This window comes from Kitasatospora hibisci (assembly GCF_043950205.1).
Lineage (GTDB): Bacteria > Actinomycetota > Actinomycetes > Streptomycetales > Streptomycetaceae > Kitasatospora > Kitasatospora hibisci.
The window spans coordinates 3,552,808-3,609,912 of sequence record NZ_CP171642.1; the positions used below are offsets into that span (position 1 = coordinate 3,552,808).

A 57,105-nucleotide genomic window follows, 5' to 3' on the forward strand; every position below is an offset into this window, starting at 1 on the left:
ACCCCCCGGAAGGCCCGTCACGTGAAGCGCAAGCACTGGGCACTGCTCGCCGCCGCCACCACCCTGCCGCTCGTCGCGAGTACCGGTACGGCCGCTGCGGAGACACCGTCGGCCACCGGATCCGGCGCGGCCACGTCCGCCACCTGCACCTACACACCTGCGGTGCCGGCCGACAACTTCAAGGGCATCCCCGTCTTCGACGCCAAGAAGGCGGCCAAGCCGTACAGCGCGACCCTGAAGACCAGCCAGGGTGCGATCACCTTCAAAGCGCTGACCGCCGAGGCACCCTGCACCACGTTCTCGTTCCGGTTCCTGGCCGAGCACGACTACTTCGACCACAGCCACTGCCACCGCCTCACCACCCAGCGGATCTTCGTCCTGCAGTGCGGCGACCCGACCGGGACCGGCAGCGGCGGCCCCGGCTACTCCTTCCCGGACGAGAACCTGACCGGCGCCACCTATCCCGCCGGCACCGTGGCCATGGCCAACGCTGGTCCGAACACCAACGGCAGCCAGTTCTTCTTCGTCTGGAAGGACACCAAGCTCTCCCCCGCCTACACACCGTTCGGGCGGGTCACCGCAGGCCTGGACGTCCTGCAGAAGATCGCCGCCGGTGGCGAGGACGACCAGAACAACCCCGGCGACGGATTCCCCACGCTCCCGGTGAACATCCGCAACGTGAAGATCAGTTCCCGCTGAGCCCGAGCGCCGGCTCCCGTACGGTGGTCTGCGTCAGCTAAGCCGTACGGGAGCCGCACACATGGACAGCAGGATCTGGGAGAGCGTCGACCACCTGGTCGCCTGGCTGGACGGCGAGAGCCGGCTTTCGCCCGGGGAGGAACGCATGCTCCGCATCCTCAAGCTCTCCGAGGAGGTCGGTGAAGTCGGCGCCGCGGTGATCGGCGCCACGGGCCAGAACCCCCGCAAGGGCGTCACCCACACCTGGGAGGACGTCCAGCACGAGCTCTGCGACGTGGTCTTCTCGGCCCTGGTCGCCCTCCGCACGCTCACCCCGGACGCCGCCCGGGTCTTCGCCGACCGCCTCGCCTACGTCGAGCAGCGCTCCGCCGCCAGCCGCACCACACCTCCCGACCGGCCGGGCCCGACCGGCACCTGACGGTCCCGGCCCGGGCGCCGCCCCACTGCTCCGGCTCCGTCAGGCGTTCGGCGCGGCCTTTGCGAGACCGTTGATGATGCGGTCCATGGCGTCGCCGCCCTGCGGGTCCGTCAGGTTGGCGAGCATCTTGAGGACGAACTTCATCAGGATCGGGTGGGTCAGACCGCGCTGGGTGGCGAGCTGCATGACCTTGGGATTGCCGATGAGCTTCACGAAGGCGCGGCCGAGCGTGTAGTAGCCGCCGTAGACGTCCTTCAGGATGCGCGGGTAGGCCTGGAGGGCGCGCTCACGGCCTGCCTCCGTCACCCGGGCGTTGGCCTGGACGATGACCCCGGCCGCGATCTGGCCTGATTCCATCGCATAGGCGATGCCCTCGCCGTTGAACGGGTTGACCATGCCGCCCGCGTCGCCGACCAGCAGGAGACCGCGGGTGTAGTGCGGCTGCCGGTTGAAGGCCATAGGCAGAGCAGCGCCGCGGATCGGGTCGGTCATGTTCTCGGGGGTGTAGCCCCACTCCTCCGGCATGCTGGCGCACCAGGCCTTGAGGACCTCGCGCCAGTCCAGCTCACCGAAGGCCGGCGAGGAGTTGAGGATGCCGAGGCCCACGTTGGAGGTGCCGTCGCCCATGCCGAAGACCCAGCCGTAGCCGGGCAGCAGCTTGCGCTGGCCGGCGCGGGTGTCCCACAGCTCCAGCCAGGACTCCAGGTAGTCGTCGTCGTGGCGCGGCGAGGTGAAGTACGTCCGGTAGGCGACGCCCATCGGGCGGTCCTCGCGGCGGTGCAGGCCCATGGCGAGCGAGAGCCGGGTGGAGTTGCCGTCGGCGGCGACCACCAGAGGGGCGCGGAACGTCACCTCCCGCTTCTCCTCGCCGAGGCGGGCGGTGACGCCGACGATCCGGCCGGTCCGGTCGTCCAGCACCGGGCCGCTGACGTTGCACCGCTCGTAGAGCCGGGCCCCGGCCTTCTCGGCCTGACGGGCGAGCAGCTCGTCGAAGTCGGCGCGCTTGCGCACCAGGCCGTAGTCGGGGAAGGCGGACAGCTCCGGCCAGTCCAGCTCCAGCCGGACGCCTCCGCCGATGATCCGCAGGCCCTTGTTGTGGAGCCAGCCGTTCTCGGTCGACACGTCGATGCCCATGTCGACCAGCTGCTTGGTGGCACGCGGCGTCAGACCGTCACCGCAGACCTTCTCCCGAGGGAACGAGGTCTTCTCCAACAGCAGGACGTCCAGGCCCGCCTGGGCGAGGTAGTACGCGGTGGTGGAGCCGGCCGGGCCCGCACCGACCACGATGACATCGGCGGTGCTCTCCACGGGGCTGCCCGGCTTCGTCAGATCGGCTGCGGTCTCGGACACGGTGGGCACTCTCCTGGAGCTGCGTCTGGGGGACGGAGGCGTTGACCTCGGCAGTCTAGTTGCCGCCCCCGGAACCGGACCCGAGGGCGGCAGCACCGTTTCGCCGTCCGCCGGACCGTCGGCAGCTCGAAGCGGGGCCGGCGAAGGACCCGAAGCACGGCCCGCCGAAGAACCCGTCACACGGCCCGGCGAAGGACCCGCCACAGGCCCGTCCCCGCGGCGCCACCCGCTCCGACGGGACCCGGGCGGTGTGCCTCAACCGACCTTGTAAGCCCGGTGCATGGCGACGATCCCGCCGGTGAGGTTGCGCCAGGCGACCTTCGACCAGCCGGCCTCCTGAAGCTTCGCGGCCAGCGCAGGCTGGTCGGGCCAGGCCCTGATCGACTCGGCGAGGTAGACGTAGGCCTCCGGGTTGCTGCTGACCGCGGTGGCGACCGGCGGCAGTGCCCGCATCAGGTACTCGGTGTAGACGGTCCGGAACGGCGTCCAGGTCGGCGTCGAGAACTCGCAGATCACCAGCTTGCCGCCGGGCTTGGTCACCCGGTACATCTCGCGCAGCGCCGTGTCGGTCTCGTGGACGTTGCGCAGCGCGAAGGAGATCGTCACCGAGTCGAAGGTGCCGTCGGCGAACGGCAGCCTGGTGGCGTCCCCGGCGGTGAGTGCCAGCTCGGGGTGGCGGCTCTTGCCCTCGGCCAGCATCCCGACCGAGAAATCGCACGGGACGACCTTGGCGCCGGCCTCGACGAAGGGCAGCGAGGAGGTGCCGGTGCCGGCTCCGAGGTCGAGCACCAGGTCGCCCGGCCCGGCGGCCACCGCATCGGCCACCGCACGGCGCCAGGCGCGGGCCTGGCCGAGGGAGATCACGTCGTTGGTGCGGTCGTACTTGGCCGCGACGTCGTCGAACATGGCGGCGACTTCGTGCGGCTGCTTGTCCAGAGAGGCTCGGGTCACCACCCCATTGTTCACCCTGCCCCCCACCACCCGGGCAAGGGGGCACACCGGCCGGGACCGATCGGCCCCGCAGTGCCCCCGTCGATGTACCCGTGACCCGGCGCCTGCGGCCCGAACCCCACCCCTGTACCCGCGCCTGCACCCGCGCCTGCACCCGCGGCCCGGCCCGGCCCGGCTCGGCAGGCGCGCTCAGTGCAGCGCGCGCCGCCCGCCGGCCCGGCGCTTCCGGCGCGAGCGCTTGCCCTGCGTTATCGCCGGCATCCCGTCGGGCAGCGCACCCGCCGCGAGCGCGACGGTGCTGGCGAACCTGCCCGTGCCCGCCCGCACCGCGAGCTCCCTGCGGTGCCGGCGGATCCGCACCACACAGGCCAGGAAGAGGATCACCGCCACCGGCACGCTGAACCGGGCCAGACCGACGCCGACCGGCTGCGGGTAGGTGTCACCGCAGATCCGGACCGCGCCCGCGTCGTCCGCGGCATGCTCCAGGCAGACCGCGTCCCCGACCTTGGTGCCGTCCGCCAGCGGCAGCGCGGCGGCGGTGTGCGGCTGGCCGGAGACCCGGTAGCTGACGGTGGAGTACGAACCGCCTCCGGTGTTCAGCTGGGTGACGATGCCCTCGACTCTCACCGGGTGGGCGCCGATCCGGTCGGCCAGATCGGCCTGACGCCAACCGAGCAGGCACATGCCGACGGCCAGCACGGCGCTGAGCACGGCGGTGAGGTACCAGCCACGGCCCAACCGCGGAGCACGCGGCGGGGGGACGGTCGCGGATCGCATGGTTCCTGTCCTGGCTTGCCTTCGGGGCCTGGGACGAGGCCCCGCCGCCCGCGGTGACGGGCGGAGTGTGGTGAGGGTACGGAGTGAGCTGTCCGGGATCGTATCCGCTGGCAGGCCCTCAGGTCACGGCGAAGGGGGAATCAGACAGGACGGCAGGCAACGGAGTTCGGCGGCACACGGAGGAATTCCCGGGTGCACACGAAGGAAATCCCAAGCGCCGCATGGGAATGCGGCTACCCACGGGTAGCCGGGGCGTCAGCGCCGCCGGTACACCAACCGCCCGGCCAGCACGGTGGCCAGACAACTCCCGGGACGCACGACCACGGTCTCGGTCTCGGTCTCGGTCTCGGGCCCGGCGGCCTCACCGGCACCGGGCTCACCGGCCCCGACGTCACCGGCGCCGGCCTCAGCAGCTTCGGCCCCGAGCACCGCGAAGTCCGTGGAGGCCGTGCGGTCCGCGAACACCACGACGTGCGCGAACACCGCGAAGTCCGCCCGACCGCCCACCGCCAGCCGCCCGTACACCGCCTCGGCGAGCGGAAGTACGGCGAGCGGATCCAACGGGCCCTCGGCCCCCGCCGACCCGGGAGGCGCCGCCAGCGCGGTCAGCCCCGAGCGGGCCACCGCCGTGCGCACCGAGGCGCGCTCGAACGGCCCGGCCACCGCCGTCACGCCGCAGCCGAGCATCCGCTGCAGCCCGCGCCGGGCGCTCGCACCGCAGCGCGTCTCGTCGGCCGAGCCGGAGAGGGCGCCGGGCACCGGTGCGTCCCCCACCCCCTCGCGCGGGTCCGGGTGGTACGCGTGTTCCAGCAGCCGGTGCCCGTACGGATTGCACAGGCCGGGCGTGAGGACCGCCGCGCCCCAGTCGCGCAGCCGGGCCCCGGGGTACGCGGCCGCGAGTTCCTCGCAGGGGCCCAGGGCCGCGATCCGGCCGTCCCGCACCAGCACCGCCCCGTCGGCGGCGGACGGGGCGGCGGGGTCGGCCGGATCGGGCAGCACGAGGGCCGCCCGGTGCAGGGTCATGACCAAGGGGCGCTCAGCGGTTGTCGAGGATCTTCAGCTCGGGGTGCGCGGTGCCGCCCTCGATCGCGGTGGAGGCGATGTGCGAGGCGATCCGCGGGTCGACCGGGTCGTCGGCCGGGTCGTCCAGCACCCGCAGGTGCTCGTAGGTGGTCGAACGCTGGGCCGGGACGCGGTCGGCGGCCCGGATCAGGTGGATCAGCTCGGTGAGGTTGGAGCGGTGCTTGGCGCCGGCCGCCGAGACCACGTTCTCCTCCAGCATGACCGAGCCGAGGTCGTCCGCGCCGTAGTGCAGCGACAGCTGGCCGGCCTCCTTGCCGGTGGTCAGCCAGGAGCCCTGGATGTGGGCGACGTTGTCGAGGAAGAGGCGGGCGATCGCGATCATCCGCAGGTACTCGAAGACCGTCGCCTGCGTCGACCCCTTCAGGTGGTTGTTCTGCGGCTGGTAGGTGTACGGGATGAAGGCGCGGAAGCCGCCGGTGCGGTCCTGCACGTCGCGGATCATCCGCAGGTGCTCGATCCGCTCGGCGTTGGTCTCCCCCGTGCCCATCAGCATGGTGGAGGTGGACTCCACGCCCAGGCCGTGCGCCGCCTCCATGATCTCCAGCCAGCGCTCGCCGGACTCCTTGAGCGGCGCGATGGCCTTGCGCGGACGCTCCGGCAGCAGCTCCGCGCCGGCGCCCGCGAACGAGTCCAGGCCGGCCCGGTGGATCCGGGTGATGGCCTCCTCGATCGACACGCCCGAGATCCGCGACATGTGCTCGACCTCGGAGGCGCCCAGCGAGTGGATCACCAGCTGTGGGAACTCCGCCTTGATGGCCGAGAAGGCGCGCTCGTAGTACTCGACACCGTAGTCCGGGTGGTGGCCGCCCTGGAACATCACCTGGGTGCCGCCGAGCTCGACCGTCTCCGCGCAGCGGCGCAGGATCTCGTCGAGGTCGCGGGACCAGCCCTTGTCGCTCTTCGGCGGCACATAGAAGGCGCAGAACTTGCACGCCGTCACACACACGTTGGTGTAGTTGATGTTGCGCTCGATGATGTACGTCGCGATGTGCTCGGTACCGGCGTAGCGGCGGCGGCGCACGGCGTCGGCGGCCGAGCCGAGCGCGTGCAGCGGCGCCGAGCGGTACAGCTCCAGCGCCTCCTCCGGGGTGATCCGGCCGCCGGCCGCGGCCCGGTCGAGCACGGCCTGCAGGTCGGTGCTGGGCGCATCGAGGGTGGTCGCTGCGAGCTCGGACACCTGTCGGCCTACTCTCTCTCGGTACCGCGTTCGCACGACGGTCTTGGGTGGTTCCTGGTACGGCCGAACCAGCCTACGCCAGCGTCCTGCGGGGCCCGCGCCAGGCCTCACGACACCTTTCGCATGGTCCCGGAGGGGTTGCCGGCGGCGGGGTCGACGGAGGTGAAGCGGATCGTTCCGTCGTTCTGCAGGGTGAGCGTCTCCGAGCTGGACCCGCCGCTGCATGCCCCGGGGAAGGAGGAGCGGACGAGCCTGGAGGTGAAGACCAGCTTGTCCGGTGACACCGAGTCGAGGCGCCAGGTGCCGTCGCAGCTCACCGAGATCAGGCCGGTGACCTCGTTCCGGCTCGTGACGGCGTCCTGCCCGATCCCGGCCGGGACGATCGTCAGGGTGGTCGCGCCGGCGGGCAGGCCTCTGGCGGTGGTCATCTCGCCGCGCCAGGTACCGAGGAACGCGGCCGGAACCGCGCTCGGGCCCCCGGTCGTGGCGGTGATGGCGGGCGTCGTCGCCACGCCGGTGTCGCCGGGTGCGGTCGCCGTCGGCGCGTCCGCGCGGGGCGACGGCGGCGGCTCGGTGGTGCCGGCCGGGGAGGTCGACGTGATCTCGGCGGCCTGAGCGCTCCCCGGATCGGACTTCCCCAGCCACTGGTAGAGGCCGTAGCCACCACCGGCGAGGAGCAGCACGGCGGCCACTGCTCCGGCGACCGCGGCCGGACCTCGCCCGCCCGACCGGTCCTGCTCCGACGTCGACACCGGCCCGCCCCCGGTCAGCCCGCCCCCGGGAACCCCGCCCCCGACCGGAACGCCCTCCCCGAACGTGGGCGTCCGTACCGCCCGTCCGTCCGCCGGCCCCGATCCGAACCCCGACAGCGACGCCGTCCCCGCCCCCGGCCCCGCCCCCGGCCATGACCCCGCCCCCGGCACGGGCTCCGACCCGAACCCCGCGCCACCACCCGCATCGCCACCGCCACCGCCACCGCCCGCACCAGCCTCACCGAGCCCCGCATCCTGCTCCCCCTCCAGGTCCAGCAGCTCGACCGCACTGCGCCCGACCGCCGCCGCCAGCTCGGGCGGCAGCCACCCGCCGCGCCCGAGCCGGAGGGTGGCCGCGCCGTCGGCGTCCAGCCGCTCCCGCAGCTGCTGCGGAGTCGGGCGGGCCGCAGGGTCCTTGGCCAGGCACGCCAGGACCACCGGGCGGAGCGGCCCGGACAGGCCGGACAGGTCGGGTTCCTCGTGCAGCACCCGGTAGAGCAGCACCGCGACGCTCACCCCCTCACCGAAGGGGTGCACCCCGGTGGCCGCGAAGGCGAGGACCGCGCCGAGGGAGAACACGTCGCTCGCCGGCCCGGCGGGCAGGCCGTTCGCCTGCTCGGGCGACATGAAGCCGGGCGAGCCGACCACGTAGCCGGACTGGGTGAGCCCGCTCGTCGCGTCGAGCGCGCGGGCGATGCCGAAGTCGATCAGACGCGGCCCGTCGAGGGTGAGCAGCACGTTGGACGGCTTGACGTCGCGGTGCACCAGTCCGAGCCCGTGCACGTGGCCGAGTGCCTCGGCCAGCCCGACGCCGAGGGTCCGGACGGCGGGCTCGGGCAGCGGCCCGAAACCGCGGACGGCGTTGCCCAGTGCGGGTCCGGCGACGTAGCCGGTGGCCACCCAAGGGTGCTCGCCCTCGGTGTCGGCATCCAGCACCGGCGCCGTCCAGGTACCGCCGACCCGGCGGGCCGCCGCGACCTCCTGCCGGAAACGGGCGCGGAACTCGGCGTCCTCGGCCAGTTCGCCGCGGACCACCTTGACGGCCACCGTTCGGCCGCCGGCCGTCCGGCCGAGGTAGACCCGACCCATCCCGCCCGCGCCGAGGCGCCGCAGCAACCGGTAGCCACCCACCTGGCGCGGGTCGTCCGCCCCCAGTGCCTGCATTCCCGCACGCTCCCCTCGACCCGCCGGCCCGCACGATCCACGAGCGGACCGCGAGCAGACCGTACCGGGCGGGGAGGCGTCGGAGCGTCAGAACCTGCGGCACGCCCCCTGTCGGGTCGGCCACCCGGCCCAGCCCCGGACCGGACCGCCCCGGACCGGACCGCCCCGGACCGGACCACGCCGGACGGGACCGGACCACACCGGACCGGACCACGCCGGACCGGACCGCACCGGCCCTCCGCCTCAGGCCACGACGGAGGCCGGCTCCAGCGCCGGCGCCACCACCGGCTCCAGCAGCCTGACCCGGACGTCCTGCGCGAAGCCGCTGTCGTGCGCGACCCGGCGGGCGAACTCGGTCATGCCCGCCAGCTGCCGCTCGCCGAGCGAGAAGTCCAGCGCCTCGCTGAAGTACCGTTCCAGCACGCCGGCGTCGAACGCCTCCCAACGGGCGGCCTGTGCAGCCACCTCGCGGGCCTCCACCAGCGAGAGGTCACGGGACTCCAGAAAGGCCCGGTGCACCGCTGCGGTCAGGGCCGGGCGGCGCTCGGCGAAGTCGCGGCGGGCGGCCCAGACGGCGAAGACGAACGGCAGCCCGGTCCACTCCTTCCACATCGCGCCCAGGTCGTGCACCGCGAGGCCCTGTGCGGCCGCCTGCCCGAGGTAGGCGCGCAGCGCCGGGTCGCCGATCAGCACGGCGGCATCGGCCTCGGCGAGCATCGCGTCCAGGTCGGGCGGGCAGCTGAAGTACTCCGGTCGGACGCCCTCGCGCTCCTCCAGCAGCAGGCGCGCCAGCCGGACGGAGGTCCGGCTGGTCGAGCCGAGGGCGACCCGGCGGCCGTCCAGCTCGGACAGCGGGAGCTTGCTGACGATCACGCAGGACATCACCGGGCCGTCGCTGCCGACCGCGATGTCCGGCAGGACCAACAGTTCGTCCGCGTGCCGCAGGTACTCCACACAGGTGATCGGACCGATGTCGAGAGAACCGCCGACCAGTTGGTCACTCAGCTTCTCGGGAGTGTCCTTGGTGAGATCAAGATCGAGCAGATTGCCGGTCCTGGCCAGGCCCCAGTAGAGAGGGACGCAGTTCAGGAACTGAATATGCCCTACCCGCGGCCTGACCGGGGTGTTCTCCTCGGGCTCCTGCGTTTCCGCATCCGGTACCGACACTGCGCCGCTCCCTCGCTGTTCGTGCGCGCCACCCCCGCAGCGTATGCCCGCTGATCCGGACGCCCCTCACCGGCCTGTACGACACGCCCACGGGCCTTACGACACGCACCGTCCGCCCCGCAAGTCACCCCTGGTCGTCACAGCGACCGCATGCTAGCGTTGCCCTCAGTTGCAGTTTGATTCCCCTTGCAGTACTTGAAGCCTGCGGAGCATGTAACCGCAGGCTTTTTGTAGTTTTTCAGCAATATCGAAAAACTCCGGACCCGTCCGGAGGCAGGGCGATCAGCGCAGCGGACCGGGCACCACACGGTGTGGTCCCCAACACGTCCCTCGCAAGGAGAACGGCATGGCTCAGGGAACCGTCAAGTGGTTCAACGCTGAGAAGGGCTTCGGCTTCATCGCCCAGGAGGGCGGCGGCCCCGACGTCTTCGTCCACTACTCCGCCATCAACGCGAACGGTTTCCGCTCGCTGGAGGAGAACCAGGCGGTCACCTTCGACGTCACCCAGGGCCCGAAGGGCCCGCAGGCGGAGAACGTCACCGCTATCTGATCATCCTCTGATGACCTGATCGCTCGGGACCCTCTCGGGTCCGCCGGCGGCCCTGCGGCCGTCACCATGAGCACAAGAGCAGTACCCAAGGGGGCCCGCCGTTCGGTGGGCCCCCTGCCTTTCGCCTCTGCGTGCCCGGGTCGGACCGCGCGCCTGTGTCAGGCCGGGAGTGTCCAGCGCTGGTTCACGCCCGCGTGGCAGTCCCAGATGATCAGCCGACTGAAGTCGGCGGTACTCCCGTACTGGACGTCCAGGCAGCGGCCGGAGACGGGGTTGACCAGCGTGCCGTCCGCGCGGGCCTGCCAGCGCTGCGCGCCGGTGCCGTTGCAGGCGTAGAGCTGGACCGGGGTCCCGCCGTCCGTCCAACCGTTCGTCACGTCCAGGCACTTGCCGAAGGCCCGCAGTGTGTCGTCCTGCTGGACGGTCCAGTCCTGTGCCCCGGTGGAGTTGCAGTGGTACAGCTGGACGGCGGTGCCGTCGGCCGTCGCCGCCCGGTTGACGTCCACGCACTTCCCGGCCAGTCCGGTGACCGGGCCGCTCGGCCTGGGGGTGTGCCAGCGCTGCTCGGCGGCGGAGCCGCAGTCCCGCAGGAGCAGCCGGCCGGCCGCAGGCTGCAGGCAGCGGCCCGAGGCCCGGTGCAGGATCGTGGTGTCCGGCCGGACCGTCCAGCTCTGGGCCGCGGCGCCGGTGCAGGGCCATAGCCGGACGGCGGCGCCGTCGCCGGTTCCGGCCGGCTGCAGGCAGCCGCCCGCCATCCCGATCGAGCCGTCCGAGCCGACCGTCGCCTCCTGGACCGCCGTGCCCTCGCAGCCGGACGTCCGCACCGCCTCGTCGGCGTCGGCCGCGGCGGCACCGGCGTCCAGGCAGGCGCCGTCGGAGCCGGTGATCCGGCCCGACCAGGTGGAGACGGCGGCCGAGGCCGCGACCTCGACGGCGCCGCTGAGCCGTGGCGCCCGGGAGGACGACCCGACCGTGATGCCGTACCGCCCGCCGGGCACCTGCCAGCCGTGGACCTGCGCGTCCCAGGTGGCGAAGGAGGACCGGTCGAGCCGCAGTGTCACGTGCTGGGAGCGGCCGGGGGCGAGGGTGAGCTTGTCGAACGCCTTCAGCTGCTGCGGGGGCTCGCCGGCCGCCGACGGGAAGCCGACGTACAGCTGGGGCACCTCGGTGCCGGTCCGACTGCCGCGGTTCGCGACGTCGAAGCCGACCTGGACCAGCCCGGCGGCGTCCGGCCCGGTCACGGTGAGGCCGCTGTAATCGAAGGAGGTGTACGAGAGGCCGTGGCCGAAGGGGAACAGCGGCGCCACCCCGGCCCGGTCGTACCAGCGGTAGCCGACCTCCAGCCGCTCGGTGTAGTGGTAGGCGCCGTCGGTGCCCGGGTACTGGTCGGCACCGCGGATCGGCGTCGCCGCCGCCGAGACCGGGAAGGTCACCGGGAGGCGGCCGCCCGGGTCGGCGTCACCGAACAGCACGTCGGCGAGCGCGGTGCCGCTCTGCTCGCCGGGGTACCAGGCCGCCAGTACGGCCGGGACGGAGTCCAGCCACGGCATCACCACCGGGCCGCCGGTGTCGAGCACCACGACGGTCCGCGGATTGGCCCGGGCGACGGCGCGGATCAGCGTGTCGTCGGCCGGCGTGAGGTCCAACGACGGCCGGTCCTCGCCCTCGCGCTCCTCGTCACCGACCACGACCACCGCGACGTCCGCGGCGGCGGCCACGGCTGCCGCGGCGTCGGCGTCGGCACCGGTGTGGTGACGGACGGAGACGCCCGACCCCGCCCGCGCGGTGATCCCGCTGAGCGGCGAGACGGTGTACTCGGGGTACGGGGTGACGTGCGAGGAGCCGTAGCCGCCGGTGTAGGCCCGGTCGGCCCAGGGACCGATCACGGCGACCGACTTCAGCCGGGCGGCGTCCAGCGGCAGCGCGGCGCGCTCGTTCTTCAGCAGCACCGTGCCGGCGACAGCCGCCGCGCGGGCGTCCCGGGCGCCGGCACCGGGGTCGGCCTCGGCCGTCCGGCCGCCGTCCAGGGCGCCGCTGCGGACCATCAGCCGCAGCACCCGGCGCACCTGGTCGTCCAGGACCGCCGGTGCGAGCCGGCCGTCGGCCACCGCACCCGCCAGCTCCGAGAAGTAGGTGGAACCGCCGAACTCCTGGTCCAGCCCCGCCGCGGCGGCGTTCACGGCGGAATGGGTGGCCGGGTAGTCGGAGCCGACCGCGCCGTCGAAGCCCCACCGGCCCTTCAGCACGTCCCGCAGCAGCGGGAAGTGCTCGCAGGCCCAGATCCCGTCGACCGGGTTGTAGCCGCACATCGCCGACCAGGCCCGGCCGTCCTGGACGGCCGCCCGGAAGGCCGGCAGCTCGATCTCCTGCAGCGTCCGCTCGTCCACCTCGGAGCTGTACGACTGACGGTTGTCCTCCTGGTTGTTCGCCGCGTAGTGCTTGACCTGCGCCGCGACGCCCTGCGCCTGGATGCCGCGCACCTCGGCGGCGGCGATCCGCCCGGCGAGGAACGGGTCCTCGCCCAGCGTCTCGAAGTTCCGTCCGCCCTGCGGCACCCGGACGATGTTGACCATCGGCGCGTACAGCACGTGGTAGCCGCGGGCCTTGGCCTCACGGCCCAGCACCGCGCCGTAGCCGGCCGCGAGGTCCGGGTCGAAGGCGGCGGCCAGCGCGACCGGGGCCGGCATCGCGGTGGCCGGCTGCCCGTCCCGGACGCCCGCAGGCCCGTCGGTCAGCAGGAGCGGCGGGATGCCCAGCCGGGGCACGCCCTCGACGTAGCCCACCGAGTGCACGTCCTGCGGGGCCCAGATCCCTTGCAGCAGTGTCGCCTTCTCGTTGGTCGTCAGCTGCCCGAGCAGCGACTCGACCCGCTGTTCCAGCGACGGCGCCGATGCCGACGCAGGGCCCGGCACGGCAGCGGACGACGGCGAGGACGAGGACGAGGGCGAGGACGAGGCGGACGACGACGGGGGTGCGGACGGAGAATCGGCGGACGGGGATGTGACGGACGGGGATGTGACGGACGGGGATGTGGGCGCGCCTGCGGAGGTCACGGCGGGCGTCGGGGTGGCCGTGGGGGCGGAGGAGTCGGCGGACGCGGGGGCGGGGGTCGCACAGGCGGCCAGCAGGCAGCCGCCCAGTCCGGCGACGAGGATTCGCGTACAGGAGGAGATGCGTCGCATGGTGCACCGATCGGCGTGGGGGGCGCGTGGGGGAACGCCGAGATAGCGACCTCGCGGTCCGGCTATCTGACGGTATGTCATATATAACCGCCCGCCACCTGCCCGAACCGTACTCCGCCCACTTCGACGGCGTGTCCGCGACGCGTTCCGCCCACCGGCACTGCGCATCCGAACCGGCCGAGCCACCCGTGCCCGCCGTGCACTCCCGCACCACGCCCGCGGCCCTCCGCCGCTCCCCCGCATCGCCCCGCCGGCCCACTGCGCGCCCCCACCGCGGGCACGGCGGCAACGCGGACGCCCGCCCCCGGCGCCGGGCGGCGCGGGGGCTGGCGTCCGTGAACCCGGGTCAGGCGGCGGCCGGGGCCGCCTCCTCGCCCGACGCCTGGGCCGGGACCGAGGCCGCGGCCGAGGCCGAGCCGTCGAGCAACTCGCCGGTCGGGTTGCCGTAGGCCGCCAGGTCGAGGGTCTTCTCGCGGGCGGCGACCAGGATCGGCACGACGGCCTGACCGGCGACGTTCGTAGCTGTACGCTGAACACCTACGTCACGCAAAGTGATCATCTGCGTTCAGGGGGTGGCCATGCCCAAGGCTACGCGGGTCGGTATCTACGTCCGCATCAGCAAGGACCGCAAGGGACAGGAACTCGGCATCCAGCGCCAGGAGAAGGCCTGCCGGGAGTTGTGTGACCGCCTCGGGTGGACCGTTCTGAAGGTCTACCCGGAGAACGACATCTCGGCTTCCACCACGAGTCGGAAGCCGCGCCAGGTCTACACCGAGATGATGAAGGACGCGCGGTCCGGCGTCATCGATGCCATCGTCGTCTACTCGATCGACCGTCTCACCCGCCGCATCACCGAACTGACCAACTTCCTGGAGGAGCAGAAGGAGTACGGCTTCGCGTTTGCCACCACGGAGGGCGAGGACACGTCCAGCGCCTCCGGCCGCATGATCCTCACCATCAAGGGAGCGGTGGCTCAGCAGGAGACCGAGCGCATGTCCGAGCGAATCAACTCGGCTCTGCTGCAGCGCCGGGAGAAGGGGAAGCCCCACGCCGGCGGGCCCCGTGTGTTCGGGTTCGAGCCGGACTCCGGGTTCCAGCGTCTCGTACCGGAGGAGGTCGAGCTGATCCGGCTCGGCTACGAGATGCTCATGGACCGCAAGACGCCGGGCGAGGTCGCCCGTGTCTGGAACGACAAGGGGGCGAGGTCATCGGGGAGCGGGACCATGTGGACCCTGCACAAGGTCAAGCGCGTGTACCGGTCCGAACGTCTCGGCGGCATCATCACCTACAAGGGGCAGGTGCTCGGCGACAGCATCTACCCGCACCCCCTCACGAAGGAGGAGTGGGAGAACATCCAGACCGTCCTGGACAGCCGCGCGACCCCGGTGGCGCAGGGATCGGGGAAGCGGAAGCACCTCTACTCGGGCTTCCTGGAGTGCGCCAACTGCAACGTCCCGATGGCGGTCCAGTGGACCAGCGACAAGACCCGGACGTTCCGCCAGACCCGTTGCCAGCCCGGCCGAACGGGGGCCGACGGCCGGATCGGGTGCGGCAAGGTCAGCCGGGCGTACACGTGGATCGAGGACCGGCTCAACGAAGTCGTCGAGGCGGCGCTCATCGCCCGTCAGCCCAAGATCACGCCTCTCCAGTCCGGCGTGGATCTGACCGGCGAGATCTCCCGGCTTGAGGAGCGAATCCGACTGCTGCGCCTCCGGTGGAAGGAGCAGAAGTTGGAGGACGAGGACTACTTCGACGCCTTGGGCCATCTGCGCACCGAGTTGCAGTCCTTGCGGGCCCAGGAAGCCGCCGCCGCGGTCGCGCAGTCCCAGACCGAGGTGGATGCACTCGCGGTCTGGCGCGATGACACGATGCAGAACCTCGAACGTCGCCGGGCGATCGCCGCCACCGTGATCGCGAAGGTCGAGGTCTACAGCATCGGGCGAGGCCGGCGGAAGCCGCCGGAGATCGACTCGATCAGGGTCATTCCGGTTGGCCAGCAGTCCCCGGCGGAGGGGCACACGCCCGCCGACGATCACTGACGTATCCCGCCACCACCCCGGAGAGCTGCTCGTCGTAGTCCTCCGGGGGTACCCACCTCGAAAGGATCTCCGCGATCCAATCGGCCACCGCGCCGCTTTCCGGGAGAGTCATGACCGCTCGCCCGCCGACTGCCTGGCGATCTCCCGGTTGGCGGCGAGATCTTCGGCGATGCCGGCGGCAAGGAGCGCTTCGGCGGGAGTGTGACCGGTCCCGACGAAACGCCAGGCGGATTCGGTGATCGTCGTGTCGTCCCAGTCGGTGTACAGGTCGCGGACACCGGCCAGGGTGCGGGCGTGATCGGCCCGGTCGGCCCGGAGTTGGCCGTAGGTAGTGGAGTAGGCGCGGGTCTTGGTGAGGCAGTGGCCCCGGTAGCCGAGCATGTGGGCCCAGGCATGCAGTCGGAGGTGCCGTAGTTCGGGCAGGTCGCCGAGACGCCAGGCCGTGGCGATGAGCGCCCGGACGTGGGAGGTGACCCGCAGCGCCCGAATCTCCGCCAGCGACTCGATCCGTCGGTCGACGGCCCCCGCGCTCTCGACGCTCTTGCTCGTGTACTTCGCGACGTACGCGGCCACGGCGTCGTCCGTGAGCCTGCCGCCGTCGCTTCCGGCGAGCGGGTGGGCGTCGAGCTGGGTGCCGAACCTCAGTCGGCCGTCGCCGTACGCCGCGGACCAGGGAAGAGTGAGCGCCACAGCCGCCGCGGCTGACCGGACGGTCTCCAGGAGAAGATCGGTGCTCGCCCACGACGGAGGATGCGAGGCCGGACCATCGGGACCGTCCAGGCGGACGACCGCGTGGAAGTGGATCGCACCGCGCCTCTGATACTCGGCGACCTTGGCGGCCGAGACGCGGGTCAGCCGACGGATCTCGCCGCGGCCGACGCCCATCCGGGCGGCGAGGTGGTGGTAGAGGTTGTCACGGAACGCCTTCCACAGGACCGGCGCGGAGGCGTTCCACAGGATGTGGCCCGGATAGTCGTAGCAGGCGGTGCACAACGGCTGCCCGACGAGGACGTCCGTGGCCGGGTGGGTGCTGCCGCAGCCGTGCCGCCCGCTGTGTTCGCAGCGCCCACGCCGGGCCGGGTGGCAGGCGCCGACTCGGTGGACCCGGCCGAACGAGGGGGCGGTGAGAGTGACGAACAGGCGGGGGTGGGTCCGTACGGAGTCCGGGATTCCCTTGCCGCCGGTGAGCCCGGCGCGGACCAGGTGGAAGGTGTCGCCGCTGTGCTCGCGGGAGCAGGGTGCGCAGCGGGAGGCCCGCCGGTTGCGGCAGCGCACGGCGAGTCGGCCGTTCGGCTCGGTGGCCGTTGTGTAGTGGCGGAGGATTTCGCCGGTGTCGGAGGCGAGGGCGGTGGTGTGTCCGGCGAGGTAGACCGGTACTGCGCAGCCACCGGTGGCACGGATCTGGTCGAGCCAGCGTGCCAGGTCGGGCATATCACCGAGGCGGACGAAGTCTGTTTCGACTTCCGATAGTTGGCGCAGCCGCGCCTCCCGGTCGAGGAAGGCGCGGCGTGCGGTGGGGTCGGTGTACGGGTTGATGCCGGGTTGGGTCATGGCGGATGTCTCCAGGGCCAGGGTTCGCCGGGCCCCGGCCGGGCCAGACATGCATCGGCTCGGCCGGAGTCCTGGTGGGGGCGGGCGGCGGGGGCGGTTGGGCCGGTTGGCACGTTGATCACGTCCTTCAGGTGGTGTGGGTGAGGCCCTGGACGATCCAGGTCACGACATGGATGACCGGGTCGGTCCAGCCGATGCGGTCGAGGTAGATCCCGAGCAGGCCGACCAGCACGACCTGCCAGGTGCGCAGTTCGCCCGAACGGACCAGGAGGAAGGTGACGACCGCGAGAATGACGATCAGGACTGCGGTGGTGTCCATCAGACGTAGACCCCTTCGTCCGACTCGTCCGCCGCGTGGAGGCCGGGCCAGGAGGGGGCGAGGCGTGCGTGCTTCCTGGCGGCGCGACGGGCCTGTTCGGGGGTGATGTGGATGGAACGCGCCCTGATCCACTGGCCGTCGGTGTCCGCCGTGATGGCGACGCCCTGTTCAGCGAGGGTGATGCGCTGAGCAGCGGCCAACGCGTCCTTGTTCAGGTCGCCGAGCGCCATCTCCGCCGTGCCTTCGTCGCTCACGCGGTGGCAGACGCGGCCGGCCAACTGGGCCCGCAGGGCCGTGACGCCGGGGCCAAGGTCGGATCCGACGCGTTGCCCCGCGATCACGAGGTGCACGCCCAGGGCGGCGCCGAGTTGGGCGAGCCGCAGGAGGTGGGTCGAGATCTCTCCGACTTCGGCCTTATCGTCCCTGGTGGCGACGAGGTACAGCTCCGCCACCTCATCCACGATCACGACGATGGGCGACTTACGGAGCTTGGCCGGAAGGTCCCACACCGATCGGGCCCCGACCGAGCGGCACAGTTGCATGCGCGCCTCGGTCTCCGCGACGAGGTCGGCCAGGAGGCGTGCGGCCTCGGTCCGCGTCGATGCCAGCGCCGACAGCCTGTCTTCGAACAAGGACAGCTCCATGCCGCCCTTGAGGTCGATGCCGAACAGGGCGACGCGTTGCGGGGCAAGTTCCTTGACCAACGCGGCGACCAGCGTGGACTTGCCGGAGCGGGTGGCGCCTACGATCAACCAGTGCGGCGCGCGGCGCAGGTCGATCACCCAGGCTCGACCGTCCTCCAGCAGTCCGACGACCGCCCGAAGGGGTCGTTCGCGCAGCCGGTACGGCAGCACCGGGGCCACGAGCGGGTCCCAGGCCAACGCGGACAGCGTCACGAAGCCGCGCTCGCTGGAGAACAGCCGTACCGAATGCACTCGCCAGGTGTGGGTGAGGGCTTCGACGGTCTCGCAGTAGTGGTCCGGTGTCTGTCCGGGGTGGAGGCGCACGGTCACCTCCAACCCACCGCGTCGCAGTTTCGGGAGTCCGATGCGAGGAGGAACGGGCCGGAGGGGATCGCCCCGCACTGCCATCCCGCCGACCACGGCCCGTGCGGGGCGGCGCGCCACGGCCAGGCCGAGGTTGGTCGTCAGCCGGCGCCAGGTGAGAAGGACCCGGATCAGGGCCGCGGGGTAGCCGAGCAGGCACCACCACAGGTGGGGGTGAGTGCGCCGAAGGCCAGGGGCGATGCTCAGCCCGATCAGGACCACGGCGAGGAATCCCAGCCAGAGAAGCTGAAGCACGGACACGCTCATCCCCCGTTCTCCATCGCGGTGTTGTGCGCCTCGGTCTCCAGGTCGCGGGCCTGGCCAACGGCCTTGGCGGCGAGGCCCGCGATGTGGTCGAAGAGCTGGGCACCGCTGTCGTCCGGGGCGAACGGGTCAATCTCTTCGGCGAGGTCTCCGAGTTCGCGCAGGAGGCCCCGGAGCCGGACTCGGTTCGCGCCGCCCATCAGGAGTCGGAACCCTTGCGCGAAGCGGCCGGGGCGGCCGGGGCCGGCGCAGGGGTGATGGAATCGGCACGGAAGGACAGGCCGTGCCGGTCTCCCATGGCCCAGGAGAAGGCCGTCAGGCCGGTGACGTGCACCTGAACGCCTTCGACGACACCGGCGGGCTCGCCCGAGACGCTGATCTCGATGATCGAGGCCCGCCGACCGTCCTGCCGTACGGCAACTCCGACCGTGTACACGGTCTGGCCGTCACGGTCCTTGCGCACCTCACCGGTTTCTCGGTTCGCCACCCGCGCCTCAGGAGCAACGATGCAGGTCATCGTGCCGAGCCGGGTGCCATCAACGGGAATGGACTGCATGAGCGCACACTCCAAGGTCACAAAGGCCGCATGACGTCAGTCGTCAAACGTACTTACCTTTGCTCTCTCGATGATGCGCCGCCTTGACGCCCAAGCGCAAGCGATTCATGCTTACGTTTAACGCCTAGCGACTGACGACAGACTCACTGCATGCGGCCCGAGCTGGGCAGACGACCACAAACGAACGCTCGAAAGCACACGCGCGAGGCGGGCGAGGCGCCCGCACCAAGGGGTCAACCACGATGGCGATCATCCGAAACGAGGCGCTGCACAAGCAGGTGGCCGCGGCCATGAGGCAGTCCATCGCCTCAGGCGAGTGGCCGCCCGGCACCCAACTGCCCACCGAGACGGATCTCGCGGAGACGTACGGTGTCTCCCGACCAACCGTCCGGCTCGCCGTGGCAGCTCTCCGCAACGAGGGCCAGTTGGACGTGAAGCAGGGACGCGGCACCTTCGTCCGGACCACCGTCCACGGCCCCGCCGGCACTGTCGAACGCACCATCACCCTCAGCGGCAGCCACTACGAGACGCCCACCGACACGTGGTTCGGGCACGGCGAAGAGCCGACCGTCTACCGCACGCGCACCGACGCCATCACAGCCCCGCTACTGGAGATGGGCGAGGGCGAGATGATGCTCGGCTGTGACCGCCTGATCGCCAACCCGGCAGGCGAGGGGCGCGCGCTGCACCGACTGCTGCTCCCCATGGAGCGCATCGAGGACACCCCGCTCAGCCAGCAGCCCACCGCCACCCCTGCCGAGGCGTACGCGATCCTGGCCGCCGCCGGCCGCGAACTCACCTGGCGTGACCGGGTCAGCGCCCGCGTCCCCCAGCCCGACGAGCGCGAGGCTCTTCGCCTCTCCGAGGCCGCTGTCCTACTGGTCGTGCACCGCGTCACCTACGACGAGGTGTCGAACCTCCCTCTCATGGTCGAAGAGACCCGGCTCGGCGCCGAGACCACCGGGCTCACCTACGCCGTCGAAGCACGGAAGCCCAAGCGCGCCGCCCGCACTGCGAAGGCCTCCGCCCACTGACAGCACGCGCACAGCATTCAGCCCCCATGCCCAGGCCGGACGTGGGGGCTGTCGCATACCTTCTTCACTTACTCAAGGGCGCACGCGGCGCGGCGCGCGGCCCAGGCCGCTCGCCGTCGCTCCTGTCTTCGCCCCGCTCCCGGCGGCGGCCGGCCGCGCACAGGGCTGAGGTCAGAACCGGCGGCGGCTGGGGCGGGCTCCTCAGCGGTTTTACCCACCTCTCCGGACCGGGACCCGAGTCGAGCAAGACCGGGGGGCCACTCGGCCAAATTGCGGTCAGGCCCAAAAAGCCCTGACCGAGTCGCAACAGCTTACGGCCCCCCGATCATGCTCGACCCCAGACCAGACAGGGCACCGGCCAAAACCGCTCCCCCGCCCGCGCGCCTCAGCCCTTCACATATCTCCACCAGCACCCGACGGTGCCAGGCGTCATCAAGGAGTTCCCGTCCGCATCATTAATTAAGCCCGCTAAGGCTCTAGAGTCGCGGACGCTTTAGCATTAGCGGCGAGAAATCTCGGTGATGTCCGACCTCGGACGGAGGGGGCCGCCCAAGACCCAAACCCACTGCTCCCACGACTTACGAGCTAATTCCCTTACTTCCATTCACAAGAGGATCATCACCCACTCTGGGCGCCTCAAGGAATGCTCGGACCCGAGGCCCGGCACTACGATCAGGCAGCCAGATCTTGTTCTTCCCCTGCCGCGTCGCAAACACAAGGCCTTCCCGCTGAAGAAGTCGCAAGGCCGGCGCCACGAGAGCCGCATCGGTCGCGCTCATTCCTCTGGTAAGAGCACTGTCCTTCCGGCCACTGCCACGCTGCATATAGAGTTTTCGGAGTAGAATCATGACAACGCGCGTCCCAATGGGAAGAATCGATGCATCCATGATCGCAGCATTGCGATCAGCAGCATCAGGAAACTCCGCAAAATCGCAACTCTGGAAGTTGTCCGCCGGCATGTCAGACTCCCCAAGGCGACCTATCGTTTCACCAAAGTCGCAGGAGGAGAAATGCGGAATGCGTGCGATTGCAGGATCCCCGGAAACAATTAGTTCAGAGAATAGGCAGTGAGTAAAATCTACCCCACTGAGGTCCGGCCCACCTTCACTGATGTCCAAGCTCGGAATAATGGCGTTCGTGACTGAATAACTGAGTGCACCGCTCGGCTGAAGATCAATATCCAGGGAAATTGCAATCCGGACGATATCTGCAGCCAGTTCACCACAATCCGTTCGGATGGCTCTGTCTAGCGCCTTACGGATCTGCCCTTCCGGAATTTCGAGAGTGGCAAGCTGGTGTGCCGCTACCTCAATCCCAAGCGGCTCCATAGAGGAGTTCCACTTCTTTGGATCGAATCCCGCATAGTCGCCGTGAGGATCTACGATGAATCGAGTCACATGTGCAGCCTGGGCAGCGCTCGCCAAATCAATATCTACAAACCGGCGCGTACCCTTTTCGGAGTCGTCCTCCTCCCCCCCAAGCCCAGGTAGCCGCTGAAGCAGAGTGAGCTCCCGGTCACTGGGCGGCTGACGTCGGACAACGGTAAATGCATCGACGATATCATTCATCGTCACAGGTCCGACACCCTGAGGGGTTTGGCGTGCGAATCCCGCAAGCTGTTCAATAACCGTCCTTACGGCTACACCATCGACGCCTTGCTTAATGAAAGATTCCCGCTCACTAATTGTACTCAGGAGCCAGTCCCATCCAGGAGCTGGCGCCAACCCTTCACTTCCCGCAACATTGTGAATCACCCCTTCCGCCGCAAGATGCCCGAGAAGAAGAGGCCTCACAGGAAGCCAATCCGGAAGTGCCCCGCCTTCAGAGTTCTCAAACTGGCCGAGAAACTTCCGCGCCTGCTCATCCGTAAAGTCACTGAGAGATGCAATCAAATGCGGAGAGCCATCAAATAGGCTCCTCCCCATCTCGTCCAGCGAATCAAAGTAGAATCGCCTGCCGGCAACGGCGACTCCAACTTCAGGCGGCGCTTCCCTGGTAAATTCCTTGATCAGGATGGTGGCGGCTCGCCTGTTCTCCCGAATCGCCTCGGTCGATCCGCTCCACCCCGGTGCCGCCAGCTCGTCAAATCCATCAAGAAGGATGTAGGCAAATCCACTCTTCCAGGCATTCACAAGCTTGTGCGGACTTGGGAATCCTAGATGGTGCGCATGCCTAGAAATTGCCTCCGCCGGATCCTCCTGCCCGAAGTGACGGCGGAGACTGAGGGTAATAGGGAAGCGATGAGACTCATTCCTGAGATACTTATCCCTGAGTCGCGAGTGAATCTCTCGAAGAGTCATGCTCTTCCCGGCCCCGTAGTCCCCAAGGAGGGCTAGGTTCGCTCCAGACTCAATTGCGGAAACAATCTCCGCGATCGAAGACTCCGTCTTTATCGGCGCCACCCGAGATGTCTTCCTCGGATGCCCAGGCTTGGGCCTGAGCGCCCCGGCCGTCACTGCAATTCCCAGAGGAACGTACTTAATGAGCTCAACCGCACTGTTCGTGGTTGGGTTGGAAGCGCTTCCCCAACTGGCCCTGTCCCTGAGTCTCAAGTACTCGCGCGCATCAACGATCTTGGAGCGGAATTGGTCATATGAAACGACCTCAATGCTCCGATCGTAATCGCTATGCAACACCTTCCGCTGATCGGCTGTTGGTGGGTGATATGTCACAAACCAAGCCTTCGCGAAGGCCCCCCTAGCTCGCGCCTTCTTCAGGTGATCACGAAGCTTTGGCCCGACATTGTGCGCTTTATCAATCCTGCGATCCATGGTCGCTTCAACCATGTGTGACACCTCTTCGGTGTCGAAAACGCCGTCGACCTCACGGCCGTTTACGATCTCAGGACCGCCGTGCTCGGCGCTGGGCCAGAGCGCACGCGCCACCCTTCGCACATCTTCTTCAAACTCAAACGAGGACATACTTGACATGTGCAGTGTCCTGATCTCCCGTAAGGGCTACTGTCCCCTAGTCAGGCTGAGCGCCCACCTCTATGCCGTTCCAGAGCCAAGGCTAGGCCCTGCAACCTAGCCAACGCGACCCTCTTGAGCCGTGTCCCATAGGTAAGTTGACTCATGCTCGGCTTCCCGGTCTCGCTCACGTGCACTGGCCTCGACAGTCAGGTCGACCCACGTCGTACATGCGTGGCCAAACACAACAACTCTTCCAGCCTCAGCCATCCTTCGGCAGCGCCCTCCAGCCGAACCACCGGACCGCCACAGGCATCGGTGTCTGCGATGGCCCGAAGCTGCGTGCGGTCCACACCACACGCAGCGAGCAGGCTGTTCAGCTCATTCGCCATCCGTCTTGCGGCTCGCCAGCCGGCCGCGTAGTCGACGTCCGGCAGCCATACCCACGTGTCCGGGTCGAGGTCCGCCGCCAACTCCGCACCGAAGTCGTCGTCCCCGTGCAACAGCCTCTCAACTCCCCTGATCTCCAACCGAACCGGCGTCATTCGTGCACAGGCATGCCGAGGAGCCCGATACCATCGGCATCGGGTTCCGACCCACCGGACCACCCCACTCCGGCCAAGGTGACGGGGTGGTCCGGTTCGTCTTCAGTTGTGGTGGATCAGGTCAGATGCGGTGAGCCACGAGCTGGTTCAGCCCCGCTTTCCTCGCGACGGATGCGCTCTGCGAGCTGGAGTCGTGCGCGCTCTCGGAAGCACGGCTCGGCACACCACTCGGCCACCTCTCGGTGTGTGGCCCGTCGGCTCGACGAGATGATCCTCATGGGCCAGGCGAACTGGCCGTCCAGCCACCACCAGGTCACCGCACGACTGACCCAAGATCGCAGGCTTCGGCGCCTCACTCGGGCACCGCCGGATCAGCTGGGTAGAGCTTGACCACGTACGAGGTCAGCCCGATGAAGGCCAGCGCGCGCACCTCTCCGTAAGTCGCGAGCCGGTGGCCGATGGCCTGCACCGCCGGCGGGCCAAGCAGGTCGTCGAAGTAGTCCTGCTGCTCGGAGCTGAGTGGCAGTGCCCGCAGTGACGCGAGCAGCGCCGCCAGGGCGTCCGAGAGCTCGGCGAACTGTGCGGGCCCGGTGAGTCCCCCGACCTCCACAGTCACCGGGAACGAGTCAGTCGAGGACGCCTCCGCAGTCGTGGTCACCGGGCCGATACCTCCCCCGCACGACGCGGGTGCCACCGGTGCACCCCGACCGTCTGACCGTTCACGACGATGTACCGGGCCAGTGCCGTGCGCAGTCCCGCACCGCAGTAGTGGCACCTCGTTGACGCCGCCCCGGACGCCGCCCGTCGGCTCCAGGTCATCACGCACCACCTTCCGGGCCCACCATGGCCCAAACGATCTTTCCGATGCCCTCTGGTCGCGGCCCCCAGCCCCACTCCGACGACAGCTCCTCCACCAGGCTGAGCCCGCGGCCCGAGACGTCGTCGGGCCCGGTCGACCGGCGGATGCCAGGCTTTTCGTTGCTGGCGTCGTGCACTTCGATGCGGAGGTGCCCGTGCACCATCTCCAGCCGCAGGGCAATCTCCCTGCCGGGGGACACCCGGGCGTGCACCACCGCATTGGCCACCAGCTCGCCAAGCACCAGCGCACCGTTGTCAAGGAGACCCGCCCCGTCGGGAACCTGCCCGAGGAAGTCCCGTAAGTGGCCTCGCGCCACCCCGGACGACCGCCGGTGCCGAGCCAGCATCACTTCGAACGGCGCCGCCGCGGCAGCCTGCGTGTAGGGGCCGTCGTCGACCCGGAGCCTTCCCGAGCTGATCACGTGCACCACTCTCCCGATGCTCGGACAGGGAGCCGGAACCTGGTCGTTCCGACCCTCGGCACCAGATTGCCGAGTGGGAATGCACGCGACGTACCCAAGCTGATTGCCCACCGTGGGTAAACTCACGGTCAATCAACTCACTTGCAGCGACTACTGATCACCGGCGGTGGTAGTGGTGACCGAAGCACGTCTTCCGGACCGGCTCCCACCGGTTCTGCTCTCCAATCCGGAAATGGTCACCGCGTGCCGTGCACGGGACTTCGCGGAGGTCTTCCGCCTGCTCAAACTCGCCGGTGTCTACCCGTCGCTCATCGCCCGTGCCTGCGACCTGACACCGAGCCGAGTCGGCGAGGTCATGGCCGGCAGACGCAGGATCGAGAAGATCGGTCTTGTCGAGCGGATCGCCGACGGCCTTCACATCCCCGGCCACATGCTCGGACTGGCTGCGCGGGTCTGGGAGCAGCAGCCCACACCGCAGATCCGGCGCCGGCCTCCGCAACCGTCCGCCACCACACAACGGCTCGGTGCGCCGCTCGATCCGGAGTTCTTCGTCGACCACCTGCGCTGCGTGATGCCTGGCCATTACAAGGCCGCGAACCTCCTGGGCTCGCGCCACGCACTCGACTCCGTGACCCGGAACCTCCAGCAACTGGACCGCCTCCAGCAGAACGCCGGCGGTAGAACCCGGGACGAACTGCTCAGCATCGGCGCCCGCACCGCGGAATTCCTGGGCTGGCTCCACCAGGACCTAGGAGACTTCGACCAGGCCGTCTACTGGTCGGACCGCGCCATGGAGTGGGCACAGGAGAGCGGCGACGACGTCATGGCCGCCTACGTGCTGTTCCGCAAGAGCAACCAGGCCACCGCCCGCCGCAACGCGCAGCAGGCCGTGGGGCTGGCCCGCGCCGCCCAGCGCTCCACCGGCGCCACGCCGCGCATCCGGGCCCTGGCCGCGCAGCAGGAGGCCCAAGGCCACGCGCTCATGGGAAATCCGCGCTTCGCCCAGGCGAAGTTCGACGAGGCCCACGAACTCGCCGCCGAGCAGGACGACTCGCACGACAACGACGCCCTCGATCTCGCGTACTGCACGCCGACCTACATCGAGATGCAGCGCGCCAACTGTCTGATCGAACTCGGTGATCCGCACACCGCCGTGGCCATGTTCGAGGCCGAGCTACGCGCCTTGCCGACGATCTACCGCAACGACCAGGGCGTCTACCTCTCCCGACTGGCCCGCGCGTACGCCGTCTCCGGTGGGCCGGAACAGGCCGCGGCAGCGGCCGACCGGGCCCTGTCGATCGCCATCGACACCGAGTCCGCGCGAGCCATGTCCGAGCTGTCCGCAGCCGGGAAGGCACTCCAGCGGTGGAACGCCGTACCCGAAGTAGCCACATTCACCAGTCGATTGACGCTGATGACCACCACGGCCAGCTCTCGACCGTCGGCCATCTGATGGGAGAGGGTGGGCCCATGGACGCACTGATCACGGCCGCCACCTCCGCCGACGAGCGCCAGCGCGGAGCCAAGGTCGCCGTACTGCCGGTCGGCAGCTTCGAGCAGCACGGTGATCACCTGCCGCTGACCACGGACACCGTAGTCGCCAGCCTGATCGCACAGCGGATCGCCACCGACTACGACCTGTTCCTCCTGCCGCCCATCACGGTGTCCTGCTCCCACGAGCACGCCCACATGCCGGGCACCGTCAGCATCAGCGCCGCCACCCTCTACGCCGTGATCAACGACATCTGGAGGTCCCTCCAGGCCTCCGGGGTCCCCGGCCTGCTCATCGTGAACGGCCACGGCGGCAACTACGTCCTCTCGAACGTCGTCCAGGAAGCCAACACCACCGGCCCTCACGTCGCTCTCTTCCCCGTGCGCGAGGACTGGCACCAGGCCCGCGCCGATGCCGGTCTGGAGAGCAGCAGCACCGAGGACATGCACGGCGGCGAACTGGAGGTGTCCCTGCTCCTCCACGGCGCCCCGCACCTCATCCGCGGCGGGATCGAGCAGGACGACCACTCCGCCCCGGAACGCCCCCATCTCCTCACCCTCGGCATGGCCGGCTACACCGCCAACGGCATCATCGGTCAGCCGTCACTCGGCACGGCCGCCAAGGGCGGGCTTCTCCTCGAAAGCCTCTCCCGCAGCGCCGCCGCTCATCTCGCCATCCTCACCAAGAGCTGACGCCCGGCCGGAAACGCGACTCGGCCCCTCTCCTACGCCAGGAGAAGGGCCGAGCTTCGGGGCGGATCAGGCCGTGGCCGGAGCCTTGGCGGAGGCCTGTGCCGGGATGGTCACCGGCTCGTCCAGCAGGGCGCCCTGCGGGTTGTTGTAGGCCTCGCGGTCGATGGTGCCCTCGCGAGCAGCGACGATGATCGGCGTTACAACTTGACCGGCGACGTTGGTCGCGGTACGCATCATGTCCAGGATCGGGTCGATCGCGAGCAGCAGGCCGACGCCTTCCAGCGGCAGGCCGAGCGTCGACAGGGTCAGCGTCAGCATCACGATCGCACCGGTCAGGCCGGCCGTCGCAGCCGAGCCGATGACCGAGACGAAGGCGATCAGCAGGTAGTCCTTGACGCCGAGGTCGATGTTGTAGACCTGGGCGACGAAGATCGCGGCAAGCGAGGGGTAGATCGCGGCGCAGCCGTCCATCTTGGTCGTCGCGCCGAACGGCACGGCGAACGAGGCGTACTCGCCCGGGACGCCGAGGCGCTCGGTGACGCGGCGGGTGACCGGCAGGGTGCCGACCGAGGAGCGGGAGACGAAGGCCAGCTGGATGGCGGGCCAGGCGCCCTTGAAGAAGTTCAGCGGGTTGAGGCCCGCGGCGAACCTCAGCAGCAGGGAGTAGACGCCGAACAGCACCAGCGCGCAGCCGACGTAGATGTCGACGGTCAGGGTCGCGAAGGGCTCCAGCAGGTCCCAGCCGTACTTGGCGACGGACTTGCCGATCAGGCCGAGGGTACCGAGCGGCGAGAGGCGGATGACCCACCAGAGCGCGGTCTGGACCAGCTCCAGCACGGACTCGCTGAGCTTGAGGACCGGCTCGGCCTTGCTGCCGAGCTTGAGGATCGCCGCGCCGGTCACGATCGCCAGGAAGACGATCTGGAGCACCTCGACCTCGGTGAAGGCCGTGACGACGTTGGTCGGGAAGATGCCGGTCAGGAAGTCGATCCAGCTGCCGCTGGACTTCGGCGCCTTGAGGCCCTCGGTCGTGAGGTCCGTGCCCTCACCCGGGTTGGTCAGCAGGCCGAGGCCCAGACCGATCCCGACCGCGATCAGCGAGGTGATCGCGAACCAGAGCAGGGTGCGGACGGCCAGCCGGGCCGCGTTGGTCACGTTCCGCAGGTTGGCCACGGACACCACGATCGCGGTGAACACCAGCGGCGGAACGGCCAGCTTCAGCAGCTGGACGAAGATCCTGCCGACGGTCTCCAGGGTGGTGGCCAGCCAGGAGATCTCGGCGGTCCGGGCCAGGTAGCCGAGGCCGGCGCCGAGCACGAGGCCGGCGACGATCTGGACCCAGAACGGGGTCTTGCGGATTCGGGCGAGCACGGACGGCGACGAGGTCGCCTCGGGCGCTGTGGGCATGGCGGTGCGGCTCCGGGGGAGGGCGTTGCTGACGGCGGAGGGGCGGGGCAGGCGGCACGGCGCGCGGGCCGGACAGGGAGCAATCGGGCCCCGGTCAGGGGCGTGCCGCCCGCATACAGCTCATGGCGCGACAACGGCGCGGGCTGTCCACAGCACCGGGCAGGCAGCACGGGCGGGCGGCGGTGGGCATCGGGCCCAGGCCGTGCATCCGGAGTGCTCCTGAGGTGGTCATGGCCGACACGTTAGCAGTAAAGGTTTGAGATGTTCAAAGTTGTTGTTTTAGGTGCGGGTGCACACCGATCGAATCCGGACACGAACGAGGCTGATGCCCCATCAGGTGCGCACCGACCCTCGATTGACCGACGCAAGTTATACGTATAACTTGGAGGACATCCCGCCCACCCCTGCCCGCAACGGAGAGCCGTCCATGGGCTATCTCGCCCTGCTCCGAGCCCCGCACGTCAGCCGCCTCCTCTTCGGCACCCTGCTCGGCCGCCTCCCGGCCGGCATGACCGCCCTGGTGATCGCGCTGGCCCTGCGCGAGGCCGGTGCGCCGTACAGCCGGATCGGGCTGGCCACTGCGGCCTACGCGATCTCGGCCGCCGTCGGCGGCCCGGTGCTGGGGCGGATCGTCGACCGCACCGGGCAGCCGCGGGTGCTGCTGGCCTCCGCCGTGATCGCCGGCGGCGGCTACGCGCTGCTGGCGCTCGCGCCCGGCTCGGTGGTCGCCGCACCGCTCGGCGCCGCCGTCGCCGGCCTGGCCATGCCGCCGCTCGAACCCTGCCTCCGCTCACTCTGGCCGGACGTCGTCGAGGACGAGCAGCTCGACACCGCTTACGCATTCGACTCCGCCTCGCAGCAGATCCTCTACGTGGCCGGCCCGCTCGCGGTGGCCGGCATCGCGGGCGCGGTCAGCCCGGTCGCGGCGCTCTGGGTGGCCGCCTCCCTCGGGCTGGCCGGGGCCCTGATCGTGGCCACCGCCGCACCTGCCCGCGCCTGGCAGGCACCGCCGCGCGCGCACTCGGCCGGTCTGCTGGGTCCGCTCCGCTCCCCCGGCCTGGTCCTGCTGCTGATCGGCCTGGCCGGCGCGGGCTGGGCGGTCGGCGCGCAGAACGTGCTGTTCATCGCCTACGCCGAGGCCCACGAGGGCGGTCTGCCCGGCGGTGCCGGGACACTGTTGGCGCTGGCGGCGCTGGGCGGCCTCCTCGGCGCGCTGGCCTACGGCGCGGTGAGGTGGCGCAGCAGCACCGCGACCCGGACGTGGGTCATGGCGCTCGGGATGGTCGTCTCCTACCTCCCGCTGGTGCTGCTGCCCGGTCCGCTCGCGATGGCGGGGCTGGCGTTCCTCTCCGGGATCGGGCTGGCGCCGTTGCTGGCGGCCGCGTTCGTCCTGGTCGCCGAGCTGGCGCCGGTCGGCACGGTGACCGAGGCGTTCGCCTGGCTGGTGACGCTGTTCGCGACCGGCAACTCGCTCGGCTACGCCGTCTCCGGCAACCTCGCCGAGGGCTCCCTGACCTCGGTGGCGCTCTGCGCGGCCGGCGGCATCGGGCTGGGCGGGCTGCTGCTGTTCGGCGCACGCCGCTGGTTCCGGCCCGCTCCGGCCCACGCCGCGCCCGTCGCGCCCGCCGCGGCCGAGCCGGTGCCGGCGGGCTGAGGCCGAGGCAGCTCCCCGCAGACGTGACTGCGCCCGTCGGACCGGGTGGTCTGGCCGACGGGCGCAGTCGCCTGCCCGACGGCGGTCGCCGTCCCGACGCTCCCGACGCTCCCGGGCTCAGGCCGCCGCGGTCGAGGAGCGCAGGACCAGCGAGGTGGCCAGCGGCGGCACCGGCGCGACCGGCTCGCCACGGAGCAGGTCGGCGAGGGCCGCGACGCCGGCTCGGCCCAGCTCCTCGCCGGGGAGGTCGACGGTGGTGAGCGGCGGAGCGAGCAGCGCGGCGACCGGGACGTTGTCGATGCCGACCACCGAGAGGTCGGCGGGAACGCGCAGCCCGAGTTCGACGGCCGCCTGGTAGACCCCGGAGGCCACCACGTCGTCGTCGCAGATCACCGCGCGCGGACGGTCGGGGTGCTCCAGCAGCCGGTGGGCGACGCTGTGGGCGGCCGGCTGGCCCTCGTTGAGGCTCACCCCGAACTCGACCACGTCCAGGCCGAGTGCCTCGGTCGCCTGCTCGAAGGCCGCCTGCCGGACCCGGAAGGTGTACGCGGAGTGGGTGGAGCGCAGCCGGCCGATCCGGCGGTGGCCGAGCCCGGCCAGGTGCTCGACGGCCGCGCGCATGCCGCCGGCCACGTCCAGCTCGATGGTCGGACGGGCGCGGTCGGTGCCAGGATCGGCGTCCAGGAAGACCACGGGGGTGTCGGCGGGCAGCTCGCCCAGCTGGCTGTCGTCCGGCGAGCAGATCAGCAGGCCGTCGAACCGGCTGGTGGTGGCGGCCTCGGCCAGCGTTGCGCTCCCCCAGCCCGAGCTGACCACGACCGCGAGGCCGTGCTTGCCGGCCTCCTCGTGGACGCCCTCCAGCACCCGGCCGAAGAACGGGCCGAGGATGTTCGGCACGGCCAGCAGGATCATGCCGCTGCGGCCGAGGCGCAGCTGCCGGCCGGCCGCCTGCGGCCGGTAGCCGAGGCTGCGGGCGGCCTCCCGGACCCGTTCCCGGGTGGCGTCGGAGACCCGGCGGCCGGCCTCGGAGCCGGAGAACACCAGGGAGACGGTGGCCTGCGAGACCCCGGCGAGCCGGGCGACGTCGCGACCGGTGGGGCGACGGACGGGCGCCGGCCAGGTACCGCTCGCCGGCTCTCCCGGTTCCCCGGGCGCGGCGGAGGCACGCGGCGTGCGCGGGGCGGCACCGGAGGGAGTATCCGCCCCCGCGCCATCGGCGTTCGAGGTGTCGGCGTTCGAGGTGTCGGCGCGCGGAGTTCCGGAGCCCGGGGTGTCGGAGCTCGGGGTGTCGGCGGCGGGGTCGGGTGCGGGCACGGCGGCGGCGCGGCTCAGCTCTTCGCTGCGGCCGCGCGGGCGGCGTCGTCGGCGGCGTCCTCCTCGGCGTTCTGCGCCGCGATCCGGTCCGCCGTGCGGTCGCGCAGGCGGTCGACCTTGCCGGAGATCTGGGCCGACATCTCGTCGCGCTGCTTGCTCAGCAGGACGTAGCTGAGCGGCGCCGAGACCACCGCGGCCAGCAGGAAGAGAAACACCACACCGAGCTCGCCCTGGACCGGGATCACCTGGAAGTGACCGAGCAGCAGGGCGACCAGCAGGCAGCCCAGGAAGATGCTGACCCGCAGGGAGGTGTAACGGAGCGTGGCGTGCGACTTGTTGCTCACATTGCTGCTCACCGGGGACACGTCCTTCTCTGCGCGGGGGGCTGGGCCGGTCTCCCAGTGAAGCATGCCCGACGACCCGCGCGGGGAACGGGTGGCCCGTCCCCCCGTCCCCCGCTCCTCCGTCGGCCGCGCCCGGGACCCGTCGGCGTACCCGGCCGGGGCGTCGGCGCCGGCCGGGCGGTCAGCGCAGGTCGAGCCACATGGTGACGTCGTCGCGGTCGTCCCCGGGGGCGACCCGGATGGTGCCCGGCACCCGTCCGACCTCGGCGTAGCCGCAGCGCCCGTAGAACTGCTCCAGGCCGAGCCCGCCGCGGACGTACAGCCGCAGGCCGACCAGCCCCCAGTCCCGGGCGAGCCGTTCGGCCTCGGCCATCAGCTCCGCGCCGTAGCCCCGCCCCTGCAGCTCGGGGTGCACCATCACCCGGCTGAGCAGCCGCCAGTGGTCCATCGGCGCGAACCGCATCGACTCGAAGAAGAGCATCCCGGCCGGCCGGCCGGTCTCGGCCTCGTGCGCGACCAGCAACCGGTCCGGCCCGGACGGTGCGACGGCCGAGAACTGCTTCTCCGCGGTGACCCAGACCTCGTCCTCCGTCACCGGGGCGACGAAGCCGACGGCACCCCCCGCGTTGGTGGCGTCGGTCCAGAGCCGGACGAGGCCCTGCCGCAGTTCGGCGTCGAGGTCGGGATCGAGCGTGAAGGTGAGTGCCATGGCCGTCGAGCCTATCCGCGCTCCACGACGCCCACGACGACCGCCGAGCCTCCACGACGCCTCTCGACGGCGCTAGGACAGCACCGGAACGGCGCGGTCGGGCCGGTCCCCGTGGTTCGCCCCCAGGGCCAGGCAGAGCAGGACGGCCACCGCGCAGAGGGCGCCGGCCGCGTACCAGGCGAGGTCGTAGTCGCCGAACGCGTCCCGGACCAGTCCGGCCAGTCCGGCCACCACCGCGGCGCCGATCTGGTGGCAGGCCAGCACCCAGCCGAAGACGATCGGCGCGTCCTCGCCGAAGTGGCGGCGGCAGAGCGCGACGGTCGGCGGCACGGTGGCCACCCAGTCCAGGCCGTAGAAGATCACGAAGGCCAGGATCGGCGGCTCCAGCGAGCCCGCGAAGAGCTGCGGGAGCAGGAGCAGCGAGAGGCCGCGCAGCGCGTAGTAGACGACCAGCAGCAGCCGGGAGTCCAGGCGGTCGGTGAACCAGCCGCTGGCGATCGTGCCCACCACGTCGAAGACGCCGATCAGCGCGAGCAGGCTCGCCGCGGTGGTGACCGGCAGGCCGTGGTCGTGGGCGGCCGGGATGAAGTGGGTGCCGACCAGGCCGGCCGTGGTCGCGCCACAGATCGCGAAGGAGCCGGCCAGCAGCCAGAACGCCCTGCTGCGGGCCGCGTCGCGGAGCACCCGCAGCGAGCGGGCCAGCGCGCCGCCGGTGGGCGCCGGGGCGGGCGGGGCCTCGGTGGCGCCGTACGGGAGCAGGCCGAGATCGGCGGGGCGCTCGCGCATCAACAGCAGCACCGGGACGGCGACCGCGGAGGCGGCCAGCGAGACCACCACGACGGCGGAGCGCCAGCCGTGCTGCTCCACCAGCCAGGCGCCGACCGGCAGGAACACCAGGTTGCCGGCGGCACCGGCCGCGGTGAGCACGCCGGTGACCAGGCCCTGCCGGGCCCGGAACCAGCGGCCGGTGACGGTGGTGGCGAAGGCGCCGGCCATCGAGCCGCTGCCGAGGCCGACCAGCACGCCCCAGCAGAGCACCAGTTGCCAGGGTTCGCGCATCAGCATGGTCAGGCCGGCGCCGACGGAGATGGTGAGCAGCGCGCACACCACCACCAGCCGCACGCCGAAGCGGTCCATCAGGGCGGCGGCGAAGGGGGCGGTGAGGCCGTAGAGGGCGAGGTTGACCGAGGTGGCGCTGGAGATCGTCGCCATCGACCAGCCGAACTCGTTGTGCAGCGCGTCCATCATCAGGCCGGGCGTGGAGCGGAAGCCGGCCGAGCCGAGCAGCACCAGCAGGGACACGGCCGCCACCACCCATGCGTAGTGCACCCGGGGCCCGCGCGGGCCGGCGGTGGCGGGAGCGGGGGCGTCGCCGGCGGTGAGGGCGTCGTCGAGGGCGGGGGCGTCGCCGACGGTGAGGGTGTTCCGTTCGTTCACTCGGCCGAGTCTCCCGAAGGAGCGGAACCCGGGCGAGTGGCCTGACTGCCAGCTTTCGTAAGAATCGGGCCACCGGCCCGGCGTACGCTGGGGCCGACACGACGGCAGCGGGCGAAGGGGGGAGCGGGGTGGCCCACAAGGTCGCGGTGCTGGCGCTCGACGGGGTGATCGCCTTCGAACTGGGCATCCCGGCAAGGATCTTCGAGTCGGCCAGGGACTCCGCAGGCGTCCCGCACTACCAGGTGGCCACCTGCACGCTGGACGGCCGGCCGGTCGACACCAGTACCGACTTCCGGATCGCCGTCGACCACGGGCCCGAACTGCTGGAGTGGGCCGACACCGTGGTCGTCCCGGCCTCCAAGGACCCGGGGCCGATGCAGGTGGACGCCCGGCTCACCCCCGAGCTCGGCGCCGCGCTGGCCAGGATCCGGCCCGGCACCCGGCTGGTGTCGATCTGCACCGGCTCCTTCGTGCTGGCCGCCGCCGGCCTGCTGGACGGCCGTCCGGCCACCACCCACTGGCGCTACACCGAGCGCTTCGCGGCGCTCTTCCCGGCCGTCCGGCTCGACCCGGACGTGCTGTTCACGGACGACGGCGACGTGCTCACCTCCGGCGGGGTGGCGGCCGGCGTCGACCTCTGCCTGCACATCGTCCGCCGCGACCACGGCAGCGCGGTGGCCAACACGGTGGCCCGCCACTGCCTGGTGCCGCCGTGGCGCGAGGGAGGCCAGAAGCAGTACGTCGAGCTCCCCCGCCCGAGCGCCGAGCCCGGCAGCGGCACGGCCGCCGTCCGCGCCTGGGCGCTGGAACACCTCGCGGAGCCGCTGTCGCTGCGGCAGCTCGCCGACTGGGCCGGCATGAGCGTGCGCACCTTCACCCGGCGGTTCCGGGAGGAGACGGGCGCCAGCCCCGGCCAGTGGCTCACGGTCCAGCGCACAGAGCGGGCCCGGCAGCTGCTGGAGCGCACCGATCTGACGATCGACCAGGTGGCCCGGGAGTCCGGCTTCGGCACGGCCGCCTCGCTCCGGCTGCAGCTGCGCGGCCGGCTGGACGTGGCGCCGAGCGCGTACCGGCGGACGTTCCGGACGGGCGAACGGGCCGGCTGACGACCCGGCGGGCGGACCTGACTGCGGCCTGCGGACGCGCGCCCTCCGGAAATGGCGCGAAAGCGCGTCCCCGGGCGACCGGACCACGCTCCCCGGATCGGACGGACCGGACGGATTGGATGGCGGCGGGCCGCACGCACCCCGAGCACGGCACGGCCGACCGCCATCCAACCTCAACGCACGGGCCCTGAACCCGCACGACCGCCCTCCGCACTCGCCAAGGAACCACCACGCGATCGGCAGCGCACGGTCCCCCCTGCTGACATGGTCCCCCTGGACAGCAGCACCGCAGCGGCGTTCGGGTGTTCCCTCGGCGTCCCCTCGCAACGGAGAGCTGCTCCCAAGCGTGATCAGTCGGATACATCACGTCAATGGGTTGTCCGAAATTCGGAATGGTTGCGTCAGGTTTCGGCCCGATGATCGCCGGACGGGCCGGAGGCGGACCGGACGCGCCCGTCGGACCGTCACTGCGCCAGCGCGGCCCAGTCCACGGCGGCCAGCGGGTCCACCGGCGCGGTGTCCGCGCCGATCTCGCACCAGACCCGCTTGCCCGAGCCGTCCGGGTACCAGCCCCAGCGGTCGCAGAGCAGCTCGACGAGTTCCAGGCCGCGGCCGCTGGTGGCATCGGTGTCCGGGCCGGCGTGCCGGGGCGCGGGGGCCGCCTGGCTGGCGTCGGCGACCTCGACCCGGAGCGGGCCGACCGTCGCCGACTCGCGCACCCCGTCGGTGGCCCCGGCCGGACCGCATCCGGCCCCCGGTGCGGCACCGTCCACCGGGAAGCAGAGCCGCAGGACGGCCGGACTGCCGGTGTGCACCACGGCGTTGGTCACCAGCTCGGAGACGACCAGCACCACCGTCTCGGCGATCGGGGCGTCCGGGTCCACACCGTGGTTGAGCAGTCGCGAGCGCACCCACCGACGGGCCCGGCCGACCTCGGCGGGGTCCGCCTGCACCGCCAGCTGTACCTGTAGAACCTGCACCGCTCCACCACCCGCACTCGCAGTTCGGCCGCCGCCTCGATCGGGATCGGCCGTCCGACCGGCCCGGGCGCGCGCCGGGCCACCGCCTCCGGGCCTCCGCACGTCGCACCCGGCACGTCCGGCCCGCGCCATCTCGTCCGTCGCTCACTGGCCGCGACACGAATACGCCTCAGGATGAGTCGGCGGGAGGACCGCAGCAAGCGCTTCGGGCATATTCCAGCGATCGGGGGACAGGGCAGGGCATACTGTCCCGTTCACTATCGCGAGCCTCGCACCGGCGCTCGTCCGGCCGGGCCGACCGGCCGGACACGCAGGGCGAACCTACCGCCGGACGCCCCACGGACCCGGCCCGCCACTCGCGAACCACCCGTGCGACATATGTCCAGGCCCCGTCGAACAGCTGGATCGGGGGCGGATCACACGATGTGACGATCCGAAGCCCCGTGTTCTCCTTCTTTCGCGGAATCCCGCCCGCCCGCCGAAGGGCGGAGGATACCGTGGGGCGAGGCCGCGGAACAGCTGCGGTAGCGGCGGAACCCCATGGCAGGAGGGTGGTTGACGGTGGCCACCCCCGGCAGCGCCCCGCGGTGGGACGAGCAGCTCCAGCGCCGCCTCGCCCGCGGTGAGGAGACGGCCCTGGGCGAGCTCTACGACCAGCTCGCGCCGATGGTGCACGGGCTGGCCGGGCGGATACTGGCCGACCAGGCCGCCGCCGCCCAGCTCACCCGCGAGATATTCGCCCATGTCTGGGAGCACCCCGAGGACTTCGACCCGGCCGAGGGCTCGCTGCGCTCCTGGATCGGCGCCCTGACCCACCGCCGCGCCGTGGACCGGCTCCGGGTCCGGCGTGCAGCCGAGGCGGTGCCCGCCCACGACGACTACGGTGGCCGTGACGGCCACGGCCACCGCGGCAACCGCGGCGGCGGCTGGAACGGCTACGGCACCGACGACGGCACCGACGGCAACGGCGACGGCGCCCGCCGCACCGGCCGGCCCGGCGCGAACGACCGGGTCGAGGAGGAGATCCGCACCGTCGCCACCGCCGCCCGGATCCAGGTCGCGGTCGACTCCCTGCCGCAGACCCTGCGTGAGACCATCACGGTGACGTACTACGACGGCCGCACCTACCAGGAGACGGCCCGCCGGCTCGGCATCAGCGAACAGACCGCCAAGCAGCGGATGCGGCTCGGCCTGGAGCTGCTGGCCACCGAACTCGCCGCGGAGCGGGCCCGCCAGCGGCGGGCCCGCCCGGACGGCGACGACCGGCGACAGGCCGGCTGCGGACACCGGCACGGGAACGAGGACGGGGGCACGTGACGACCACCGAGGAGCAGCACGAGGCCCTGCGCTCGCTGCTCGGCGCCTGGGCCCTCGGCGCCTGCCCGCCGCACGAGGCCGCCGACCTGGAACGCCACCTGCGGGCCTGTGCCGAGTGCGCCGACGAGGCCGCGCGGCTGCGCGAGGCGGCCGGCTGGCTCGCCGTCGACGAACCGCTCGACCAGCCCGGCCCGCTCCGCCAGCAGGTGCTCGACTGGTGCCTGGCCCGGCGGCCCGCCGAGCTGCCCGTCCCTGCCTGGGGCGCGCCGTACGCGGCGGAGACGGCGAAGCTGGACGCGCTGCTGCGCGACCTGGGCCCGGAGGAGTGGCAGGAGGTGGCCGAGCTCCCGTGGCACGGCGGCACCGAGTACCTGCGCCCGGCCGAGGTGCTCTGCCACCTGGCCGCCGTGGACGGCTTCCTGGCCGTCGCCCTCGGCATGCCCGACCCCGTCCCGGGCGGCCCCGTCCCAGGCGGCCCCGCCCCGGCCGGCGGGCGCCGGGTGCCGCCGCAGGAGCACGGCCCCAACCCGCCGCGGGTGCCCGCCCAGGGCGGGCCGGCGGACGACGGCCGGCCGTGGGCCGCCATCAACCGGCGGACCGCCCGGCTCGCCGCCGAACAGGCCGGGCAGCCACCGCAGCGGGTCCGTGCCCGGTGGCGCCGGCACTGCCACGAGCTGGTCCGCACCGCCGCGCTGGCCCCGCGCGGCAGCACGCCGGTCGACTACGGCTTCGCGACCGTCCCACTGCGCGACGCCTTCGTCGACCGGGCCTTCGAGACCTTCGTCCACGGCGACGACGTGGCCCGCGCAGTGGCGTACCCCTACGACCCGCCGGCCCCGCAGCACCTGCGCCAGATGGTCGGCCTGGCGGTCCGGATGCTGCCGCTCGCGCTGGCGGGGCTGCGCGCCGCCCGCCCCGAGCACGCCGGGGCGCCCCCGAGCGCGTCGGGCGACAGCCGCCGGACCGGGCGGCAGCTCCGGCTGGTGATCGACGGCCCGGCGGCCGGAGAGTGGCTGATACCCCTGGACGGTCCGGACGGCGGGCCGCCCGGCGGCGAACCGGTGGCCTCGATGGTGCTGGACGGGCTGGAGTTCTGCCAGCTGGCCGCCGCACACCGCGATCCGGACCGGCTGCCGGTGGGCGAGCACGGCGACCGGGCCGCGATCCGCGAGGTACTGCACGCCACCCCGCTGCTGTCGCGCCCGTAGCACGGCGCACGGCGCCCCGGTCCAGGGGCCGGGCCTCCGCCCGGGCTCCGCTGTCAGGCGTCAGGCGTCAGGCGAAGACGACCGTGCGGCTGCCGTTGAGCAGCACGCGGTGCTCGCTGTGCCACTTCACCGCGCGGGCCAGCGCCTGGCACTCGACGTCCCGGCCGAGCGCGACCAGCTGGTCCGGGGTGACGTCGTGGGTCACCCGGGCCACCTCCTGCTCGATGATCGGGCCCTCGTCCAGGTCGGCGGTGACGTAGTGCGCCGTGGCGCCGATCAGCTTCACGCCGCGGGTGTGCGCCTGGTGGTACGGCTTGGCGCCCTTGAAGCTCGGCAGGAAAGAGTGGTGGATGTTGATCACCCGGCCGGACAGTGCCGTACAGAGCTCGTCCGAGAGCACCTGCATGTAGCGGGCCAGCACGACCAGCTCGACGTTCTCCTTGGCGACCAGGTCCAGCAGCTGCTGCTCGGCCTCGGCCTTGGTCTCCCGGGTGACCGGGATGTGGTGGAACGGGATCCCGTAGCCCTCGGTGAGGTCCCGGAAGTCGGTGTGGTTGGAGACCACCGCGGCGATCTCCACCGGCAGCGCGCCGATCCGGGTGCGGAACAGCAGGTCGTTCAGGCAGTGCCCGAACCTGCTGACCATCAGGACGATCCGCATCCGCTCCTCGGTCGGGTGGATCTGCCAGTCCATCCCGAACGAGGCCCCGATCGCGGCGAAGCTGGCCCGCAGCTTGTCGACGGTGATCTCCTCGACGGCGGAGAAGTGCACCCGCATGAAGAACAGCCCGCTGTCCCGGTCACCGAACTGCTGGCTGTCGACGATGTTGCAGCCGGTCATGAAGAGGTAGCTGGAGACCGCGTGGACGATGCCCTGCTTGTCGGGGCAGGACAGCGTGAGGACGTACTGGGTGCTGGCCGTCTGCTGTTCCACGTGGGAGGTATCCCGTCCTGAGGTCGTGCCGTCGGTGAGTGGTCCAGCGTGTCACATCCTGGACGGCTGCCGCCCCGCTGCCCGTACTGCGGGACGGCCCGGCTCACCGGGAGCTCGGCGGGACGTCAGGACGAGGTCAGGACGAGGTCAGGATCCGCAGCACGTCCAGCGAGCGCGGCGGGGCGTCCGGGTCCTCGCCGTCGTTGGCCGCGAGCTTGACGTGCGCCTCGCGGGCGGCCCGGACCGCCTCCGGCCAGCCGTGGTGCCCGAGGTAGGCGGAGGCCGGGGCGTCGGCGCCGACCTCGTGCAGGATCCGGACCACCCGGAGCACCGCGACGTCCACCACCGCGGCCTCGGCCGAGTCGCGGAAGATCGTCCCGATGTACTTCTCGGCCGACCAGCGGTCCAGCCAGGTGTCCTCGACCAGGCGGTAGACGGCGTCGGTCACGTCACCGAAGCCCGCACGGCCGGACAGCCAGGTCTCCTGCTGGAACCCGGGGTCGGACAGCATGTGGAGCGCCGAACGGAGACGGGCTCGCCAGCGCCACCAGGGCAGGTCGTTGAGCGGCATGCCGCCCATCGTGCTGGAGCGGTGGCCCGGACGAGAAGGGTTTCGGGCAGACCGATACGAAGAATCTGTGCTGGCGGACATGGCTGACGATCGTACGTTCCCCCACCGTTCGTGCTCCACTCCGCGTCTACACGCGTCCGACCCTGGATTTCGACTTCCGTTGGTGAACCGTTCGCCGAGCGGTCCTCTCGGCTTGTGGCACCGGGGCTTGGCTGTTGCCGGTGCGCCGCAGCCGCCTCAGGAGGGAAGACCGATGAGCAGCCGAAGGGGCCCGTCACAGGACCACAGCACGATCACCGAGCGGCAGCGTCGCCGCCCGATCGCCGCAGTCGCCGCCGCCGCGGCACTGCTCCCGACCCTCTTCTCGGCCTCCGCGTGCGGCGGACCGGCCGATGCCGCCACCAACAGCGGTGACCTCACCGTCATGACCTGGGCACCGTCCGGCACGGGCAGCGCCGACCGGCCCGGCATGACCGCCCTCGCCGAGGCGATCGGCAAGGACATCAACACCAAGGGCGGCCTCAACGGCCGCACCATCCGGGTGCTCACCTGCAACGAGCACAACACCGCGGCCGGGGCCACGGCCTGTGCCCAGCAGGCCGTGGACGCCAAGGCGGTCGCCGTGATCGGCTCGTACAGCCAGTACGGCGACCGGTTCATGCCGATCCTGGAGCGCGCCGACATCCCGCTGATCGGCGGCTACGGGATCTCCCAGCCCGAGTTCAGCAGCCCGCTCTCGTACCCGGTGGCCGGCGGAATGCCGGCGCTGATCGGGGGCAGCGGCCGCCAGCTGGTGGAGGCCGGCTGCAAGAGCGTCTCGCTGGTCCGGCCGGACACCCCGGCCGGGGACAACCTGCTCGGCTACCTGGCCAACGCGCTCAAGCCGGCCGGGATCAAGCTGCTCGACGTGAAGGCGCCGGAGCAGTCCTCCGACTACTCGGCGGTGGTCCGCAAGGCGGTCGGCAGGGACGAGGCGGGCAACTGCATGACCTCCGCCCTGGCCGCCGAGCCGACCGGCAACCTGCTGGACTCCTACCGCCGGGTGGGGCCGAAGAACACCAGGATCGCCTCGGTGATCGGCAGCGTGCAGCAGTCGGTCGTCGACTCGACCGGCGGCGACGGCGGTCCGCTCGCCGGCGCCTACGTGACCGGCTGGTTCCCGCCGGAGTCCGCCAAGATCTGGGACTCCCTCCGCGCAGTGGTCCACAGCGACGCCGCCGGCGGCCGGGCCATCGACGTGGCCGACCCCGGGGTGCAGACCACCTGGGTCGGGTACGAGGTGTTCCGGCAGATATCCGACCGGCTGAGCGCGGCCGGGCGGCCGGTCACCGCCAAGACGATCACCTCTCTGCTGGACGGCGGCGAGCAGGTGGACGTCGGCCTGACCCCGCCGCTGAACTGGGGCACCACCAACATGCTGCCGAGCACCGAGTCGCCCCGGCTGGTGAACACCTGGGTCACGTACCAGGTGGTCAAGGGCGGTCGGCTCGCACTCCAGCAGCCCGGCTTCGTCGACGTGCGCTGGGTGCTCACCGGCGCCAGGCCCCCGGCCTGACGCCACCGCCGGAGGGGTCGGCCCGGGTCACCGGTCCGGCCCCCCGGTGTTTCCCGGCCCGAGCGTTCCGGTCCCGGCGTTCCCGTCCCGGCGTTCCCGGCCTCCCGGACGGGGGGATCAGAGGTCGCCGTCGCCGCGGTTCGGCAGGCCGGTCTGCCCGGCGATCGTGTTCCAGAGGCCGGAGGCCTGCTTCTTCGCCGTGGTGGCCGAGCCGCTGGCCTGCACCGCGTTCTTGTAGTGCTGGTTGTCGATCTTCTTGGGGTCGCAGCCGGCCTGCATGTCGCCGGCCCAGGCCGCGTACTCGTCGTCGGCGGTCGCGGAGGCCTGCCAGGCCGCATTGAGCTGCTCGACCAGCTGCGGACCGCTCGGCAGCTGGTCCGTCTTCAGGGCCGCCAGCTTGGTCTGCAGCTCCCGGCGCTTGCCCGCGGCGTCGGTCAACGCCTGCTGGGACTCCGGCAGCTTGTCGCACTTCTGCACCGCGCCCACCGCGCCGATCACCGCCTGGCGGCTGTCGCTGGCGGTGCCCAGCAGGTCGGAGAGCGCCTGGGCCTGGGCCTTGACCTCGGGGCTGACGGACGGCGCCGCCGTGCCGGTCGCGGCCGGCGAGCCGGTCGACGTGGCGCTGCCGGTGACCGCCGGGCCGGCCTTCTTCTCCGGGCCGGGCGCGTCGTCGCCACCGCTCATCAGCACGGCGACCAGGACGCCGGCCGCCACGCAGCCCGCCACCACACCGCCGACGACCAGCTTGGTGGACGAACGGCCACCGCCCCCGGAGCCGGCCCGGGTCGGGAAGTCCTGGCCCGGGTACTCCGGCGCGGCCGGCTGACCGTACTGGGCCTGCTGGGCCTGCTGGGCCTGCTGGGCCTGCTGGGCCTGCTGGGCCTGCTGGGCCTGCTGGGCCGGGTAACCCTGACCGGGCTGCTGCGGGTAGCCGGGGGCCGGGGCGGTCGGTGCGGCCTGCGGGTAGCCGGGCTGGGCCGGGTAGCCGCCGGCGGCCGGGTCCGCGGTGGGGTACGGCGGCAGGTACTGCGTCTCCGGGGCCGGCTCGGCCTGCGCCGCCTGCGGGTAGCCGGGCTGCGGGGCCCCGCCCCACGGCGCGGCCTGGGCCGGCATGGCCTGGGTCGGCAGGGCGTGCACGCCCTCCCCGAGGTACTCGGGCCGGCCGGACGGCGGCCCGGCCGGGGGCAGGTAGGGCTGCCCGGCCGACAGCCCGCCCGACGGCTGCTGCTGGCCGGGCACGGCCTGGCCGTGGCCCTGCGGCTGGCCCGGCTGGCCCTGCGGCTGGCCGGGCTCGGGGCGGAACAGGTCGTCCAGGTTGAAGTCACCCGAGTTGGGGTACGAGCGGCGCTGGCTCAACGCGATTCCTCACCTGTGCACGACCGCGCGCTGACGGCGGACCACATCTCGTCGGTTCTTGGGAGCATCACAGTTCCTTGGACGTCACGCCCACGCTACCGGTTCACCGAACCGGGTGACCACGTGGGCGGTCCATCCCTCACCGGCCCCTCACCTGCGCGCCGACGCCCAGCTCACGCGGACCGCTCGGGCCGCCCGCTCAGGCGGCCTCCGCCTCCGCCCGGGCCTGGAACTCGCGGACCACCCGCTGCTCCCGGTAGGGCTCCAGCCTGCGTCGGAACTCGTCGAGGTACTCCACCCCCCGGTTCGACCGCAGCCCACTGAGCAACCGGACCGCCTGGGCGCCCGTCTCGCAGGCCCGCTCCAGGTCGCGCTGCTGCAGCTGCGCCGTCGCGAGCAGCACGAGGTCCACCGCGCGGCGGCGCACCCGCGTCGGCGGGTGCAGGTCGAGCGCCCGCCGGGCGTAGTGCTCGGCCGGGCCGGCCTGCTCCAGGTCCCGGTGGCAGTGGGCCAGCTCGTCGGCGAGGTAGGCGTCGTCGAAGTGGGCGATCCAGTCCGGATCGTCCTCGGGGCGCCGCTTCTCCATCGCCTCCAGCGCCTTGGCGGCAACCGCCTCGCACGACCGGGCATCACCCAGCAGTGCGTGGCCGCGCGCCTCGGCTGCGTAGAACATCGCCATCGCCGTCGGGGTGGCCACCGAGCGGGCGCCCTCCTGGGCGGCCCGGGCGAGTTGGGCGATCTCCCGCGGGTTGCCCAGGGTCGCCGCCAGGTGGCTCATCGAGGCGGCCAGCACGTAGCCGCCGTAGCCGCGGTCGTCCGCGGCCTGGGCGAGCCGCAGCGCCTGGATGTAGTAGCGCTGGGCCAGGCCGGGCTGGCCGGTGTCCACCGCCATGTAGCCCGCCAGCTCGGTCAACCGGGCCACCGCCGCGAAGAGTTGCCGACCGGTCTCCTCCCGGTAGGCGCCGCCGAGCAGGCCGGAGACCACGCTGTTCAGGTAGTGCACCACCACCGGGCGGACGTGGCCGCTGCCGAAGCGGTGGTCGAGGTCGACCAGCATGGCCGTGGTCGCCTTGATCGCCGCCACGTCGGTCGGGCCGACCCGCGGACCGCCGGTGCGCGCCACCACCGGGTCGGGCGGGGTGATCAGCCAGTCCCGGCTCGGCTCGACCAGCGCGGAGGCCGCGACCGTCGCCCCGGTGAGGAAGTCCCGCCGGCCGACGTCGCTGCGCCAGAGCTCGCAGACCTGTTCCAGGGCGGCGCTCAGGGTCGGCGCGAACTGCAGCCCGATGCCGGAGCTGAGGTTCTTGCCGTCGGCCATGCCGATCTCCTCGACCGACACGCTCCGGCCGAGTTTGCGGCCGAGCGCCTCCGCGATCACCGCCGGCGCCTGCCCCCGCGGCTGCTGGCCGCGGAGCCAGCGCGCGACGGAGGTCTTGTCGTAGCGCAGGTCCAGACCGTGCTCGGCGCCACAGAGGTTGACTCTCCGCGCCAGACCGGCGTTGGAGCAGCTGGCCTCCTGGATCAGCTGCTGCAGACGCTCGTTGGGCTGTCGTGCGACAAGTGGTCTCGCGGCCATTGGGCTTCGCCTCCCCACACCCTCCGGTCCGGCCGGCGGGCGACGATTCTGCTGATCTGTTGCCGACTGTCCGACCGTCCAAGGAATCTGACACAAGGTTAGCGATCAGCGACGCCCCCGGGATACCCACGGTGACGATCCCCACCCCCCACGCGCCCGGGGAAATGCTCCCGTGCGCCCCCACTGCGCCCGCCACCCCCCGGACCGGCTCGATCGCCTCACCGGTTCGGGTGACATTGCCGCCGCGCGGCCGACCGACCCGCACCGGCCCGTAACCAGCCTCACGCACGGTAGTTGAGCAGCGCGTGGAAGACATGCCAGACTCCCCCGACCAGGGCAGCGCCGGACTGCCCCCGCTGCTCATCGAAGCCGTCAGCTATGCCGAGAGCCGGCACTGGGAGGTCGCCCCGGGCGCCTGGCTGATCGACGGCGACGGGCCGGCCCGCTGCTCGTGCGGCGATCTGCGGTGCCCGCTGCCGGGCGCGCACCCGATCGACGCGGACTGGGCACGCAAGGCGAGTGCCGGCCCCGGCGCGGTGCGGCGCTGGTGGACGGAGCGGCCGGAGGCGTCGATCCTGCTGCCCACCGGCCGCTCGTTCGACGTCCTGGACGTCCCGGAGGTGGCCGGCTGCCTGGCGCTGGCGCGGATGGAGCGGATGGACCTCCAGCTCGGCCCGGTGGTGGTCGTCCCGGCCGCGCCGGGGCGGTCCGGCCGCCGGCTGCACTTCCTGGTGCTGCCGGGCGTGGCCGCCAAGCTGCCGGAGATGCTGCGCAAGCTCGGCTGGCCGCCCGGACGGCTGGACCTGGTGGCCCGCGGCGAGGGCGACTGGACGGTGGCCCCGCCGTCCAGGGTCGGCCCGTCCGGCTTCGCCCAGTGGGCCCGCTCGCCGTCGGCGCTGAACCGCTGGCTGCCGGACGCCGCCGAGCTGATCAGCCCGCTCGCCTACGCGTGCGGGCGCGAGGCCCCCTCGCCCCGCCCCCAGGCGGCCCAGCCGGCGCCGGTGCACTGACCCCCCGCCCTGACGGTCCTTCGGGCCCTCCGGGACCGCCCCGGGTCCGTTCGGGCCCCCGGCCCGGGCCGTCCGGCTCCGGGGATCCGACGGTGATTCACCGTCCCGTGGACAGCCGCCCTGCGCCGATCGGGTGAGGGTGTGCGACGCGCGACACCACGCGCGCGACTGACGGGCCCCGCCTCCCACCGGAGGCGGGGCCCGTCAGACGCATGTGCGGATAAGGCTTCCGTGTACCCGCTGGTCAACGGCGAAAGCCCCTCGCACGAGTGACAGTGCTCAAGGATTGCCATGATCTGCCGAGGGGAGGAATTCCACCGTGAGGGGACGCCGGAAGGGACGCTCGGACGGGGAAGCCGGGCGGGGCGGTCGGGAGGGGACGGAGGGGACGGGGGAACGGAGGGGCCGTGGCACCGGCCGGGTTCGGGGAGGCCGGTGCCACGGAAGCGGGGAGGGTGGGAGGGAAACGGGGTGGGAACGGCAGGGCCCGGTGCGCGGGGACGCACCGGGCCCTGTTCGCTGTCGCGAGGCCTGCAGGAGGCCGGTCGGGCGAGGCCCGGACCGGCTCGGTCGGGGCGGGCCGGTCAGGCCTGCGCGACGAAGACGTGCGCGGCGATGTCCTTGCCCAACTCGGCCGCGTTGTCACCGGTGCCCACCAGCACCCCGCCGACCCCGGGGGCGACCCGCACCGTCGAGCCCGGCCGGACGCCGGCCCGGCGCAGCGTGCGCATCAGCTCGCCGTCGGTCTGGATCGGCTCTCCGATCCGGCGGACCACCACGTCGGCGCCGTCCTCGCCCGGGCTCACCGAGTCCAGCGGGACGAGCGCGGCGTCGAAGCCCTCGCCCTCGGCCTTGGCGTCGCCCAGCTCGTCCAGGCCCGGGATCGGGTTGCCGTACGGGGACTGGGTGGGGTGGCCGAGCATGGCGAGCACCTTGCGCTCCACCGTCTCGCTCATCACGTGCTCCCAGCGACAGGCCTCCTCGTGGACCTGCTCCCACTCCAGGCCGATCACGTCGACCAGCAGGCACTCGGCGATGCGGTGCTTGCGCATCACCCGCACCGCGAGCCGGCGGCCCTCCTCGGTGAGTTCGAGGTGGCGGTCGCCCGCGACTTGGAGCAGCCCGTCGCGCTCCATCCGGCCGACCGTCTGGCTGACCGTGGGGCCGCTCTGTTCCAGGCGCTCGGCGATCCGGGCACGCATCGGAACGATGCCCTCCTCCTCCAGTTCCAGGATGGTGCGAAGGTACATCTCAGTGGTGTCGATCAGCCCAGACATCGCCGCTGGCTCCGTTCTTCGGTGTCCTCACCGCCAATTCTGACCTACCCCGCCGGCAACCGGACCCGCCCAGGGGCCTCCGGGAAGGGTTTTCGTTCCTGTTGACAGCGGCACCGGTGAGGCAGCACGGTGCTCGCCGTAGCTTTCTCCATCGGCGGTCTGGACCACCCCGGCCCGCCCCACCCGGCCGGCTCCCCCACCGGCAGAGAGCGAAGGCACAGATGAGCGACCTGGTCGGCCGGTACTTCGACGCCGCGATCGCCCACCTCCGGCGGGTCCGCGCCGAGGAGGCCGACACCATCGAGGCCGCGGGCGCGCTGCTGGCCGAGGCGGTCACCGAGGGGCGCCGGATCTTCACCTTCGGCTCCGGCCACTCCGCGCTGCCGGCCCAGGACGTCGTCTACCGGGCCGGCGGACTGGTCCCGGTGAACCTGCTGAACGTCCCCGGGATGGCCGGGGTGACGGTGATGCCGGCGCCGCTGTCCAGTGCCCTGGAGCGGGTGTCCGGCCTGGCCACCACCACCCTGGACCTCACCCCCGCCACCGCCGGCGACCTGCTCTTCGTCATCTCGCTCTCCGGCCGCCAGGTGATGCCGGTCGAGCTGGCCCGGTACGCCCGCGACCGCGGACTGAAGGTGGTGGGGGTGACCTCGCTGGCCTACCCGGGCGAGGTCCCGTCGGCGCACCCGTCGGGCACCTACCTGAAGGACCACTGCGACATCGTGCTGGACAGCAAGATCGCGGTCGGCGACGGCGAGCTGAGCCACCCGGCGGCCGAGACCGCCTTCGGCCCGGTCTCCACGGTTGTCACCAGCGCGCTGATGCAGGCCGTGGTGGCCTCGGCGGTGGGCCGGCTGGCCGACGCGGCGGCAGCCGGCGACGGCGCCGCCCCGCCGCTGTTCCGCTCCGGCAACGTGCCCGGAGGCACGGAGTGGAACGCCAAGCAGATGGCCGACAACGCCGACCGGATCTTCTACACCTACTGAGCCGCGCGGCCCGTGCGAGGTGGGGCCCGGGTGAGGTGCGCGGCCCGGCCACACGCCCCCGGGCCGGCCGCGTCCGCCGCCGACGGCCCCGCAGGCCCCGGCGGGCCTTCCGGCCCGGGGCGCACGGCGCGCGCTCCGCACCGGCCCCTCCGCGCCGACCCCTGCGCGCCCGCCGCCCGCGCCCGGACGGCCGGAGCACCGCGATATGGGACAACCTGCGGCGGCTTCCCGGCCATTGCGGCCGGTCCGCGACCGGACCAGGCGTACCGCGGCGGCGGGACGGGCAGGAGAGCGGTGCGACCGGAGCGACGGGTGGGGGCCGAGGATGGCGTCGGGGGCGGAGCCGATGGGGAGGGTGCGGGAGCACGAGCTGCTGCCCGCGCTGTTCTGGACGGCCGACTCGGCCTCGTTGCAGGGGCAGCGCCGGTCCGTCCTCCTCTCGGCCTGGGAGCTGGTGCTGCTGGTCGCCGCGGCCGTGTTCGGCTCCGCCGACGGTGAGCCGTGGGCCTGGTCGGCAGCGGTGGCCTACCTCGGCGCGATCGGCCTGGCGGTGGTGATCAGCCGGCAGAACCCCCAGGGCCTCTGGTACGAGGGCCGGGCGGCCGCGGAGTCGGTGAAGACGCTCGCCTGGAAGTTCGCCGTCCGGGCCGACGCCTTCCAGCCGCCGCCGCGCACCCTGCCCGACGCCGAGGGGCTGTACAGCTTCCAGCTCGGCCGGGTCCTGAACGCCTTCCGGGGCAGCCGCGCGGTCGGCGCGGCCGCGGAGGGCCCCGACGCGCCGATCACCGCGGCGATGCGCGGCCTGCGCGACCAGCCGCTGGCGGTGCGCCGCGAGGTGTACCTGCGGGAGCGGATCCTGGTGCAGCACGACTGGTACCGCTCCAAGGCCCGGTACTGCGCCCGGGCCGGCTTCTGGACCGGAGTGCTCGGCGCGGTGCTGCCGGGGATCGGCCTGGTGCTCGCGGTGCTGCGGGCGATGGGCGAGTTCGGCTACGACGCGCTCGGCACCGTCTCGGCGGTGGCCGCCTCGGTCGCCGCCTGGGCCCAGCTGCGCCAGTACCGGCCGCTGGCCGCCGCCTACGGGCTGGCCGCCGACGAACTGGAGCTGATCCGCGACCAGCTGGCCCGGCTCGACCTTGGCGCGGCGGACGCCGAGGAGGTCTGGGCCAGGCTGGCCCGGGACGCCGAGGACGCCGTCTCCCGCGAGCACACCACCTGGCAGGCCCGCCGGGAGGTCCGCGGGACCACGGACCGGGACCACTGACCCGGGGGACCGACCGAACGGGGCCGCCGACCGGGGCACCCCGGAGTACTGAGGAGGCCGCGCGTGACGTTACGGATGGTCAAGGCGGCGGACGGCCGCGCCCTCGCCGTCGAGACCGTGGGTGACCCGCGCGGCCGGCCGGTGTTCCTGCTGCACGGCACGCCCGGCAGCCGGGTCGGTCCGCACCCGCGCACCAGCGTCCTCTACCGCCTCGGCATCCGCCTGGTCTCCTTCGACCGGCCCGGCTACGGAGACTCGGCCCGGCTGCCCGGCCGCCGGGTCAGCGCGGCCGCGGCCGACGTGCGGACCATCGCCGACGAGCTCGGCATCGACCGCTTCGCCGTCCTCGGCCGCTCCGGAGGCGGCCCGCACGCGCTGGCCTGCGCTGCGCTTCTGCCCGATCGGGTCACCCGGGTCGCCCTGCTGGTCAGCCTGGCCCCCCGGAACGCGGCCGGCCTCGACTGGTACGGCGGGATGACGCCGTCCAACGTCCGGGCCTACCGGGAGGCCGAACGCGGGCACGACCAGATCGCCGCCTCGATGCGGTTCCGCTCCGAACAGATCAAGGCCGACCCGGTCCGGCTGCTCAAGGGCCTGCGGCCCGAACTGCCGCCCACCGACCGCGAGGTGGTCGCCGACACCGGGCTGCGCCGGATGCTGCAGAGCAACTACCGCGAGGCGTTCCGGCACGGCGCCGACGGCTGGATCGACGACGTACTGGCCTTCACCGCCGACTGGGGCTTCAAGGTCCAGGACATCGCCGTGCCGAGCTGGCTCTGGCACGGCGCCGACGACCAGTTCTCACCGGTCGAGCACTCCCGCTGGCTGGCCGACCGCATCCCCGGCGCCGCCCTCTACCTGGAGCCGGGCGCGGCCCACTTCGGCGCGTTCCGGGTGATGACCACCGCGCTCAGCTGGGCCGCGGGATAGGACCGGTCCGGCGGATCGGACCGGGGACGTCAGGCGCCGACCGGGGTGACCGGATCGCCGCCGGCCAGCACCGCCAGGACGTTGTCCACCGCGAGGCCGCCCATCGCCTGCCGGGTGCGGACGGTGGCGCTGCCCAGGTGCGGGGCCAGCACGGCGCGTTCCTGGGCCAGCAACGCCGACGGCACCTCCGGCTCCCGCTCGAAGTTGTCCACCGCCGCCGCGAACAGCGCGCCCGACTCCAGCGCGGCGGCCAGCGCCTCCTCGTCCACCACCCCGGCGGTCATCGAGACCACCACCGCCCCCGGCGGCAGCAGGGCCAGCCGGCGGGCGTCCAGCAGGTGACGGGTCGCGTCGCTGAGCGGGCAGGTCACCACCAGCACCTCGGAGCGGGCCAGCAGTTCCTCCAGCGGCAGCCACGCGGCGCCCTCGGCCTGCTCGGCCGGCAGTTCGCGGCGGTTGTGGTAGCCGACCGGCATGTCGAAGGCACGGGCCCGGCGGGCCACCGCCCGACCGATCCGGCCCATGCCGAGCACGCCCAGCCGGGTGCCGGCCAGCTCCATGCCGAGCAGGAAGTTCGGCGCCCAGGCCCACGGCCGCCCGGAGCGCAGCCACCGCTCGCCCTCGCCCAGCCTGCGGGTGGCGGCCAGCAGCAGCGCCCAGGCCATGTCGGCGGTGGCGGCGGTCAGCACCCCGGGGGTGTTGCTGACCGCCACACCCCGCTCGGCGCAGGCGGCGAGGTCGACGTTGTGGTGCCCCACCGCGTGGTTGGCGACCAGCCTGAGGCCGGGGCCGGCCGCGTCCAGGAACCCGCCGTCCACCGTGTCGTCCAGCGTGGTGACCACCGCGGACCGGCCGCGGGCGGCCGCCAGCAGCTCGGCCCGCGGCATCGGCAGGTCCGAGTCGTGGTGCGTGACCGCGTGGTGGGCGGTGAGCCGCTCGATCACCCCGGGCGCGAGGCGGCGGGTGACCAGGACCGGGGGCAGCTGCGGGCTCATGGCCCCGCAGCCTACCCGCCGGCCCCGGCCCCCGGTCTGCCCGCCGTCACACGGGCTGCGGCTCCAGGTCGCGGTTGATCCGCTTCCAGCCGCGGGCCGAGACGGTGTTGGGGTGCTCCTCGCCGAACTGGCGGATCAGCTCGGCGATCGCGCGGGCCCGCAGCTCGGCCGCCTGGGTGTGCCGGCCGGCCGCCCGCAGCGTGACGGCCAGGTTGGCCTCGCAGGCCACCGCGTCCGGGTGCCGCGGCGAGTAGCGCTCGCACAGGCCGGCGTGCGCCGTGCGGCCGAGCTGCTCGGCGAGGTCGATCTGGCCGTCGTCCCCGTACGCGTTGGCCAGGTTGATCATCGCGTTGAGGGTGTACGGGTGCTCGGGCCCCACCGCCCGGCTGAGCCCCTCGACGGTGGCCAGCCCGCGCTCGATCGCGCCCCGGACGTCGCCGCTGCCCCGCAGGTAGATGCCGAGGTTGTTGGCGCAGACCAGGGTGAACGGGTGCTCGTCACCGAACAGCCGCTTGTGACCCTCGTAGACCGTGGCGCAGAGGTCGCGGGCGGCCTCCTTGTCGCCGGACGCGCTGTGGTCGGCGGCCAGGTTGAGCGCGCAGGCCAGCGCGTCCGGCGCGTCGGCGCCGTACCGCTCCAGGTAGCGCTCGTAGGTCTCCTTGGTGATCCGGCGGGCCTCGGCCAGCTGCCCCGTCCGGCGCAGCGAGACGGCCAGCGACTTGGCGTTGCGCAGGTTCTCCGGCAGGTCCGGGTCGAGGAGGGTGCCGAAGTCGTCGGTGACCTCCTGAAGGAGTTCCACCGATCCCTGGTAGTCGCCGAGTTCGCGCAGGTCGCGGGCGAGGTTGGACTTGGTGGAGAGGGTGTAGGGGTGCTTGGGGCCGAGCACCGCGGTGCGGCGGTCCAGGGTCTCCTGGTCGAGCTCGCGGGCGGCCTCGCTGTCGCCGGCCAGCCGGTAGTCGATCGCCAGGTTGTTGGCCATGGAGAGGGTGCGCGGGTTGTCGTCGCCGAACAGCTCCCGGAACTGGTCGAGGATCTCCCGGTCGAGGTCGAGCGCGGCCTGGAACCGGCCGAGCGCCCGCCGGTCGGCGCCGAGCGAACCGCCGGTCATCAGGGTGTACGGGTGGTGCTCGCCGAGCAGCACGCGCTGGCGCTCCATGGTGGCCTCGTCCAGCGCCAGCGCGTCCGCGTAGTTGCCCTGCGAGCGCAGCACGTTGGCGAGCTGGAAGCGCAGCAGCAGGGTCTGCCGGTCGTCCTCGCCGAGCTTGGCGGTCCACTCCTCGTCCAGGGCGTGGCCGAGGTCGCGGGCCCGGTCCAGCTCGCCGCGCTTCCACAGGTAGCGGACGCGGTCGATGAGCAGCTGGCGGGTGTCGGCCTCGTCGCAGTTGTACGCCTTGGACGGCGACAGGTGCGGCCAGATCTCCTCGAACGCGGGCCAGTTGGCCGGGTCGTCGGTGTCGCCGAGGACCGGCCGCGCGCCGGTGAGGATGCGGTGCACCTCGTGGACGGCGGTCTCCTGTTCCTCCTCGGTCATCTCGGCCCGGACCACGGCCTGGACCAGCCGGTGCACCTGGAAGCTGTTGGTGCCGGCGTCGACCTTGGCGAGCGCGTACCGGCCGATCGCCTGGATGACCTTGCCGAGCATGAACTTGTCGCTGAGGTCGGCGTCGTACTGGACCAGGGCGCGGATCATCTGGTCGCTGTAGAAGAGGTTCATCGAGATCGGCTCCGGCGCGAAGAACGCGCAGAGCTGGAGCAGCCGGACCGCCGCCGGGGACTGGGTGCGCAGCCGGGCGATCGAGACGTTCCAGGTCGCGCCGACCGGTGTGGGGTAGTCGGCGGGGCGGGCGCCGGCCAGCGCGCGGGCGGCCTCCGCCTGGAGCTGGGCGACGTAGGTGGCGACCGGGGTGCCGGTGGTGTCCAGCCAGGCGGCGGCCACCTCGACGGCCAGCGGCAGGTCGCCGACGGCGTCGGCGACCCGGTCGGCGTCCGCACGGGAGAGCCCGCGGGCGCGCCGGCACAGGTGCTCGACGCTCTCGCCGCGGGTGAAGACGTCCACCTCCAGTGCCTCCGCGTGCCCGGACCAGGCCTGGTTGCGGGAGGTGACGAGGATGTGGCCGGAGCCGCCGGGGAAGAACCGGCGGATCTCGGAGGGCTCGTCGGCGTTGTCGAAGATCAGCAGCCAGCGCGCGGTGGGCACGCCGCGCCGCAGCGCCTCCCGGGCCGCCTCGGCGGCCTCGGTCACCGAGTCGCCGACCCGCAGGCCGAGCCGCCGGGCCAGGTCGGCCAGCGCGGGCGCGACCTGTTCGGTCCGCTCGGCGTCGATCCACCAGACCAGGTCGTAGTCGGACATGAACCGGTGCGCGTACTCCAGCGCCACCTGGGTCTTGCCGACGCCACCGAGTCCGTACAGGGTCTGCGGGGTGGGCAGCACGGCCGCCATGCCTCCGCGCAGCTGATTGCGCAGTTGCTCCAGCACCGCCGCGCGCCCGGTGAAGGACGGGTTGCGCGGCGGGACGTCCCAGACCTCCGGCTTGCTGCCGGGGAACCGCGGGCCGCCGGCCGGGGCGTCGGTGAGAACGAGCTCTCCCCGGCCGAGGGCCCGCAGCAGCGTCTGCACCGACTGGGCCTCGTCCCGGCCGACCAGGTCGACCGGATTGCGGTTGGAGAACGGCGCGGTGAGCCGGACGTCGCCGACGCGGACCGGGACCAGCTGTCGCCGGGTCCCGGACGGGTCGGAGCTGACCACCGACTCCCACAGCGTCCGGGCCTGCGGCGAGCGCTGGTAGGCGGGCGAGAGGACGGCGACGGTCCGGTACGCTGCGTCGATTCCGCGCCCGGTGTCCTGGCGCGGGTCGGTGCCGGCGCTGAGGTCGCGGGGCAGCACCCGGAAGCCGGCCCGGGTCAGCACCGACTCGATCCAGTCCGCCCACATCCGGTCCTCGGGGACGTAGGAGAGGTAGAGGTCGGCCGGCACGGACGGACGGCGCCGGGTGAAGGCGTCCACGTAGCGCAGCCGGACCTCCTCGTCGACCGGCGGCAGCGAGGCGACCCGCCCCCTGGTGATCACCGAGGTGAGCCGCTCGCACGCGGCCAGCATCGAGGTCTGGGTGCCGCCCTGGTCACCGAAGGTCGCCAGGATCTCCTCGTAGGCGTAGAACGGCCGGTAGGGGATCTCCACCGACCCCCAGTAGTGGGCGAGTTCCTCGGCGTCCAGGCCGGCGGGCAGGCCGTCGAAGCGGAGTCGGGCGAGTGCCCGGCCCGCATCGGCCTTCTCCTTCTCGCCCTCGTCGATGCGCATCGGCACGGGCAGGATGCGGATGCCGCGCTCGCGGTAGCGGTCGTGGATGTGCTGGGCTATCCGGGAGGCGCCGTCGATCGACTGGTCGCTCAGGGTGAAGCAGACCACCAGGTCGTCGGGCATCTGGACGGTGCAGATCTCGGCGATGTCGGAGAGGCCGGTGCGGGAGTCGATCAGGACGTAGTCGTAGCGCTTGCTCATGTCGGCGCGCAGTGCGTCGAAGAACTGCCCGCCGTCGAAGCGGTCGTAGAAGATGTCCCAGTCCAGGTGGGTGACGGCCTCGGAGTAGTCGCGGTTGAACTGGCCGGCGGAGAGGAAGTCCAGGCTGCCGCCGTCGGGGAACATCGGCCAGGAGAGCGAGAGCGCGTGCGGGTGCACCCGGGCGAAGTCGAGGTGCCAGCCCTCGGCGTGCTCGACCGGCCGCAGCGCCTCCTCGCGGTACTCGGCGATCAGGTCCATCATGCCGGTCGTGCCGGCCAGCACGGTGGGGTCGAGGAACGGGTGGAAGAACTTGGCCAGGCCGGGTGCCTCCAGGTCCCAGTCCACGGTGAGCACCCGGAAGCCGTTGGCCGCGAGGATCCACGCGGTGTTGGCGAGCGCCATGGTGCGCCCGGTACCGCCCTTGTAGGAGTAGAAGGTGATGATCCGGCCCCGCCGGTCCTGCTCCGCCTCCCGCCGGGCCGCCAGCTCGGCGGCGCTCAGGCCGCCGATGCGGAGGTTCCTGGTGCGGTTCTCACTCATATGGTTCCTCCCCCAAACGGCGTCCCGTCGTCCGGGCGATCGCCTGCTTCGCGTGGATGGTCGTCGTGGGCGGGGAGGCCGGGCCCGTCCCGGCCACCACCGTGCCGGAAGGCGTCCCGCAGACTGGGCCGGGGTGGAGGCGGCTCCTCCGGCTCGGTCCTGGTCCGGCTCTCGAAGGCGTACTTGGCTTTCATCGCGGCCCGGGGCAGCGCGTCGTCGAACTCCTCCAGGCTGCCGAGCCCGGGCTGCCCCCCGGTGGCGCCGAGGAAGCTGGGCCGGGTCGCGCGGTGGGTGAACCGCAGGGCCTGGTCGCTGAGTTCGCTCATCTCGCGGTGCTGCTCGGCGCAGTCCGGGTCGTCCATGTTCCATGGTTCCAGCACGCTCACCCAACCGCAGTCCGCACGGTCGAAGCGACGGACGAGTTCACGCCACCGCTCGTCCTTCAGCACCCAGCGGTCGAGCAGCAGGAGTCCGGGCGCGGTGGGCTCGCCGCCCGCGATGATCTCCTCGGCCTCGCCGTCAAACTCGTGCACGGTGACCTGGAAGCCCAACTGCCTGGCCAGGCGCACCGCGTGCTCGGCGAGCGGACGCGGGGCGGCGGGCCGGAAGGGGTGCCAGTCGGTGCGCCTCTCGCCGTAGTAGTCGGGGTTGCGCCCCGGCGGCACGTCGCCGCGGTGGTGGGCGAGGACGGAGATCCGCAGCCGTTTGGTGGGTGCGGTGACGTTGAAGGCGCTGGGCTGCGAGTTGAAGTCCAGCCGGCGCCCGACCGGGATGACCGTCTCCTCGGCGACCTCCACGATCCGCCGGGCCAGCCGGTGCACGGCCAGCTCGTAGGCACCGCGGAAGTAGCTCAGTTTCATCAGGGCGTACAAGCCCTCGGTCGCGTAGTCGGGGCCGAAACTGGCGTGATTGAACTGGAGTTCGCCCGCCACCTCGGGCAGCCGGTAGCGGCTCATCGGCGCCCAGAGCACCGGGACGATGCCGCTGGTCCGCTCCGAGTCGAAGTTGGCCGGGTAGACCGGCCGCCGGGTGAAGGAGTACCACTCCTGGCCGCACGGGACGCTGTTGAAGTACCGGGGCGAGTAGAGCGGCACGAAGACACGGCAGGTGGCCAGCTCCTCCGAGAGCCGCTCGGCCCACAGCTCCCCCTGGTGCATGGACTCGTCCATGAACCCGACCGGGACGCCCGCGGGAACGGTGGTGAGCTGCAGCACGGCCTCGCAGAGGTCACGGTACAACTGCCGTACCCAGTGGTTGGGGTCGCCGGCACCGCGCGCACCGGCCCGCGGGGTGTGCGCGTAACTGAGGAAGAAGTACGGCCGGGAGGATTCCTCGTCCCCGCCATGGTCGTTCACACGCGCCTCCCCCTGGCCCGCTCTCAACCGCTTTCCCGCGCGTCCCGGTTCGCGGGGCTTCAGTGTAGGAACGACCCAGGGGGCAAGGGAATAGCGCAAGGGGGGCACCCGGATTGACATGACCGAAACGACCGCGGGTGCGTGCGCCCCCGTGCGGCCCCTCAGCGCGCGCGCCACTCCCGGAGGACCTCGGCGGCGAGGTCGACGGCCTCGCGCATCGGGACCAGCCGGGTCCACGCGCCGCCGATCAGGCCTTCGGTCACACCGGTCGCCCGGGCCAGCACCTCCGTGCCGAGCTCCTCGAAGAGGACGTCGTCGAGGAGCGGTCCGTCGAAGTAGCACCAGCGCGAGCCGTCGCCGTCCTTCACCTTGCAGCCGTAGTGGCGGACCTCCTCGATGCCGACGCGCAGGTCGGCGAGGTGGAAGCCGGTGAAGGTGCCCATCGGAGCCCCGATGGTCAGCACCTGGGCACCGAGCCGGTAGAGCGCCCCGAGCGGGGAGCGCTCGCCGAGGTGGCACTCCAGGTCGTGGACCGCGGTGATCTCCACCGCCCGGGCGCCGACCGCGGCGAAGGAGGTCTGGGGGTGGCTGCTCCGGACGGCGCCCGGGTGGCGGCGGACCAGCTCGGAGAGCGTGCCCATGGTCGGCGAGGCCGGGGTCGTCAGCGGGTCGAAGGGGGGCATCGCCTCGCGCCAGGCCCGCACCCGGTCCTCCGACCAGCCGGCCGTCATCGTGGTGATCAGCCGCGAGGTGGTCGAGTTCTCCGGGCTGGCCGTGAAGGCGG

At 72.1% G+C, this 57,105-nt stretch carries 48 protein-coding genes and 1 pseudogene (2 of these 49 cut by a window edge); 16 read left to right on the forward strand and 33 right to left on the reverse strand.

Features of this window, described 5'->3' with window-relative positions; translation table 11 throughout:
• Positions 1 to 699 carry the 3' portion of a peptidylprolyl isomerase gene (locus ACF9IK_RS15090; RefSeq protein WP_395294724.1) on the forward strand. Its footprint begins 21 nt before the window's first position, so only the last 699 of its 720 coding nucleotides appear in the window; its start codon lies beyond the left edge, outside the window; it ends in the stop codon at positions 697 to 699.
• Between the two features lie 61 nt (positions 700 to 760).
• The gene (locus tag ACF9IK_RS15095; RefSeq protein ID WP_395294725.1) at positions 761 to 1,117 is read left to right on the forward strand and encodes a MazG-like family protein; all 357 of its coding nucleotides are present in this window, start codon (positions 761 to 763) and stop codon (positions 1,115 to 1,117) included.
• Between the two features lie 39 nt (positions 1,118 to 1,156).
• Here ACF9IK_RS15095 and ACF9IK_RS15100 read toward each other — a convergent pair whose 3' ends face one another.
• From ACF9IK_RS15100 to ACF9IK_RS15130, 7 genes are all read right to left on the reverse strand, one after another.
• Entirely contained in the window at positions 1,157 to 2,467 is a 1,311-nt protein-coding gene (locus ACF9IK_RS15100; RefSeq protein ID WP_395294726.1) for a geranylgeranyl reductase family protein, read from the reverse strand.
• 255 nt (positions 2,468 to 2,722) lie between these two features.
• The gene (locus ACF9IK_RS15105) at positions 2,723 to 3,418 is read right to left on the reverse strand and encodes a demethylmenaquinone methyltransferase (RefSeq protein ID WP_238951225.1); all 696 of its coding nucleotides are present in this window, start codon (positions 3,416 to 3,418) and stop codon (positions 2,723 to 2,725) included.
• Between the two features lie 189 nt (positions 3,419 to 3,607).
• Positions 3,608 to 4,195, reverse strand: coding sequence for a hypothetical protein (locus ACF9IK_RS15110; protein ID WP_395294727.1), 588 nt, complete (start codon positions 4,193 to 4,195; stop codon positions 3,608 to 3,610).
• 255 nt (positions 4,196 to 4,450) lie between these two features.
• Complete coding sequence (locus tag ACF9IK_RS15115; RefSeq protein ID WP_395294728.1) at positions 4,451 to 5,218, reverse strand: amidohydrolase family protein; 768 nt, start codon at positions 5,216 to 5,218, stop codon at positions 4,451 to 4,453.
• A gap of 13 nt (positions 5,219 to 5,231) precedes the next feature.
• The gene (gene mqnC, locus ACF9IK_RS15120; RefSeq protein ID WP_395294729.1) at positions 5,232 to 6,455 is read right to left on the reverse strand and encodes a cyclic dehypoxanthinyl futalosine synthase; all 1,224 of its coding nucleotides are present in this window, start codon (positions 6,453 to 6,455) and stop codon (positions 5,232 to 5,234) included.
• 107 nt (positions 6,456 to 6,562) lie between these two features.
• On the reverse strand, positions 6,563 to 8,371 hold the full coding sequence (locus ACF9IK_RS15125) for a serine/threonine-protein kinase (RefSeq protein WP_395294730.1): 1,809 nt from the start codon (positions 8,369 to 8,371) through the stop codon (positions 6,563 to 6,565).
• A 243-nt stretch (positions 8,372 to 8,614) separates the two neighbouring features.
• Positions 8,615 to 9,538, reverse strand: a complete 924-nt coding sequence (locus ACF9IK_RS15130) for a menaquinone biosynthetic enzyme MqnA/MqnD family protein (protein WP_395294731.1) — start codon at positions 9,536 to 9,538, stop codon at positions 8,615 to 8,617.
• 346 nt (positions 9,539 to 9,884) lie between these two features.
• Between ACF9IK_RS15130 and ACF9IK_RS15135 the strand changes: the two genes are divergently transcribed.
• Positions 9,885 to 10,088: a cold-shock protein gene (locus ACF9IK_RS15135; protein WP_238951231.1), complete on the forward strand. Its 204-nt coding sequence runs from the start codon at positions 9,885 to 9,887 to the stop codon at positions 10,086 to 10,088.
• A 158-nt stretch (positions 10,089 to 10,246) separates the two neighbouring features.
• Here ACF9IK_RS15135 and ACF9IK_RS15140 read toward each other — a convergent pair whose 3' ends face one another.
• Both ACF9IK_RS15140 and ACF9IK_RS15145 read right to left on the reverse strand, forming a co-directional pair.
• Positions 10,247 to 13,000 (reverse strand): glycoside hydrolase family 3 C-terminal domain-containing protein, encoded by a 2,754-nt coding sequence (locus ACF9IK_RS15140; RefSeq protein WP_395294732.1) that lies wholly within the window; start codon positions 12,998 to 13,000, stop codon positions 10,247 to 10,249.
• A gap of 616 nt (positions 13,001 to 13,616) precedes the next feature.
• Positions 13,617 to 13,805: pseudogene (locus ACF9IK_RS15145) on the reverse strand (dicarboxylate/amino acid:cation symporter); the annotation flags it as partial.
• A gap of 43 nt (positions 13,806 to 13,848) precedes the next feature.
• Here ACF9IK_RS15145 and ACF9IK_RS15150 point away from each other — a divergent pair.
• Positions 13,849 to 15,309 carry a recombinase family protein gene (locus tag ACF9IK_RS15150; RefSeq protein WP_395294734.1) on the forward strand — a complete coding sequence of 487 codons (1,461 nt, stop codon included), beginning with the start codon at positions 13,849 to 13,851 and terminating at the stop codon, positions 15,307 to 15,309.
• A 108-nt stretch (positions 15,310 to 15,417) separates the two neighbouring features.
• Here the strand turns inward: ACF9IK_RS15150 and ACF9IK_RS15155 are convergent, their stop codons facing one another.
• The 5 genes from ACF9IK_RS15155 to ACF9IK_RS15175 all read right to left on the reverse strand — a co-directional run bounded on the left by ACF9IK_RS15155 (position 15,418) and on the right by ACF9IK_RS15175 (position 19,045).
• Positions 15,418 to 16,860, reverse strand: a complete 1,443-nt coding sequence (locus tag ACF9IK_RS15155) for a replication initiator (protein WP_395294735.1) — start codon at positions 16,858 to 16,860, stop codon at positions 15,418 to 15,420.
• Positions 16,861 to 16,987: 127 nt separating this feature from the next.
• Positions 16,988 to 17,179 carry a hypothetical protein gene (locus ACF9IK_RS15160; protein ID WP_395294736.1) on the reverse strand — a complete coding sequence of 64 codons (192 nt, stop codon included), beginning with the start codon at positions 17,177 to 17,179 and terminating at the stop codon, positions 16,988 to 16,990.
• Entirely contained in the window at positions 17,179 to 18,492 is a 1,314-nt protein-coding gene (locus ACF9IK_RS15165) for an FtsK/SpoIIIE domain-containing protein (RefSeq protein ID WP_395294737.1), read from the reverse strand. Before ACF9IK_RS15165 ends, ACF9IK_RS15160 begins: the two co-directional genes overlap by 1 nt.
• Positions 18,489 to 18,689 (reverse strand): hypothetical protein, encoded by a 201-nt coding sequence (locus tag ACF9IK_RS15170; RefSeq protein ID WP_395294738.1) that lies wholly within the window; start codon positions 18,687 to 18,689, stop codon positions 18,489 to 18,491. Before ACF9IK_RS15170 ends, ACF9IK_RS15165 begins: the two co-directional genes overlap by 4 nt.
• Positions 18,689 to 19,045, reverse strand: coding sequence for a hypothetical protein (locus ACF9IK_RS15175; protein ID WP_395294739.1), 357 nt, complete (start codon positions 19,043 to 19,045; stop codon positions 18,689 to 18,691). Before ACF9IK_RS15175 ends, ACF9IK_RS15170 begins: the two co-directional genes overlap by 1 nt.
• Before the next feature lie 242 nt (positions 19,046 to 19,287).
• Here ACF9IK_RS15175 and ACF9IK_RS15180 point away from each other — a divergent pair, with 242 nt between their 5' ends.
• Positions 19,288 to 20,079, forward strand: a complete 792-nt coding sequence (locus ACF9IK_RS15180; RefSeq protein WP_395294740.1) for a GntR family transcriptional regulator — start codon at positions 19,288 to 19,290, stop codon at positions 20,077 to 20,079.
• Between the two features lie 578 nt (positions 20,080 to 20,657).
• On the opposite strand, the gene ACF9IK_RS15185 is transcribed toward ACF9IK_RS15180, so the two are convergent.
• The 4 genes from ACF9IK_RS15185 to ACF9IK_RS15200 all read right to left on the reverse strand — a co-directional run bounded on the left by ACF9IK_RS15185 (position 20,658) and on the right by ACF9IK_RS15200 (position 24,822).
• The gene (locus tag ACF9IK_RS15185; RefSeq protein ID WP_395294741.1) at positions 20,658 to 23,000 is read right to left on the reverse strand and encodes an NACHT domain-containing protein; all 2,343 of its coding nucleotides are present in this window, start codon (positions 22,998 to 23,000) and stop codon (positions 20,658 to 20,660) included.
• A gap of 197 nt (positions 23,001 to 23,197) precedes the next feature.
• Positions 23,198 to 23,491, reverse strand: a complete 294-nt coding sequence (locus ACF9IK_RS15190; protein WP_395294742.1) for a hypothetical protein — start codon at positions 23,489 to 23,491, stop codon at positions 23,198 to 23,200.
• A gap of 394 nt (positions 23,492 to 23,885) precedes the next feature.
• A complete protein-coding gene (locus ACF9IK_RS15195) occupies positions 23,886 to 24,191 on the reverse strand; it encodes a hypothetical protein (protein ID WP_395294743.1) in 306 nt (101 codons plus the stop codon).
• 160 nt (positions 24,192 to 24,351) lie between these two features.
• Entirely contained in the window at positions 24,352 to 24,822 is a 471-nt protein-coding gene (locus ACF9IK_RS15200) for an ATP-binding protein (RefSeq protein WP_395294744.1), read from the reverse strand.
• A 223-nt stretch (positions 24,823 to 25,045) separates the two neighbouring features.
• Here ACF9IK_RS15200 and ACF9IK_RS15205 point away from each other — a divergent pair, with 223 nt between their 5' ends.
• Both ACF9IK_RS15205 and ACF9IK_RS15210 read left to right on the forward strand, forming a co-directional pair.
• Entirely contained in the window at positions 25,046 to 26,266 is a 1,221-nt protein-coding gene (locus ACF9IK_RS15205; RefSeq protein ID WP_395294745.1) for a tetratricopeptide repeat protein, read from the forward strand.
• Between the two features lie 17 nt (positions 26,267 to 26,283).
• Entirely contained in the window at positions 26,284 to 26,997 is a 714-nt protein-coding gene (locus tag ACF9IK_RS15210; RefSeq protein ID WP_395294746.1) for a creatininase family protein, read from the forward strand.
• Positions 26,998 to 27,063: 66 nt separating this feature from the next.
• Here the strand turns inward: ACF9IK_RS15210 and ACF9IK_RS15215 are convergent, their stop codons facing one another.
• Positions 27,064 to 28,404 carry a dicarboxylate/amino acid:cation symporter gene (locus ACF9IK_RS15215; protein ID WP_395294747.1) on the reverse strand — a complete coding sequence of 447 codons (1,341 nt, stop codon included), beginning with the start codon at positions 28,402 to 28,404 and terminating at the stop codon, positions 27,064 to 27,066.
• Positions 28,405 to 28,786: 382 nt separating this feature from the next.
• Between ACF9IK_RS15215 and ACF9IK_RS15220 the strand changes: the two genes are divergently transcribed.
• Positions 28,787 to 30,058, forward strand: a complete 1,272-nt coding sequence (locus tag ACF9IK_RS15220; RefSeq protein ID WP_395294748.1) for an MFS transporter — start codon at positions 28,787 to 28,789, stop codon at positions 30,056 to 30,058.
• Positions 30,059 to 30,175: 117 nt separating this feature from the next.
• Here ACF9IK_RS15220 and ACF9IK_RS15225 read toward each other — a convergent pair whose 3' ends face one another.
• The 4 genes from ACF9IK_RS15225 to ACF9IK_RS15240 all read right to left on the reverse strand — a co-directional run bounded on the left by ACF9IK_RS15225 (position 30,176) and on the right by ACF9IK_RS15240 (position 33,862).
• Entirely contained in the window at positions 30,176 to 31,372 is a 1,197-nt protein-coding gene (locus ACF9IK_RS15225; protein ID WP_395294749.1) for a LacI family DNA-binding transcriptional regulator, read from the reverse strand.
• 14 nt (positions 31,373 to 31,386) lie between these two features.
• Positions 31,387 to 31,728, reverse strand: a complete 342-nt coding sequence (locus ACF9IK_RS15230) for a DUF4229 domain-containing protein (protein ID WP_395294750.1) — start codon at positions 31,726 to 31,728, stop codon at positions 31,387 to 31,389.
• A 169-nt stretch (positions 31,729 to 31,897) separates the two neighbouring features.
• Entirely contained in the window at positions 31,898 to 32,425 is a 528-nt protein-coding gene (locus ACF9IK_RS15235; protein ID WP_395294751.1) for a GNAT family N-acetyltransferase, read from the reverse strand.
• A gap of 72 nt (positions 32,426 to 32,497) precedes the next feature.
• A complete protein-coding gene (locus ACF9IK_RS15240; RefSeq protein WP_395294752.1) occupies positions 32,498 to 33,862 on the reverse strand; it encodes an MFS transporter in 1,365 nt (454 codons plus the stop codon).
• Positions 33,863 to 33,990: 128 nt separating this feature from the next.
• Here ACF9IK_RS15240 and ACF9IK_RS15245 point away from each other — a divergent pair, with 128 nt between their 5' ends.
• Positions 33,991 to 34,968: a GlxA family transcriptional regulator gene (locus ACF9IK_RS15245; RefSeq protein ID WP_395294753.1), complete on the forward strand. Its 978-nt coding sequence runs from the start codon at positions 33,991 to 33,993 to the stop codon at positions 34,966 to 34,968.
• Positions 34,969 to 35,432: 464 nt separating this feature from the next.
• On the opposite strand, the gene ACF9IK_RS15250 is transcribed toward ACF9IK_RS15245, so the two are convergent.
• Positions 35,433 to 35,948 carry an ATP-binding protein gene (locus ACF9IK_RS15250; protein WP_395294754.1) on the reverse strand — a complete coding sequence of 172 codons (516 nt, stop codon included), beginning with the start codon at positions 35,946 to 35,948 and terminating at the stop codon, positions 35,433 to 35,435.
• A gap of 561 nt (positions 35,949 to 36,509) precedes the next feature.
• Between ACF9IK_RS15250 and ACF9IK_RS15255 the strand changes: the two genes are divergently transcribed.
• Positions 36,510 to 37,265: a sigma-70 family RNA polymerase sigma factor gene (locus ACF9IK_RS15255; RefSeq protein ID WP_395298583.1), complete on the forward strand. Its 756-nt coding sequence runs from the start codon at positions 36,510 to 36,512 to the stop codon at positions 37,263 to 37,265.
• Positions 37,262 to 38,473 carry a zf-HC2 domain-containing protein gene (locus ACF9IK_RS15260; protein WP_395294755.1) on the forward strand — a complete coding sequence of 404 codons (1,212 nt, stop codon included), beginning with the start codon at positions 37,262 to 37,264 and terminating at the stop codon, positions 38,471 to 38,473. Before ACF9IK_RS15255 ends, ACF9IK_RS15260 begins: the two co-directional genes overlap by 4 nt.
• A 67-nt stretch (positions 38,474 to 38,540) precedes the next feature.
• Here the strand turns inward: ACF9IK_RS15260 and purU are convergent, their stop codons facing one another.
• On the reverse strand, positions 38,541 to 39,407 hold the full coding sequence (gene purU, locus ACF9IK_RS15265; protein WP_395294756.1) for a formyltetrahydrofolate deformylase: 867 nt from the start codon (positions 39,405 to 39,407) through the stop codon (positions 38,541 to 38,543).
• 136 nt (positions 39,408 to 39,543) lie between these two features.
• A complete protein-coding gene (locus ACF9IK_RS15270) occupies positions 39,544 to 39,987 on the reverse strand; it encodes an SCO4402 family protein (protein ID WP_428846370.1) in 444 nt (147 codons plus the stop codon).
• Between the two features lie 244 nt (positions 39,988 to 40,231).
• Between ACF9IK_RS15270 and ACF9IK_RS15275 the strand changes: the two genes are divergently transcribed.
• Entirely contained in the window at positions 40,232 to 41,533 is a 1,302-nt protein-coding gene (locus ACF9IK_RS15275) for an ABC transporter substrate-binding protein (protein ID WP_395294758.1), read from the forward strand.
• A gap of 117 nt (positions 41,534 to 41,650) precedes the next feature.
• Here ACF9IK_RS15275 and ACF9IK_RS15280 read toward each other — a convergent pair whose 3' ends face one another.
• On the reverse strand, positions 41,651 to 42,889 hold the full coding sequence (locus tag ACF9IK_RS15280) for a hypothetical protein (RefSeq protein ID WP_395294759.1): 1,239 nt from the start codon (positions 42,887 to 42,889) through the stop codon (positions 41,651 to 41,653).
• 199 nt (positions 42,890 to 43,088) lie between these two features.
• On the reverse strand, positions 43,089 to 44,465 hold the full coding sequence (locus tag ACF9IK_RS15285; RefSeq protein ID WP_395294760.1) for a transcriptional regulator: 1,377 nt from the start codon (positions 44,463 to 44,465) through the stop codon (positions 43,089 to 43,091).
• A gap of 314 nt (positions 44,466 to 44,779) precedes the next feature.
• Between ACF9IK_RS15285 and ACF9IK_RS15290 the strand changes: the two genes are divergently transcribed.
• Positions 44,780 to 45,475 carry a bifunctional DNA primase/polymerase gene (locus tag ACF9IK_RS15290; RefSeq protein ID WP_395298584.1) on the forward strand — a complete coding sequence of 232 codons (696 nt, stop codon included), beginning with the start codon at positions 44,780 to 44,782 and terminating at the stop codon, positions 45,473 to 45,475.
• Positions 45,476 to 46,059: 584 nt separating this feature from the next.
• Here ACF9IK_RS15290 and ACF9IK_RS15295 read toward each other — a convergent pair.
• Positions 46,060 to 46,752, reverse strand: a complete 693-nt coding sequence (locus ACF9IK_RS15295) for a metal-dependent transcriptional regulator (protein WP_238951247.1) — start codon at positions 46,750 to 46,752, stop codon at positions 46,060 to 46,062.
• 221 nt (positions 46,753 to 46,973) lie between these two features.
• On the opposite strand from ACF9IK_RS15295, the gene ACF9IK_RS15300 reads away from it, so the two are divergent.
• The 3 genes from ACF9IK_RS15300 to ACF9IK_RS15310 all read left to right on the forward strand — a co-directional run bounded on the left by ACF9IK_RS15300 (position 46,974) and on the right by ACF9IK_RS15310 (position 49,932).
• Complete coding sequence (locus tag ACF9IK_RS15300) at positions 46,974 to 47,738, forward strand: sugar isomerase domain-containing protein (protein ID WP_395294761.1); 765 nt, start codon at positions 46,974 to 46,976, stop codon at positions 47,736 to 47,738.
• 355 nt (positions 47,739 to 48,093) lie between these two features.
• Positions 48,094 to 49,002, forward strand: a complete 909-nt coding sequence (locus ACF9IK_RS15305) for a DUF4231 domain-containing protein (protein WP_395294762.1) — start codon at positions 48,094 to 48,096, stop codon at positions 49,000 to 49,002.
• Positions 49,003 to 49,077: 75 nt separating this feature from the next.
• On the forward strand, positions 49,078 to 49,932 hold the full coding sequence (locus ACF9IK_RS15310) for an alpha/beta fold hydrolase (RefSeq protein ID WP_395298585.1): 855 nt from the start codon (positions 49,078 to 49,080) through the stop codon (positions 49,930 to 49,932).
• Positions 49,933 to 49,961: 29 nt separating this feature from the next.
• Here ACF9IK_RS15310 and ACF9IK_RS15315 read toward each other — a convergent pair whose 3' ends face one another.
• The 4 genes from ACF9IK_RS15315 to ACF9IK_RS15330 all read right to left on the reverse strand — a co-directional run.
• Positions 49,962 to 50,927 (reverse strand): 2-hydroxyacid dehydrogenase, encoded by a 966-nt coding sequence (locus ACF9IK_RS15315; protein WP_395294763.1) that lies wholly within the window; start codon positions 50,925 to 50,927, stop codon positions 49,962 to 49,964.
• A gap of 46 nt (positions 50,928 to 50,973) precedes the next feature.
• A complete protein-coding gene (gene fxsT, locus ACF9IK_RS15320; RefSeq protein WP_395294764.1) occupies positions 50,974 to 54,966 on the reverse strand; it encodes an FxSxx-COOH system tetratricopeptide repeat protein in 3,993 nt (1,330 codons plus the stop codon).
• The gene (locus ACF9IK_RS15325) at positions 54,963 to 56,321 is read right to left on the reverse strand and encodes a TIR-like protein FxsC (protein ID WP_395294765.1); all 1,359 of its coding nucleotides are present in this window, start codon (positions 56,319 to 56,321) and stop codon (positions 54,963 to 54,965) included. The genes fxsT and ACF9IK_RS15325 overlap by 4 nt, the downstream gene beginning before the upstream one ends.
• A gap of 161 nt (positions 56,322 to 56,482) precedes the next feature.
• On the reverse strand, positions 56,483 to 57,105 hold the 3' portion of the coding sequence (locus tag ACF9IK_RS15330; protein ID WP_395294766.1) for an aminoglycoside N(3)-acetyltransferase. Its footprint extends 226 nt past the window's final position; the window shows 623 of its 849 coding nt (coding positions 227-849); the start codon falls outside the window, past its right edge; the stop codon is at positions 56,483 to 56,485.

What these genes read in the sequence shown, in the direction of transcription:
- ACF9IK_RS15310 (WP_395298585.1), top strand. Translation starts at nt 49,078, where the DNA reads ATGGTCAAGGCGGCGGACGGCCGCGCCCTCGCCGTCGAGACCGTGGGT.
- ACF9IK_RS15160 (WP_395294736.1), bottom strand. Translation starts at nt 17,179, where the DNA reads ATGGACACCACCGCAGTCCTGATCGTCATTCTCGCGGTCGTCACCTTC.
- ACF9IK_RS15215 (WP_395294747.1), bottom strand. Translation starts at nt 28,404, where the DNA reads ATGCCCACAGCGCCCGAGGCGACCTCGTCGCCGTCCGTGCTCGCCCGA.
- ACF9IK_RS15115 (WP_395294728.1), bottom strand. Translation starts at nt 5,218, where the DNA reads ATGACCCTGCACCGGGCGGCCCTCGTGCTGCCCGATCCGGCCGACCCC.
- ACF9IK_RS15150 (WP_395294734.1), top strand. Translation starts at nt 13,849, where the DNA reads ATGCCCAAGGCTACGCGGGTCGGTATCTACGTCCGCATCAGCAAGGAC.
- ACF9IK_RS15210 (WP_395294746.1), top strand. Translation starts at nt 26,284, where the DNA reads ATGGACGCACTGATCACGGCCGCCACCTCCGCCGACGAGCGCCAGCGC.
- ACF9IK_RS15155 (WP_395294735.1), bottom strand. Translation starts at nt 16,860, where the DNA reads ATGACCCAACCCGGCATCAACCCGTACACCGACCCCACCGCACGCCGC.
- ACF9IK_RS15180 (WP_395294740.1), top strand. Translation starts at nt 19,288, where the DNA reads ATGGCGATCATCCGAAACGAGGCGCTGCACAAGCAGGTGGCCGCGGCC.
- ACF9IK_RS15285 (WP_395294760.1), bottom strand. Translation starts at nt 44,465, where the DNA reads ATGGCCGCGAGACCACTTGTCGCACGACAGCCCAACGAGCGTCTGCAG.
- ACF9IK_RS15235 (WP_395294751.1), bottom strand. Translation starts at nt 32,425, where the DNA reads ATGGCACTCACCTTCACGCTCGATCCCGACCTCGACGCCGAACTGCGG.
- ACF9IK_RS15110 (WP_395294727.1), bottom strand. Translation starts at nt 4,195, where the DNA reads ATGCGATCCGCGACCGTCCCCCCGCCGCGTGCTCCGCGGTTGGGCCGT.
- fxsT (WP_395294764.1), bottom strand. Translation starts at nt 54,966, where the DNA reads ATGAGTGAGAACCGCACCAGGAACCTCCGCATCGGCGGCCTGAGCGCC.
- ACF9IK_RS15315 (WP_395294763.1), bottom strand. Translation starts at nt 50,927, where the DNA reads ATGAGCCCGCAGCTGCCCCCGGTCCTGGTCACCCGCCGCCTCGCGCCC.
- ACF9IK_RS15295 (WP_238951247.1), bottom strand. Translation starts at nt 46,752, where the DNA reads ATGTCTGGGCTGATCGACACCACTGAGATGTACCTTCGCACCATCCTG.
- ACF9IK_RS15135 (WP_238951231.1), top strand. Translation starts at nt 9,885, where the DNA reads ATGGCTCAGGGAACCGTCAAGTGGTTCAACGCTGAGAAGGGCTTCGGC.
- ACF9IK_RS15290 (WP_395298584.1), top strand. Translation starts at nt 44,780, where the DNA reads ATGCCAGACTCCCCCGACCAGGGCAGCGCCGGACTGCCCCCGCTGCTC.
- ACF9IK_RS15175 (WP_395294739.1), bottom strand. Translation starts at nt 19,045, where the DNA reads ATGCAGTCCATTCCCGTTGATGGCACCCGGCTCGGCACGATGACCTGC.
- ACF9IK_RS15275 (WP_395294758.1), top strand. Translation starts at nt 40,232, where the DNA reads ATGAGCAGCCGAAGGGGCCCGTCACAGGACCACAGCACGATCACCGAG.
- ACF9IK_RS15170 (WP_395294738.1), bottom strand. Translation starts at nt 18,689, where the DNA reads ATGGGCGGCGCGAACCGAGTCCGGCTCCGGGGCCTCCTGCGCGAACTC.
- ACF9IK_RS15125 (WP_395294730.1), bottom strand. Translation starts at nt 8,371, where the DNA reads ATGCAGGCACTGGGGGCGGACGACCCGCGCCAGGTGGGTGGCTACCGG.
- ACF9IK_RS15185 (WP_395294741.1), bottom strand. Translation starts at nt 23,000, where the DNA reads ATGTCCTCGTTTGAGTTTGAAGAAGATGTGCGAAGGGTGGCGCGTGCG.
- ACF9IK_RS15205 (WP_395294745.1), top strand. Translation starts at nt 25,046, where the DNA reads ATGGTCACCGCGTGCCGTGCACGGGACTTCGCGGAGGTCTTCCGCCTG.
- ACF9IK_RS15300 (WP_395294761.1), top strand. Translation starts at nt 46,974, where the DNA reads ATGAGCGACCTGGTCGGCCGGTACTTCGACGCCGCGATCGCCCACCTC.
- ACF9IK_RS15165 (WP_395294737.1), bottom strand. Translation starts at nt 18,492, where the DNA reads ATGAGCGTGTCCGTGCTTCAGCTTCTCTGGCTGGGATTCCTCGCCGTG.
- ACF9IK_RS15095 (WP_395294725.1), top strand. Translation starts at nt 761, where the DNA reads ATGGACAGCAGGATCTGGGAGAGCGTCGACCACCTGGTCGCCTGGCTG.
- ACF9IK_RS15270 (WP_428846370.1), bottom strand. Translation starts at nt 39,987, where the DNA reads ATGGGCGGCATGCCGCTCAACGACCTGCCCTGGTGGCGCTGGCGAGCC.